Source organism: Chitinophaga sp. (genome assembly GCF_035538455.1).
Taxonomy (GTDB): Bacteria; Bacteroidota; Bacteroidia; order Chitinophagales; family Chitinophagaceae; genus Chitinophaga.
This window is the reverse complement of record NZ_DATLKJ010000154.1, coordinates 57672-115342: the sequence shown is the minus strand read 5'-3', so window position 1 is coordinate 115342 and position 57671 is coordinate 57672. Positions and strand designations below refer to the sequence as shown.

At 46.4% G+C, this 57671-nt stretch carries 54 protein-coding genes and 1 tRNA gene (2 of these 55 cut by a window edge); 26 read left to right on the top strand and 29 right to left on the bottom strand.

Annotation, left to right across the window (positions count from 1 at the left end):
• The 3 genes in view from VM802_RS18855 to VM802_RS18845 are tightly spaced (at most 44 nt apart) and all read right to left on the bottom strand, a layout consistent with a single transcriptional unit that may run on beyond the window.
• Nucleotides 1-1073 carry the 5' portion of a DUF1501 domain-containing protein gene (locus tag VM802_RS18855; protein ID WP_325533384.1) on the bottom strand. The gene continues 130 nt to the left of window position 1, outside the view, so only the first 1073 of its 1203 coding nucleotides appear in the window; its start codon is at nt 1071-1073; its stop codon lies off the left edge, out of view.
• Between the two features lie 39 nt (nt 1074-1112).
• Nucleotides 1113-2561, bottom strand: coding sequence for a DUF1800 domain-containing protein (locus tag VM802_RS18850; protein ID WP_325533382.1), 1449 nt, complete (start codon nt 2559-2561; stop codon nt 1113-1115).
• 44 nt (nt 2562-2605) lie between these two features.
• A complete protein-coding gene (locus VM802_RS18845; RefSeq protein ID WP_325533380.1) occupies nt 2606-3814 on the bottom strand; it encodes a molybdopterin molybdotransferase MoeA in 1209 nt (402 codons plus the stop codon).
• Between the two features lie 45 nt (nt 3815-3859).
• Here VM802_RS18845 and moaC point away from each other — a divergent pair, with 45 nt between their 5' ends.
• Together moaC and mobA are read left to right on the top strand one after the other, a co-directional pair.
• Nucleotides 3860-4345 (top strand): cyclic pyranopterin monophosphate synthase MoaC, encoded by a 486-nt coding sequence (gene moaC, locus VM802_RS18840; protein WP_325533378.1) that lies wholly within the window; start codon nt 3860-3862, stop codon nt 4343-4345.
• Nucleotides 4329-4937, top strand: coding sequence for an NTP transferase domain-containing protein (gene mobA, locus VM802_RS18835; RefSeq protein WP_325533376.1), 609 nt, complete (start codon nt 4329-4331; stop codon nt 4935-4937). Before moaC ends, mobA begins: the two co-directional genes overlap by 17 nt.
• Here the strand turns inward: mobA and VM802_RS18830 are convergent.
• Nucleotides 4923-5339, bottom strand: coding sequence for a molybdopterin synthase catalytic subunit (locus tag VM802_RS18830; protein ID WP_325533374.1), 417 nt, complete (start codon nt 5337-5339; stop codon nt 4923-4925). The genes mobA and VM802_RS18830 overlap by 15 nt on opposite strands.
• 23 nt (nt 5340-5362) lie before the next feature.
• Nucleotides 5363-5596, bottom strand: a complete 234-nt coding sequence (moaD, locus tag VM802_RS18825; RefSeq protein WP_325533372.1) for a molybdopterin converting factor subunit 1 — start codon at nt 5594-5596, stop codon at nt 5363-5365.
• A gap of 78 nt (nt 5597-5674) precedes the next feature.
• Here moaD and VM802_RS18820 point away from each other — a divergent pair, with 78 nt between their 5' ends.
• Both VM802_RS18820 and moaA read left to right on the top strand, forming a co-directional pair.
• The gene (locus tag VM802_RS18820) at nt 5675-6046 is read left to right on the top strand and encodes a DUF7009 family protein (protein WP_325533370.1); all 372 of its coding nucleotides are present in this window, start codon (nt 5675-5677) and stop codon (nt 6044-6046) included.
• Between the two features lie 3 nt (nt 6047-6049).
• Complete coding sequence (gene moaA / locus VM802_RS18815; RefSeq protein ID WP_325533369.1) at nt 6050-7027, top strand: GTP 3',8-cyclase MoaA; 978 nt, start codon at nt 6050-6052, stop codon at nt 7025-7027.
• Nucleotides 7028-7061: 34 nt separating this feature from the next.
• On the opposite strand, the gene VM802_RS18810 is transcribed toward moaA, so the two are convergent.
• The 6 genes from VM802_RS18810 to VM802_RS18785 all read right to left on the bottom strand — a co-directional run bounded on the left by VM802_RS18810 (nt 7062) and on the right by VM802_RS18785 (nt 13277).
• Nucleotides 7062-7805: a sulfite exporter TauE/SafE family protein gene (locus VM802_RS18810; RefSeq protein ID WP_325533367.1), complete on the bottom strand. Its 744-nt coding sequence runs from the start codon at nt 7803-7805 to the stop codon at nt 7062-7064.
• Between the two features lie 2 nt (nt 7806-7807).
• Nucleotides 7808-8893, bottom strand: a complete 1086-nt coding sequence (locus VM802_RS18805; RefSeq protein ID WP_325533365.1) for a ThiF family adenylyltransferase — start codon at nt 8891-8893, stop codon at nt 7808-7810.
• Nucleotides 8894-8921: 28 nt separating this feature from the next.
• The gene (locus VM802_RS18800; protein WP_325533363.1) at nt 8922-9464 is read right to left on the bottom strand and encodes a GNAT family N-acetyltransferase; all 543 of its coding nucleotides are present in this window, start codon (nt 9462-9464) and stop codon (nt 8922-8924) included.
• A 74-nt stretch (nt 9465-9538) separates the two neighbouring features.
• Nucleotides 9539-10813, bottom strand: coding sequence for a serine--tRNA ligase (gene serS, locus VM802_RS18795; protein WP_325533361.1), 1275 nt, complete (start codon nt 10811-10813; stop codon nt 9539-9541).
• A gap of 66 nt (nt 10814-10879) precedes the next feature.
• Complete coding sequence (locus VM802_RS18790; RefSeq protein ID WP_325533359.1) at nt 10880-12547, bottom strand: NAD+ synthase; 1668 nt, start codon at nt 12545-12547, stop codon at nt 10880-10882.
• A gap of 46 nt (nt 12548-12593) precedes the next feature.
• Nucleotides 12594-13277 carry a porin family protein gene (locus VM802_RS18785; protein ID WP_325533357.1) on the bottom strand — a complete coding sequence of 228 codons (684 nt, stop codon included), beginning with the start codon at nt 13275-13277 and terminating at the stop codon, nt 12594-12596.
• 85 nt (nt 13278-13362) lie between these two features.
• Between VM802_RS18785 and gldB the strand changes: the two genes are divergently transcribed.
• Nucleotides 13363-14400, top strand: a complete 1038-nt coding sequence (gene gldB / locus VM802_RS18780; protein WP_325533355.1) for a gliding motility lipoprotein GldB — start codon at nt 13363-13365, stop codon at nt 14398-14400.
• A gap of 95 nt (nt 14401-14495) precedes the next feature.
• Here gldB and apaG read toward each other — a convergent pair whose 3' ends face one another.
• From apaG to VM802_RS18755, 5 genes are all read right to left on the bottom strand, one after another.
• Complete coding sequence (gene apaG / locus VM802_RS18775) at nt 14496-14882, bottom strand: Co2+/Mg2+ efflux facilitator ApaG/CorD (RefSeq protein WP_325533353.1); 387 nt, start codon at nt 14880-14882, stop codon at nt 14496-14498.
• An 83-nt stretch (nt 14883-14965) separates the two neighbouring features.
• On the bottom strand, nt 14966-15292 hold the full coding sequence (locus tag VM802_RS18770; protein ID WP_325533351.1) for a DUF4157 domain-containing protein: 327 nt from the start codon (nt 15290-15292) through the stop codon (nt 14966-14968).
• Nucleotides 15280-16227: a DUF5777 family beta-barrel protein gene (locus VM802_RS18765; RefSeq protein WP_325533349.1), complete on the bottom strand. Its 948-nt coding sequence runs from the start codon at nt 16225-16227 to the stop codon at nt 15280-15282. Before VM802_RS18765 ends, VM802_RS18770 begins: the two co-directional genes overlap by 13 nt.
• An 11-nt stretch (nt 16228-16238) precedes the next feature.
• Complete coding sequence (locus tag VM802_RS18760) at nt 16239-16784, bottom strand: YceI family protein (RefSeq protein ID WP_325533347.1); 546 nt, start codon at nt 16782-16784, stop codon at nt 16239-16241.
• A 32-nt stretch (nt 16785-16816) separates the two neighbouring features.
• Nucleotides 16817-17179 (bottom strand): hypothetical protein, encoded by a 363-nt coding sequence (locus tag VM802_RS18755; protein ID WP_325533345.1) that lies wholly within the window; start codon nt 17177-17179, stop codon nt 16817-16819.
• Between the two features lie 114 nt (nt 17180-17293).
• Between VM802_RS18755 and VM802_RS18750 the strand changes: the two genes are divergently transcribed.
• A complete protein-coding gene (locus VM802_RS18750; protein ID WP_325533343.1) occupies nt 17294-18574 on the top strand; it encodes a UDP-N-acetylmuramoyl-tripeptide--D-alanyl-D-alanine ligase in 1281 nt (426 codons plus the stop codon).
• 108 nt (nt 18575-18682) lie between these two features.
• Complete coding sequence (locus tag VM802_RS18745; RefSeq protein WP_325533341.1) at nt 18683-22036, top strand: TonB-dependent receptor; 3354 nt, start codon at nt 18683-18685, stop codon at nt 22034-22036.
• A 610-nt stretch (nt 22037-22646) separates the two neighbouring features.
• On the opposite strand, the gene mce is transcribed toward VM802_RS18745, so the two are convergent.
• Entirely contained in the window at nt 22647-23048 is a 402-nt protein-coding gene (gene mce / locus VM802_RS18740) for a methylmalonyl-CoA epimerase (RefSeq protein WP_325533339.1), read from the bottom strand.
• Between the two features lie 118 nt (nt 23049-23166).
• Between mce and VM802_RS18735 the strand changes: the two genes are divergently transcribed.
• From VM802_RS18735 to VM802_RS18710, 6 genes are all read left to right on the top strand, one after another.
• Nucleotides 23167-24393, top strand: coding sequence for an IscS subfamily cysteine desulfurase (locus VM802_RS18735; protein ID WP_325533337.1), 1227 nt, complete (start codon nt 23167-23169; stop codon nt 24391-24393).
• A 63-nt stretch (nt 24394-24456) separates the two neighbouring features.
• The gene (gene gldF, locus VM802_RS18730; RefSeq protein ID WP_325533335.1) at nt 24457-25197 is read left to right on the top strand and encodes a gliding motility-associated ABC transporter permease subunit GldF; all 741 of its coding nucleotides are present in this window, start codon (nt 24457-24459) and stop codon (nt 25195-25197) included.
• 49 nt (nt 25198-25246) lie between these two features.
• Complete coding sequence (gene gldG, locus VM802_RS18725) at nt 25247-26950, top strand: gliding motility-associated ABC transporter substrate-binding protein GldG (protein ID WP_325533333.1); 1704 nt, start codon at nt 25247-25249, stop codon at nt 26948-26950.
• Nucleotides 26951-27016: 66 nt separating this feature from the next.
• A complete protein-coding gene (locus tag VM802_RS18720; RefSeq protein ID WP_325533331.1) occupies nt 27017-27955 on the top strand; it encodes a TerC/Alx family metal homeostasis membrane protein in 939 nt (312 codons plus the stop codon).
• 58 nt (nt 27956-28013) lie between these two features.
• Nucleotides 28014-30527, top strand: a complete 2514-nt coding sequence (locus VM802_RS18715; RefSeq protein WP_325533329.1) for a bifunctional UDP-N-acetylmuramoyl-tripeptide:D-alanyl-D-alanine ligase/alanine racemase — start codon at nt 28014-28016, stop codon at nt 30525-30527.
• A 61-nt stretch (nt 30528-30588) separates the two neighbouring features.
• Complete coding sequence (locus VM802_RS18710) at nt 30589-31233, top strand: lipoprotein signal peptidase (protein ID WP_325533327.1); 645 nt, start codon at nt 30589-30591, stop codon at nt 31231-31233.
• Between the two features lie 72 nt (nt 31234-31305).
• On the opposite strand, the gene VM802_RS18705 is transcribed toward VM802_RS18710, so the two are convergent.
• A complete protein-coding gene (locus tag VM802_RS18705; RefSeq protein ID WP_325533325.1) occupies nt 31306-32106 on the bottom strand; it encodes a class I SAM-dependent methyltransferase in 801 nt (266 codons plus the stop codon).
• 324 nt (nt 32107-32430) lie between these two features.
• On the opposite strand from VM802_RS18705, the gene VM802_RS18700 reads away from it, so the two are divergent.
• Complete coding sequence (locus VM802_RS18700; protein ID WP_325533323.1) at nt 32431-35292, top strand: TonB-dependent receptor; 2862 nt, start codon at nt 32431-32433, stop codon at nt 35290-35292.
• 18 nt (nt 35293-35310) lie between these two features.
• Nucleotides 35311-36270, top strand: coding sequence for a sulfite exporter TauE/SafE family protein (locus VM802_RS18695; RefSeq protein ID WP_325533321.1), 960 nt, complete (start codon nt 35311-35313; stop codon nt 36268-36270).
• Here the strand turns inward: VM802_RS18695 and VM802_RS18690 are convergent.
• From VM802_RS18690 to VM802_RS18655, 8 genes are all read right to left on the bottom strand, one after another.
• Nucleotides 36265-37257 carry a 2-hydroxyacid dehydrogenase gene (locus VM802_RS18690; RefSeq protein ID WP_325533319.1) on the bottom strand — a complete coding sequence of 331 codons (993 nt, stop codon included), beginning with the start codon at nt 37255-37257 and terminating at the stop codon, nt 36265-36267. The genes VM802_RS18695 and VM802_RS18690 overlap by 6 nt on opposite strands.
• Before the next feature lie 94 nt (nt 37258-37351).
• Nucleotides 37352-38752: a class II fumarate hydratase gene (gene fumC / locus VM802_RS18685; RefSeq protein WP_325533317.1), complete on the bottom strand. Its 1401-nt coding sequence runs from the start codon at nt 38750-38752 to the stop codon at nt 37352-37354.
• Between the two features lie 230 nt (nt 38753-38982).
• A complete protein-coding gene (locus VM802_RS18680) occupies nt 38983-39759 on the bottom strand; it encodes an enoyl-CoA hydratase/isomerase family protein (protein ID WP_325533315.1) in 777 nt (258 codons plus the stop codon).
• 41 nt (nt 39760-39800) lie between these two features.
• On the bottom strand, nt 39801-40997 hold the full coding sequence (locus VM802_RS18675) for a S41 family peptidase (RefSeq protein WP_325533313.1): 1197 nt from the start codon (nt 40995-40997) through the stop codon (nt 39801-39803).
• Nucleotides 40998-41025: 28 nt separating this feature from the next.
• The gene (locus VM802_RS18670; RefSeq protein WP_325533311.1) at nt 41026-41796 is read right to left on the bottom strand and encodes a porin family protein; all 771 of its coding nucleotides are present in this window, start codon (nt 41794-41796) and stop codon (nt 41026-41028) included.
• A 214-nt stretch (nt 41797-42010) separates the two neighbouring features.
• Nucleotides 42011-42199, bottom strand: coding sequence for a hypothetical protein (locus VM802_RS18665; protein WP_325533309.1), 189 nt, complete (start codon nt 42197-42199; stop codon nt 42011-42013).
• 123 nt (nt 42200-42322) lie between these two features.
• Nucleotides 42323-43129: a hypothetical protein gene (locus tag VM802_RS18660; RefSeq protein WP_325533307.1), complete on the bottom strand. Its 807-nt coding sequence runs from the start codon at nt 43127-43129 to the stop codon at nt 42323-42325.
• Nucleotides 43130-43220: 91 nt separating this feature from the next.
• Nucleotides 43221-43640, bottom strand: coding sequence for a cobalamin B12-binding domain-containing protein (locus tag VM802_RS18655; RefSeq protein ID WP_325533305.1), 420 nt, complete (start codon nt 43638-43640; stop codon nt 43221-43223).
• 117 nt (nt 43641-43757) lie between these two features.
• Here VM802_RS18655 and VM802_RS18650 point away from each other — a divergent pair, with 117 nt between their 5' ends.
• The gene (locus tag VM802_RS18650; protein WP_325533303.1) at nt 43758-45422 is read left to right on the top strand and encodes a glutamine--tRNA ligase/YqeY domain fusion protein; all 1665 of its coding nucleotides are present in this window, start codon (nt 43758-43760) and stop codon (nt 45420-45422) included.
• A gap of 141 nt (nt 45423-45563) precedes the next feature.
• Here the strand turns inward: VM802_RS18650 and gltX are convergent, their stop codons facing one another.
• Nucleotides 45564-47093 carry a glutamate--tRNA ligase gene (gltX, locus tag VM802_RS18645; protein WP_325533301.1) on the bottom strand — a complete coding sequence of 510 codons (1530 nt, stop codon included), beginning with the start codon at nt 47091-47093 and terminating at the stop codon, nt 45564-45566.
• 132 nt (nt 47094-47225) lie between these two features.
• On the opposite strand from gltX, the gene VM802_RS18640 reads away from it, so the two are divergent.
• Entirely contained in the window at nt 47226-47855 is a 630-nt protein-coding gene (locus VM802_RS18640) for a polysaccharide deacetylase family protein (RefSeq protein WP_325533299.1), read from the top strand.
• 75 nt (nt 47856-47930) lie between these two features.
• On the opposite strand, the gene VM802_RS18635 is transcribed toward VM802_RS18640, so the two are convergent.
• Entirely contained in the window at nt 47931-48824 is an 894-nt protein-coding gene (locus tag VM802_RS18635) for a hypothetical protein (protein ID WP_325533297.1), read from the bottom strand.
• A gap of 104 nt (nt 48825-48928) precedes the next feature.
• Here VM802_RS18635 and VM802_RS18630 point away from each other — a divergent pair, with 104 nt between their 5' ends.
• From VM802_RS18630 to yiaA, 6 genes are all read left to right on the top strand, one after another.
• Nucleotides 48929-49696, top strand: coding sequence for a TatD family hydrolase (locus VM802_RS18630; protein WP_325533295.1), 768 nt, complete (start codon nt 48929-48931; stop codon nt 49694-49696).
• A gap of 41 nt (nt 49697-49737) precedes the next feature.
• The gene (locus VM802_RS18625) at nt 49738-50775 is read left to right on the top strand and encodes an asparaginase (RefSeq protein WP_325533293.1); all 1038 of its coding nucleotides are present in this window, start codon (nt 49738-49740) and stop codon (nt 50773-50775) included.
• A gap of 149 nt (nt 50776-50924) precedes the next feature.
• Complete coding sequence (gene aqpZ / locus VM802_RS18620) at nt 50925-51617, top strand: aquaporin Z (protein ID WP_325533291.1); 693 nt, start codon at nt 50925-50927, stop codon at nt 51615-51617.
• Nucleotides 51618-51704: 87 nt separating this feature from the next.
• Nucleotides 51705-51791, top strand: a tRNA-Ser gene (locus VM802_RS18615).
• Nucleotides 51792-51985: 194 nt separating this feature from the next.
• Entirely contained in the window at nt 51986-52549 is a 564-nt protein-coding gene (locus tag VM802_RS18610; protein ID WP_325533289.1) for a Crp/Fnr family transcriptional regulator, read from the top strand.
• An 80-nt stretch (nt 52550-52629) separates the two neighbouring features.
• Nucleotides 52630-53052 (top strand): inner membrane protein YiaA, encoded by a 423-nt coding sequence (yiaA, locus tag VM802_RS18605; protein ID WP_325533287.1) that lies wholly within the window; start codon nt 52630-52632, stop codon nt 53050-53052.
• Nucleotides 53053-53332: 280 nt separating this feature from the next.
• Here yiaA and VM802_RS18600 read toward each other — a convergent pair whose 3' ends face one another.
• Nucleotides 53333-53953 carry a thioredoxin fold domain-containing protein gene (locus VM802_RS18600; RefSeq protein WP_325533285.1) on the bottom strand — a complete coding sequence of 207 codons (621 nt, stop codon included), beginning with the start codon at nt 53951-53953 and terminating at the stop codon, nt 53333-53335.
• 84 nt (nt 53954-54037) lie between these two features.
• On the opposite strand from VM802_RS18600, the gene VM802_RS18595 reads away from it, so the two are divergent.
• From VM802_RS18595 to VM802_RS18585, 3 genes are all read left to right on the top strand, one after another.
• Nucleotides 54038-54916 (top strand): LysR family transcriptional regulator, encoded by an 879-nt coding sequence (locus VM802_RS18595; protein ID WP_325533283.1) that lies wholly within the window; start codon nt 54038-54040, stop codon nt 54914-54916.
• Between the two features lie 135 nt (nt 54917-55051).
• The gene (locus VM802_RS18590) at nt 55052-55912 is read left to right on the top strand and encodes a hypothetical protein (protein ID WP_325533281.1); all 861 of its coding nucleotides are present in this window, start codon (nt 55052-55054) and stop codon (nt 55910-55912) included.
• A 237-nt stretch (nt 55913-56149) separates the two neighbouring features.
• Nucleotides 56150-57671: the 5' portion of an RHS repeat domain-containing protein gene (locus VM802_RS18585; protein WP_325533279.1), read on the top strand. Its footprint extends 1250 nt past the window's final position; the window shows 1522 of its 2772 coding nt (coding positions 1-1522); it begins with the start codon at nt 56150-56152; its stop codon lies beyond the right edge, outside the window.

The following is a 57671-nucleotide window of genomic DNA, read 5'->3' as shown; positions in this document are numbered from 1 at the left end:
TTTGTCAGATCCGGACCATCGTTGAGAATACCTGCTTTCTTCAACCCACCGCTTACCAGGAACATATTGTTGGCAGTGCCATGATCAGTGCCGCCACTGGCATTCTGCCCTACGCGCCGGCCAAATTCAGAAAAGGTCATGACCACCACATCCTGGAAACGGTTATTCTTTTTCAAATCACCAGTGAATACGGTAAGGGCCTCGCTCAACTGCTGGAACAAGCGCGCCTGCTGGTCCTGCTGATTTACGTGTGTATCGAAACTACCGTGAGAAACGTAATACACTTTGGTATTGATATCGGACATCACCAAATTGGCGATGGTACGCAGGTTGCGCCCCAGTTCTGTGTTGGGATACGCCTCTTTGGTCTGGTAAGTCTTAAACTGTTGCTGGATATAGTTGGCAGATGATATCGTCTCACTCATGGTTTTGTAGAGATATTCTACATTATGATGCTCGTCTTCATGTGTATGCTGCTGCATCAGATCTTTGAAGTACTTGTCGTTGCTGCTGCCGAAAAGTCTGGTAGGGTCAGTGAGTGCGAGTCCTTTTGCATGTTCTCCTTTTAATGCAAGGCTCAGTGTATCGTCTATTTCCAGTGCCTGTGTGGGCTTATCGCAGCCTTTGCATTGTGCGTCAAGGTAGCGGCCGACCCAGCCATCAGTCCAGTATTGATCAGATTGGCTGGCAGTGTGCCAGATATCCATCGATCTGAAATGGGAACGATCGGGATTGGGATAACCCACATTATTCATGATCCCCAGCGAACCGTCATCGTACAGTGACTTCAGGCCGGTAAGCGAGGGATGGATACCCAGGTCATCATTGAGAGTAAGTGCGGCTTCCCTTTTGATGCCCAGTGTGGGACGGGAGCGGTAATAAATATCGTTGCGATAAGGAATGATTGTATTGAGTCCGTCGTTGCCGCCGGAGAGCTGGATAATCACCAGCACTTTGTTTCCGGGAGGCACGAGTGCCCCGGATTCAAATGCCTTCAGGAACTTGGGCATCATCACGGCTGCGGAAGCCAGTGAACCTACCTGTAAAAAACGGCGCCTGTTAAGGATCAGCATAGAACAAATTTTAAGCGGTGAGGCATTAGCCTGTAACTGTTAACATAATTGATATTCCGGCGTACTCATTACATCAATTGTTACTGTTTTGATGTAGTTCTCGCGGGTGCTGCTGTCAGCATATTTTTCCAGCAATTGCGGCGTGATGTTACCATTCGTCTGCAACAGTGTACCAGCAATGGTTTGGGCCAGATCTTCCCGCTTCACATCCTTATATCCTTCTATGTAAGGGTCCCAGTTGATACGGGCATTCACTTTCTTTGCATATTGTCTTTTCAGGAAATCATTGATTTGCAGCGTCATTTTATAGTTGGCGCCTTCTCCCATTTCCGGCGTCAGTTCTTTAGGGCGCACGTTCATTACCTGAGAATAGAGGATCACCTGTGGCACGCGCATGCGGAACATCAGGCTGGAACTGTCGATCCAGTTACGCCCTCCGGGCCAGCCAGCCACATTGGGCGGATAAAAGAGCACCTGCCCGAGGATGCGTTGAAACACGAGCATGGCTTCTTCCTGTTCAAAAGCGGTAGGCACTGTTCTGCGAATGCCTATCAACAGCTCCACCGGCGATTTGATCCGGTTGCCGATATATTTGCTATCGTAGAACCAGTCGGCCATGAATATCTCGCGCATCAGCGCTTTGATGTCGTAGTTGGATTGATAGAATTTATCAGCCAATACAGCGATCCTGGCTTCATCAGGCGTTTCATCGACGAAGTATTTATATATTTTGGTGGTGATGTATTTTGCGGTTTGTTTTTGTTCCAGTAATATTTTCAAGACATCATCACCATTATAATTCCCACGTTTTCCAAGAATAGTTTTTTCACCATCATCATGTTGTTTATCGCGGAAAACGAAACTCCCAGCATCATCAAAGCCCCATCCCGTAAAGGCGCGGGCAGCTTCCTTTATATCTGTTTCGGTGTGATTGCCGCGCCCCATAGTGAACAGCTCCATTACTTCGCGCGCGAAGTTTTCATTGGGATGCGCTTTGCGATTCTGTTGATTGTTCAGAAACTGAAGCATGGCAGGTGTTTTAGACACACCGCTCAACAGCTCTCCGAAGTTGCCCAAAGCATTTTCACGGATGATACCCAACAACTGCTGATTAAATATGACATTCTGCGTGCGGCAGGCAAAATGCCCATGCCAGAAGAGGCTCATCTTTTCACGCAAAGGATGTTCACTTTTTATCATGAGATTTGTCCAGGCTACGTTGAGATCTTTGATGCCCTGGGTATTCATCTCATTCACTTTCTTTTTTTCGTCCTGGCTCATTTCTTTGAGACGCTTATAATCGGGCAAGTCTGTTATATTGATAACATCTGCAGATTCTATTTCAGCGTTTTTTGGACCGATGAGTATTTTATTCACAATTTCCTTACGTCTTCTGTTTTCCCATGAGGAGATCACAGGGAGGGTTTCACCGAACCCGGCGCGCCAGGCCAGATGTTGCATTTCCAGTTTGTGGGAGACTGCAGGCATAAGCAAAAATTATTTAATGTAAGACTCCGGTTTTCCGTTTGGGTTTAACGGAACAACCACACAGGATAACAACTTCCTTTTTTAAATACAGACTCGTCAGCGGGCAATTCCATAAAAGCATCAGCTTTCAGCAAACTGGCCAGATCACCGGAACCGTGGTATGGTTGTGGGACTGCGCCAACGGCGCCATCAGGCAGCGATGTCAGTTTAACCGGCAAAAAATATTCCAGAGATGGCTCAAAATTCATATTCTCCTGCAGCACTGCATAGGCAGGCGGTTGCCTTTCAGCGCCCATAGCAGCTTGCAGCCACGGGCGAACATACCGGTAAAAGCACATGAATCCAGATACCGGGTTCCCTGGTAAGGCAAATACCACCGGACCATTGTTGAAAGTACCAAACAGGAAAGGCTTTCCGGGCCGTTGCCTCACTTTGTGGAAAACCTGCTGCATTCCAAGCTGTTGCAATACCGCAGGCAGATGATCATATTTACCGGCAGACACAGCGCCGGAGCTTATCCATATATCCGTTTCCGGTAGTAAGTGTCGTAGTTTTACCTGCATTTCAGTGGCATCATCGCTCAGGTGAACGTATTCCGCAGAGATCCCCATCTGTTGCAAAGAGGCCACCAGGCTGTAAACATTGGACATCCGCACCTGGTGTTCTTCCGGCGTGGCATGTACCGGCACCAGCTCATTGCCGGTCGCGATCACTGCTACGCGTGGCAGCTTTGCTACCTGCACATGTGTTTTACCGACAGTTGCGAGCACACCCATTTCTGCTGGTCCTATAATAGCGCCAGGCTGTAGCAACGTATACCCAGCTTCCACATCAGATCCTTTGAGATGTATGTTTTGCCCCTGTTTTACGTCGGTATTAACGGCGAAGCGGCGGAAACCCTCATGTTCAGAGGCTTCCAGGTGCTCGTAGGGGATAACAGTATCGGTGAGGTCAGGCAGAATGGCCCCCGTCATCACTTCCATACAGTTAGCGGTATTGGAAAGCTGCAGCCGTGGGGCCCCTGCGGCTTGTATATCTTCCACTACAAAGATCTGCTGGCCACGGTGAAAACTATCATACACAATAGCGATACCATCCATTGTCACACGGTCGAATGGAGGGAGAGGCCTGTCTGCCTGCACCTCTTCACGCAAAATGCGGCCAGTAGCAGATTCAAACGGCAATATCTCAGTTCCGGTGTCCCGTACTGTTTGTAACACGGCCGTATAAGCAGCAGCTACATCAAGCATCATTTTAGTACTTTTGTGAGGGTGAAGATGATTTAAATTTATGATTTTATGTCCAATCCATCAAGCAGTGGTTTTACACATCTCGACGCTACCGGTCAGCCAGCTATGGTAGACATCAGCGGAAAAGACAGCACTTATCGTATAGCCGTTGCCGGTAGCAGGGTATATCTTCCGCAAGCCGTGCGCGAACAGTTCCGCGACAAAGACATACAAACCAGCAAGGGGGCTGTGTTCCAGACTGCCATCATTGCGGGTATCATGGCCGCCAAAAAAACGCCGGAACTGATACCTCTCTGCCATACGCTGCTGCTGGACAGTTGTGACGTACAAATATCTCTGGAAGAAGATGAGGCAGTGATCCGATGCACTGTCAAAACCACTGGCAAAACAGGCGTGGAAATGGAAGCCCTCACAGGCGCCAGTGTGGCTGCCCTTACGATTTACGATATGTGCAAAGCTTTCACTCAGGAAATGATTATCCGTGAAACCAAACTGATCAGCAAAACAGGTGGTAAACATGATTTTGGAAAATAATACAGCGCCTTTGAAAGGTCTGGTGCTCTGCGGTGGTCTCAGTACCCGTATGCAGGAAGACAAGAGCAAGATTGTATACCATGGAATGCCCCAGTGGCAGTATCTTAGCCAGCTGCTGGCGGGCTTTACAGACGAGGTATATCTGTCGTGCCGCCATGAACAACTCACAGCATTCAACAACTATCCCAATACTATCACAGACGCAGTTCCCTATGGTGGCCCCTCTGCTGGCCTGCTCAGCGCACACCAGCAATTCCCGGCAGCGGCATGGTTGGTGCTGGCCTGCGATCTGCCACTGATCAGCAGCCAAAGCCTGGAAGTGCTCATCAGGTCCAGGAATCCGCATAAAGCGGCGACGGCCTTTATCAGCCCGGTGAATAATTTACCGGAACCATTGATCGCCATATGGGAGCCTGCCGGGCTGGCGGCTTTGGAGCAGAATGTAATAGCGGGAAAAAACTGCCCGCGCAAAACACTATTGAATAGCGACATCGAATTGCTCAGCAATCCTTATGCTACCGAGCAATTCAATGCGAATACGCCGGAAGAAAAGGCTGAAGCGTTACGGCAGCAAACGTCAGGGGGTCAATGAGAAGACAGCTTCCCCATCTTCGAAGAATTCTTTTTTCCAGATAGGCACTGTTTCTTTTAGTGTATCTATTATGTACTCACAGGCATCAAAAGCGATGCCACGGTGGGTTGCTGCCACCGCTACCACTACAGCCACATCGCCGGGAAATTTCTCCCCCACAGCATGAAGGATAACCAGCTTCTTTATATCCCACTGCTGTTGCACCTGCTGCGCTATTTTATGCATTTCAGAGATGGCCATTTCCCGGTAGCATTCATAAAATAATTTCACAACAGGTCGTCGTTTCGTATGGTTACGAACCGTACCGGCAAACATCACCTCACCGCCGCATTCCGGCGTCTGGATGAAATCCAGTGCCGTTTGTACGGTTACCACATCTCTTATATCTAACAGAATATCCATCGTCTTCCGAAAAAAAATCAATGTTAACCTCCGCTCACAGGGGGAATTACAGCAATTTCATCCTCCGCACTGATCGCCGTTCCATCAGCAGCATACTCCCTGTTTACCGCTATCATCATGGATTTCAGCTGTTTCAGCGCAGGATATGAATCATACAACCATCTCTTCAGGGTTGCCACATCTTTTATGTGATCCGGGAAACTGATACTGGCAGCACCTGCCACATCTTTTACCACACCAAACAGCAGTAAGCTCATACCGTCAAAATTGTTGCTTTAAAACTACAATATAGCAATGATAATGTAGTACTTTTAATGAGGAGAAAATGATTTTATATGAAGATACGGTTAAGGGGTAACAGTATCCGTTACCGGTTGGATAAAAACGATGTAGAGCTGCTGGAAACAGCTGGTAAAGCTGAATCCAGTACCCATATAGGCGCCGGAGTGCTGCATTTCTGCGTCCGCGGGAAAGATATTGACAATCCTGCCATCAAGATGGAACACGACGGCGTGCACCTGCTGGTTCCCAATACCATTCTCATAAAATGGTATACGCCTCAGGAAGTGGGCTTTGAATTTACCTTCCCCAACACAGACGGCACTGAATTGAAAGTACTGGTGGAAAAGGATTTCCAATGCCTCACCCAACGTGATGAGGACGACAGCCAGGCATTTGATAATCCAATGGCCGGCCAAAACTGCTGATATATGTTGACGGATGCCCATCATCGTATAGTCGATTACGTTAGGCTTTCGGTTACCGACCGCTGTAACCTCCGGTGTACTTACTGTATGCCGGAGCTGATGCGCTTTGTACCCCGGAAGGAGCTGCTGACGGATGATGAGATCTTTTCATTGCTGCAACTGCTGGCAGAAGCTGGTATCTCCAAAGTGAGGATCACCGGTGGCGAGCCTTTTCTGCGCCCCGGCCTGATGCCGTTGCTTGAACGAATTTCAGGGATACAAGGCATTACTGAAATAGCTGTTACTACTAATGGCGTGCTTACACAGCCTTACATTCCTTTGCTGAAGGCAGCCGGTATCAACAACATCAACCTCAGCCTGGATACCTTGCAGGCTGAGCGTTTCCGGCGAATCACACACAGGGATAAATTCACCGGGGTGATGCAAACGCTGGAAAACTTGCTGCAACACGGCATGCAGGTAAAAATAAATGTGGTAATAATGGAAGATGTGAATACCGACGAGATAAATAATTTTGTTGCGCTGACGCGCGAAAACAATCTGTCAGTGCGGTTCATAGAAGAGATGCCTTTTAACGGCCAGGGGCACACCTTTTCAGGTATCTCCTGGAATTATCACCGCATCCTGGATACTATCAGTAATAGCTATACACTGATAAAAGAAACTGATGCACCTCACTCCACATCACTCAATTACAGCATTCCCGGTCACCAGGGTAATGTTGGCGTAATACCCGCTTATAGCCGCACGTTTTGTGGTACGTGCAACCGCATTCGTATATCCGCCACCGGTAGCGTAAAAACCTGCCTGTACGGCAATGACGTGCTTAATGTGAGAGATATGATGCGGGGCAATGTTACTCCCGCGGGATTGCTATCAGCCCTGCAATCCGCTATACATACCCGCCCCGCCGACGGTTTCACAGCCGAAAAGCAGCATACAGATTCATTAATGGAAAGTATGTCTGTGATCGGAGGATAATAGCTTTCAGTTGCCAACAGCTGATACATAAAAGCTATTTCATTATCATCCTTACACCTGCATAAAGAATCAGAATCGCTGTAGCTCCAGCCACCCATCTGGGTTTCAACACTCTCGCACTGAGTCGTGCACCTATTTGCCCACCTGCAATCACAGCTATCAGCAAAGGTCCTGCAAATGCGGCATCGAATACTATTGCATGTTTGGCCGCCTGGCCAAGCAGGCCGGCAATGGAATTCACGAGAATGAAGAAGCTGCTTAGCCCCGCGATATTCTTAGCAGTATCGTATTTCCCCAAACGCAGTACCGGCGCCAGGTATATGCCACCGCCAATACCCGTCATTCCCGATAGAAGCCCGATAGCTCCGCCGATGACGCCGTATACAGTTCCGCTGCCCTCCTGCAACTGAACAGGATCGCCTTCCTTTTCAAAGAACATGCGGTAACACATAAACACCGCCGCCAGTGTAAGGGCAATACCCAGCAACAGGAAAAATGTTTCCTGCTTTAATGGTATGTAGCTCCCTATAAACGCCATAGGCACACTCACCAGCGACAACTGCCATGCCTTTTTCAGCGGCAGATGGCCGTTCTTGTAAAAATGATAGACCCCCCCGGCCACCACGGCCACATTACACAACAACGCTGTGGATTTCATCAGCTGAAAATCCACGCTCCATAACGCCAGCAGGGCCAGGTAGCTGGAGCCCCCGCCAAAGCCTGCCGCAGAATACAGCAGCGCTACCAGAAAAAATAAAATACAAAGTTCTGTTATCACTGTCAGTAAGTTTGCATCTGATCATCTATAACACATGCCCAGGCATGAATACCCCCTTCCACGTTGTATACCTTCTTAAAGCCCATTGCAGTCAAACGTTGTCCTACAGCACGGCTACGCATACCGTGATGGCATATCAGCGCCACCGGCGCATCGGCATTCAATGAGGCAGCATGCTGTAACACGTGTCCCATCGGAATGTGTACAGACTGTGGTATATGGCAGATCTCCCATTCATCATCTTCCCGCACATCTACCAGCAGCAGCTTTTCGTCTTTCTGCAACCATTCCTGCAGCTGCTGTACAGATAAGGATTGTACGCCAATCACTTCACATACGGATTGGTTGTAGTCCTTCTGTAGCTGGCTGATCTGAAGGTTAGCCTCCACAGGCGTGATATTGAATGTATGATGTATGTTATGTAGTGTATCGATAGTAAGTAACTGATTCTTCAACGGTGTACCAATACCAGTAATGATTTTCACCGTTTCATTGGCCTGGTAGCAACCGATGATGCCCGGTAATACGCCCAGTACACCGATCTCATTACAATTCAGCATCTCACCAGCTTCCGGGGCTTCCGGAAAAATACAACGGTAAGTGGCTCCGCCCTTATAATTGAATACGCTTACCTGTCCTTCAAATTTATAAATGGCGCCATACACCAGTGGTTTACCGGCAATTACGCAGGCATCGTTCACAAGGTAGCGGGTACCAAAGTTGTCGGAGCAATCAACTACAACATCATAGTGGCTGATAATATCGAGTGCATTATCTGTAGTGAGCCAGGTATCATGTATAATAAACTTTACTTCCGGATTGAGCTCCTGCAACCGTTTTACGGCTAGCTGCACTTTGGACTTGCCGGTATCGGCAGTAGTGTAGAGCACCTGCCGTTGCAGGTTGGTAATGGATACAGTGTCGTGCTCCACGATGCCCATTTTTCCAATCCCCATTGCCGTTAGATACTGCAACACGGGTACTCCCAGACCCCCAGCACCAATTACGAGCACGGAGGCCTGTTGCAGCAACGCCTGCTTTTCCGGGCCGAAGCCATCCAGTCTTGTCTGACGATCATATCGTTGCATACAAATATCTTTTGTTGTGAATCTGAAATTATGACTTTACGCGGCGGTACATCGTTACCAGGTCAGCATATGCACCTGGCCGCAATTGTATTCCCTGTGGCAGTCTGCCGCATTCCAGGAACCCAAAGTTACGGTATAGTTGCATCGCCTTTTCATTGCTTGAAAATACATTCAGGAACAAGACCTGCAAGTCGGGATGTTCTTCCGCCCAGCGTATCATAGCTGTCATCAGGCGACGGCCTATCCCGAGATTGCTCCAGGCATGTTCTACGGCTATGCCCATTTCTGCTGTATGCTTTTTCTTGCTGTAACCACTGTTATTAACTGTAACCGAACCTACGATCAGGCCACTCACCTCCGCTATCAGCATCAACTGATCCGGATTGTCGAGATGGGTACCGATAAAATCCTCCTCCGAATGCAGATCCAGATCCATAGCTTCAGCATGGGAAAACAGCAGGAAATCACCTTCCTTCGTCATCCGCTGGAAATTGTCCAGCAGTCCCGCCGCATCGCTTATTCTGGGCAGGCGGATGGTAAGCTCCGAGCCATTGGGCAAAAAGTGTCGCATGGTACGAAAATAAAAAAAGCGGCCGTAACGGCCGCTTTTATCACCTATCGAAATAATTAATTAAAATCCGAAGATTACAGTTCTATCTTATTACCGCGGAAATATGTGTGCAGTACCGGCGGCAGGTGAATACCGTCAGCAGTCTGATTATTTTCCAACAGGCAGGCCATGATGCGCGGCAATGCCAGGGAACTACCATTCAAAGAGTGAGTCAACACGGGCTTACCGTTGTTTTCTTTGAAACGGATCTTCATGCGGTTAGTCTGATATGTTTCGAAGTTGGATACAGAGCTTACTTCCAGCCATTTCTGCTGAGCTGCGCTATATACCTCGAAATCGTAAGTGATAGCAGAAGCGAAGCCCATATCGCCCCCACAAAGGCGCAAGATGCGGTAAGGCAGCTGCAGGCTGTTGAGTAATCCTTCTATATGCGCTACCATTTCATCCAGTGTATCGAAGGATTTTTCCGGATGCACGATCTGTACTATTTCCACTTTATCAAACTGGTGAACGCGGTTGAGGCCACGTACATCTTTACCATAAGAGCCAGCTTCGCGGCGGAAGCAGGGCGTATAGGCAGTCATCTTTATCGGCAGGTCAGTATCCTTCAGGATCTCGTCGCGGAAGATGTTGGTCACCGGCACTTCTGCCGTAGGTATCAGAAAGTAGTTATCTTCCGTGGCATGATACATCTGTCCTTCTTTATCGGGCAACTGACCTGTACCAAAGGCTGAGGTCTCGTTCACCAGATAGGGAGGTGCATACTCCGTATAACCGTTACTGATATTATAATCCAGAAAATACTGTATCAGTGCGCGTTGCAGGCGGGCGCCCCTGTTTTTGTACACGGGAAAACCGCTGCCGGTGATTTTATTACCCAGTTCAAAATCGATCAGATCGTATTTCCTGGCAAGGTCCCAGTGCGGTACCGCGTCTGCAGCCAACTCAGGAATCTTACCCCCATTGCGGACTTCCACATTATCTTCCGGTGTTTTGCCGGGAGGTACTATAGCCGCAGGCAGGTTGGGAAGCTTCACCAAGGTATCGTGCAACGCTTTTTCGGTAGCGTTGAGCTGTTCATTCACGGGACCCAGCTTCTCTTTCAGGGTATTTACAGCAGCACGCTGCTGTTCGCCTTCTTCCTTCTTTCCCTGCGCCATCAGTTTACCGATCTCCTTTGAGAGACTGTTGATCTGCGCCTGTGTTTCATCATATTCCAGGGTTAACTTCTTACGCTGATCATCGAGGGCCAGCACTTCATCCACGAGGGCCAGCTCCTTGAAATTCTTCAGGGTCAGGCGCTCCAGGACTAATTCTTTATTTTGACGTATAAACGGTACTTGTAACATGTTAAGTGATCAAATTTTGGCAAAAGTAGTTAAAATAGGTATTAGCAGTGAGAAGTAAGCTGACTGCTAACTTAAATATTTCCCTACGATAGGCATCCTTCGTCCCACACCAAAGGCTTTTGAGGACACGCGTATGATAGGGCAGAACTGATTACGTTTGTATTCATTGGTGTTGACCATCTTTAAGGCCCGCGAAACCAAAGCCGGGTCGAATCCCTGAGCGATGATTTCTTTAGGGCCCTGACGGCGCTCTATGTATTGATAGAGCAGCTTGTCCAGCACGGCATAATCAGGCAGGCTATCGCTGTCTTTCTGACCAGGGCGCAGCTCTGCGGAAGGCGCTTTCTCTATGATATTGACAGGTATGATCTCTTTATTACGGTTGATATACCTTGCCAGTGCATATACCTGCATCTTGTATACATCACCTAGCACAGACAGGCCCCCTGCCATGTCGCCGTACAGGGTGCCATAGCCGGTAGACAACTCACTTTTGTTGGATGTGTTAAGCAGGATATAACCGAACTTATTGGACAGACCCATCAGCAGGTTACCACGAATGCGTGACTGCGTGTTCTCTTCAGCTACATTAAAGGGCAACCCCTTGAAATACGGTTCCAGTGTATCCAAAAAGTTATTGTAAATATTGTCGATACGAATAATATCATAAGGGTTGCCGAGATTCTCTGACAGCGCCACCGCATCATCCACAGAATGCTCGGTAGAGTAGGGGGACGGCATCAGCACGGCGCGTACATTCTCTTTGCCTAATGCGTCGCAGGCGATAGCCAGGGTTACAGCGCTGTCAATACCGCCAGAAGAGCCCAGGATAGCTTTTGTAAAGCCCATCTTGTTGAAATAATCACGTATACCCAATACCAGCGCATCATAAATGCGATGAATGTTATGATCAAATATCAGCTCAGTGAGCGGAGTGAACACTACAGGTTTTGGTAGCTCAGTACTACTACCGGTAAGCTTTTCCAGCTCAACGCCATCCATGGCTTCTACAAAGTATGGCAGCTCTTTCACAATATTACCCTGTGCGTCGAAGATCAGTGACCCACCGTCAAACACGATCTCCGTCTGGGATCCCACGGTATTGCAGTAATAGATGGGCAATTTGTATTTGAGCACATTGGCACGGATGATCTCTTTTCTGTCTTCATCATGATCATAATCAAAAGGGGAGGCAGAGAGGTTGATCATTACATCCGGTTGCTGTAACATCAGCTGATCCATAGGACAGATGCGGTACAGCGGGTTGTCTCCCAGGTTCCAGATATCTTCACAGATGGTAACAGCCAGCTTCTTCCCTTTAAATGGAATAACACTCCAATCGTAGGCAGGCTCAAAATAGCGGTACTCATCAAATACATCGTAGGTGGGCAACAGTGTCTTATGTACTACCTGTTTTACTTCACCTTCGTAGAGGAACCACGCAGCGTTGAAGAGGTCTTTACCTTCTATCTGCGGATTGCGGCATGGACCACCCACCAATACAGCAATGTCCTGGGTATGTTGCCTGATCACATCGATGGCGTGGTAACTCTGTGCAATGAAATCCTCAAATTCGAGAAAATCACGCGGCGGATAGCCGCAAACGCATAATTCTGAAAATACCACCAGGTCAGCCCCCTGGGCCTTTGCGGCCTGAATACCTTCCAGGATTTTCTTCGTATTGCTTTCAAAGTTGCCTATATGATAATTCTGTTGTGCCAGTATAATCTTCATAAAAAAAATATAATCACCCGGATAAAATCATTAACTCCGGGAGTTATTAAAAAAATACACCTACCCTCAATGCAAAGCTATTCAAATTCACTCTGCCGTCATTCCATTTGCCGTTACGGGTAACATCTACAAACCCATTCTGGTAAACAATGCCCAAAACACCGCTCATAGTCTCGCCCAGCGGGTACTCCACACCGGCGCCAATGAGCATACCTATGTTGATGCGGTTCATTTCCTTCAGAATATTCACCCTGTCATAGGTTTGATTCAGGGAGATAATATCTGCGCGCCCGCTTACCGGAAACGCGAAGAAGGTACCGAATTGTCCCCACCAGTCAAGGCCGCCTTCCGATGTAGTTTTAAGCTTCAGCGCCAGCGGTATCTGTATGTAGGTGAGTTTCATGTTATATTCAGCAGGATTCTGCTTGTAATCACTCAATCCTTTTCCCGCATCATATTTGAGTTTACTACCAGCCAGTACTACTTCAAAGCCGGTGGCTATATTATAATTACCGCGGTCGTTCAGGCTGAAATCGGCCATGAGACCAAATCCCAGGCCGCCCTTGGTGGATGTACGGTTTACGCCCGACTCCTGAGGTTTCAACACCGAGATCATCGGATCTACTTTAAAACCCAGTCGTACCCTGTCTCTAAACGCACTATAACCATTCTGTGCCATTGCGGCGCCCGCAAACCCCGTTATAATTAGTAGGAAAAAAATCCGCTTCATATAAATGATCTAATTTTAAAAGACGTAATACACTTTTATATACAAGTATATAATAATTTTACCCTTTAATGAGTTTTTAAAAACGATGCAAAGTTACACTAATAAATACACCCTACTTACAGGCTGCCTGATAGCGCTGCTGGGCATCAGTGCCTGCCACTCCGGCAAAAAGGCCCCGGATGTTAGTCATATACCCGTGAATGTTACCGTAGAGCGTTTTGACTCAGCTCTTTACACTATTGACACCAATAATATCCAGCCCGGGCTTGCCAGGCTGCATGCTACGTGGCCAGTATTCCTGCCAGTGTATATGTCCGATGTTATGAACTTCGGCGCCTATACAGACAGCAGTACCGAAGTGCAAAAGCAACTGCATCTTTTCCTTACTACACCCGACTTCCGGCATCTCGGCAATGACGTGGCGAAGAAATACAAAGATCTTACACTGCTGCAACAGCAGCTGACGCAGAGTTTCCGCTATATCAAATACTACATCCCGGCATTCAGAACACCTAAAGTGGTGACCTTTGTTTCTGGTATCGCCAACTACGGCGCCATTACCATAGACTCCATCCTGGGCATTGGCCTGGATATGTATATGGGTGGGGATTATCCACCTTACGCACGTATCCCCGATTACCCCGAATATATGATACAACGTTTTGCCCCCGAATATATTACCACCAACTGTGTTCAGGTACTTCAGCAACAGATGTATCCACCTTCCCGTACACCAGCCAACCTGCTGGAGCAGATGGTGGAAGCCGGCAAGCAGCAGTATTTCCTGGATAAGGTATTGCCGGAAACCGCGGACACTATCAGGTTCGGCTATACGAAAAATCAGCTGCAATGGTGTCATGATAATGAGCAAATGATCTGGCAGTTCTTCGTACAGAATAACCTGCTTTATTCCAACGACTGGCAGCAGGTAAGCCATTTTATGGGCGATGCTCCCAGCACACAAGGTATGCCTGAAGGCTCGCCGGGCAAGATAGGCTACTATGTAGGCTACCGTATTATCAGTAAATACATGGATAATCACCCGGAGGTGTCCCTGCAGCAATTGATGGAAAACAGGAATTTAACAGAGATATTCAGAGAGTCGAAGTACAGACCAAGGTAGAATTTTACGAGGGATTTCGTGATTTGGAAATGATAGAGATGAAGTCATGTCAGATAATTCCGAAATCACGACATTCCAAAATCAAAAAATATGCATTAGTTCAGTTTGAATGGCACCACCATCTGGAATTCCGGGATCTTCACCTCCAGTATCTTCTTATCCAGTTGGTTTTCCATTGTATAGGTACCGTACATTTTGCCGATCTCAGTGCGCAGATTGGATCCCGAGACGTATTGATAAGTTTCACCGGGGGCGAGCAGCGGCTGTACACCAACGACGCCTTCTCCTTCTACTTCACGATGGGTGCTGTTGGAATCAATAATATACCAGTGGCGGCGGAGTAACTTTATGGGGAATGTATTATTATTCTCAATGGTAATACGGTAAGCAAACATGAATTCGCTTCCAATAGGATTTGAATAATCCGGCTGGTAGAATGTTTCCACGCTTATGGTGATTCCTTCTGTTACCTTCTTAACCATATAATCAACCTTTAACGTAAAAATAAGAAAAATAAACCCAGTGGTCAGAAAAAATATGACCGGAGATGTACTTTAACGATTTTTTAGATTATTTCTACACCATCCAGTATCCGGGGGTCGTTTTCCGACGCCCGGGCGGCTACTTCAAAGCTGTTAAGATAATATCCTTTACGGAAGTACTCAGCCAGGTATCTCCAGAGGAAAACAACTTTACCATATTGCTGGTACTGTTTTACATGGCATACCTCATGCCGTACCCATGCTTCGTCAGACAGGAACTGAGCGCGGGAGGCCCCGTACAGGTAAATGGTACGGCCCACCACGATCGCCACCTGTTGCACCCCCAGCTTCAATGCTGCCACCCGGGCCAGCCAGGAATATTCTTTTATGTGACATCTTATTTTTTCCAATTCTTTTTCCCGAACAACGTAAATCTACGGGAAATATTGAATCCCCAGCGATATTGACCCTGGAGCCAGGATGTGGTTGTTTCAGGTATAAACTGGCTTTCCTGCACTGCGGTGGCGTTGGTGAAGTTGATATGAAACACGTGTCCGCCGGTTTCTATCTCCAGGCCCACCCCCAGCGGGTTGTAAAAGCTGAGTCCCTGCGATTTGTAGTAGTCTTTGCTTTCCTGGGTGCGGAAAGGATAGAAGTATTCCACAATAAAGCCCACTCTTTTGGAGAGTTTCAGTCGACCTGCGGCGCCCAGGGCAAACATATTGTTCATGTCCATGTACCCTACGCGGTTGCGGTGAACATAGGTAGGAGACAGTGTCAGTGAGAGCCGGTCGCCTATCTTCCTGGAGACGATAGCCTGCACCACATAGTTCATCCTGTCTGCCGCATCCTTAAAGAACGCGGGATTCACAGAGTCCTTGGCGGAAGTCATCGCAGTAATGGTAACATTGGCCATCAACGCCACGGAAAAGGGCACATGGTTGTCTGTTGTTTGCGAGAGCAACTTATATTTAATGAGGCCATCTATCAGCTGGCTTTGTATGCCGGAGCCTTTGGAGCGGCCCAGGCCAACCATGAGCCTGTCGGAGATACCATATTCAAATGCAATACGTATATCCGTGGAGTTGTCCATTCCGAAAAATGACTTGGGGCCGCCGAATTCACCGGCAGCATCACCAAAGCGGTGATCTACACGGAAATCCAGTTCGTGCTTGCGCAGCATTTCCGTAGAATGCCCCAGGATAATGCGTGTACCCTTGTAGGTATACATCACCGGCTGGTGCCTGATTGCAGCGGAATCGAATAATTTGTCCAGGTCGTTCTGCGCCTGGCTTACAATGCTGCCGGTGCAGCAAAACAATATAATAGCGATGAGTCTTTTCATTGAGTGTAAGATTATTTAACTGCTGTATAAACTGCATTGACCGTTACAGCCACTACTTCTGCCACATTTTTGATCACCAGCCTGGGTATACTGACCTTATGATCAGCTATGCTGACATTGAAAGTGGAAGTGGTGGTGATACGGCCACCCTGTACAGTGACGGCGCCTTTCTCCTGGTATTGTTTGCCAACGCCGTGGATATTGAGCGTACCGGATACAGTTACGTTGTAGGTACCATCTTTGCTGAAATCAACATCATTACTGATATTACCTTTGAATTCTGCGAAGGGGTATTTATCACTTTCGAGGTAATTTTCATTAAAATGCTCCTGCATTAATTTTTTCTTGAACTCGAAAGATGATATTGGTACTTTAAAATAGATAGCCTTTGTTTTAATGTTGATGGCTGATACGCCCTTGTCTGTCTTAGCTTCTATATCTTCCAGCGGTGCAGAGGAAAAGAAAGACAACTGTGCATTACGGCAGGTATACACATCCTGCGTCCATGCCTGCACAGAGAGCAACAGACAACAAATGACCAGAAACAGATTTTTCATTTACGACAGGTTTAACATACTTGAAACATTCATTATTCGTCCGGCATACCACGTCCAATCCAACATGCGATGGAGTCTTTCATGCCCTGTGACAGGCGCGGGAAGCGGGCTGGTGGCATCGTAGCCTGTTCGCTGAGCGCCCGTTGCTCGAATGTTTCCCTTTTTGTGCCGATATAGCCTTTCAGCCCCTCAGGCGTGGAAAACATTGACCGGTGACAACCTCTATCCGTACAATTGGTCTTAATCGCTCCGAGGACATAGGAGGTATTGATCTTGGCCTTACTGCAGTCTACCTTATTAGGATCGACAGGCTTAACAGGTGCAGGCGCTTGCTCGTTCTTACAGGATAGCACCAACAGGCATCCTGAGAATAGTAACAAAATTTTTGATCTCATATAGGCAAAACAGATTTGTTTGACAATACGCGGGTTTCTGGTTGCAGGTTGCCTGTGGCAACAGATATTTTTATTTATATCTTACACTTATTTTTGTAACAAATACTTTTCAACGTGACCATAGAACAACTATATAGCATCTACCTGCAGCACCCCAGTGTTCAGACAGATACCCGAAAGCTGAAGAAAAATGATATCTTCTTTTCCCTGAAAGGAGGCAACTTCAACGGCAATGAATTTGCTACCCGGGCGTTGGAGATGGGCGCAGCCTTTGCTGTGGTGGATGATGCTGCTTATTTCACCGTACCGGAAAAAATGATGCTGACGGACAATGCTCTCGAAACGTTACAGCAACTGGCTCTATGGCATCGTAAACAATTAAGTATCCCTTTTATCGCCATCACAGGCACTAACGGTAAAACCACTACGAAAGAACTGATTAATACCGCACTGGCCGCCGGATTTAAAACATACGCCACACAGGGCAACCTCAATAATCATATAGGCGTTCCGCTCACAATTTTAAGCATCACCACTGATGCGGAAATAGCAGTGATAGAAATGGGCGCAAATCATCAGCGGGAAATTGCAGGCTACTGCAAAATAGCATTACCCACGCATGGTATTATCACCAATATTGGTAAGGCTCACCTGGAAGGATTTGGCAGTGAAGAAGGTGTAAAGAAAGCCAAAGGCGAATTGTATGATTTCCTGCGCAGCAATAACGGCTGCGTATTTGTATGTAACGAATATGCCTATCTGAAAGAAATGAGCAAAGGTATTCCTCAGGTGATCACCTACGGCAGCAAAGATGCGGATTATACCGGCGATCCTGTTGCAGACGACGCACTCCTTGGTGTACAGGTTACCGGTAACAGCCGGGTAGGCTTCATTCAAACGCAACTTACCGGGGCATACAACTTTCCGAATGTAATGGCCGCAGTAGCAGTAGCCAGCCATTTCAAAGTGCCGGAAGAAAAAATAGGCCCTGCCATTGCCGCTTATCGCCCGTCCAATAACCGTTCACAGGTCATCACACAAGGTAGTAATACCATCATCATGGATGCCTATAATGCCAATCCATCCAGCATGAGAGCCGCCATCGAAAACTTCGCGGGCCTGAAAGCTTCCAAAAAAATATTGCTGCTTGGCGCCATGATGGAACTGGGTGCAGACAGTGTAAAAGAACACCAGACACTGGCCGGTTTACTACAACGCACACACTGGGACGCTGTCGTTTTAGTAGGTGGCGATTTCAAAAAAATATCCCATCCATACATCTATCTTGAAAGCGCCGCCGAAGCAGCAAAATGGCTGCAACAACAGCAGTTCAGCGATGCGCATATCCTCATCAAGGGAAGTAGAAGCACAGGTATGGAGAAAGTGCTGGAATAGCTTTCCCCTCATGGATTCTGGCAAATATCAAATGTTAACGATTTCATAATTACGTTATCTTTATTACTATATTATCTCATTTGATATTTGCCAAAATCTGAATCGCACATGCACAGGAAAATTTACAACTATTTTCTAGGTATGCTTTGCTGCATACTGTTTATCCCCTTTGTGCTCCATGCTCAGGAGACCACTGCCGACATTGCCGGTATCGTGAACAGTTCTCAAGGCGCTATACCTGGCGCCAGCATCATAGCTGTTCACCAGCCGTCCGGTACAAAGTATGTAACCGTTTCCCGTAAAGACGGGCGTTTCAATCTTCCCAACCTCCGTATTGGCGGCCCTTATGTGCTGACCATCTCTTACATTGGTTTTAAAGATGAGAAACGCGAAAACATCTTCCTGACACTTGGCCAGGAATACAAAGCTACCATCTCACTGGAAACCAGTACCAGCTCGCTTAATGAAGTAGTTGTAAAAACCAACAGCCAGAGTAAAATCTTCAACCGCGCGCATACCGGCAGCCAGGAGATCATCACCAGAGCACAGATGGACAGACTTCCTACTATCAGTCGCTCCATGGCCGACTTCACACGCCTCACGCCTTCAGCCAACAACCTGAGCTTCGGCGGCAGAAGTAACCAGTACAACAACATCACTGTTGACGGGGCCAACTTCAACAACTCTTTCGGCCTGCAGCCTACACTTGGCTCCCAGACCAACTCCCAGCCCATCAGCCTAGACGCGCTGGAACAGATACAGGTGAATATATCTCCCTATGATGTGCGCCAGGGCGGATTCTCCGGCGCCGGTATCAACAGCGTTACAAAAAGTGGCACCAACGATTTCAAAGGGACCATCTATACCAACATCCAGACGCCAGGATTACAGGGTCTGAAAGTAGGTACCACCACCGTAACCAAACCCTCGTTTGATTACAACCTCCGCGGATTCACCGTTGGCGGCCCCATCATCCGCAATAAACTTTTCTTCTTCGTCAGCGGCGAACAGGAAAGAATCTCCGCACCTGCTACCAGCTGGATAGCCAATACCAAACCCGGCGGAAGCGTGTCCGGCAATACTTCACAGGCCGTTGCCGATACCCTGGACAAACTGAGAAAATTCCTGATGGACAAATACAGCTATGATCCGGGAGATTATCAGAATTATACCTACCGCACTTATAGCGACAAGGTAACGCTGAAGCTGGACTGGAACATCAACAACAACAATACATTTACATTAAAGTATAACTATCTCAAATCCTACAAGGATATTCCTGCAAGTAACAGCGGTGCTCCCGGTAGCGGCCGTCAGCCAAGCCTTACTGGCCTGCCTTTCAGCGGTAGCGGTTATACCATAAACAATAACTTCAATATCTTCATCGCTGAGCTGAATACGCGCATCGGTAATCACGCATCCAACAAACTCCAGATCGGCTATTCCGCACTCCGCGACTTCAGAAGCTCCCTGTCAGGCGGTAACTTCCCGCTGGTGGACATCCTTAACGGACAAGGCCAGAGCTACACTGCTTTCGGCTATGAGCCTTTCACCTACAACAACAAGCTCAAAACAGACGTATTCCAGCTGTCAGACATCTTCAACTTGTATAAAGGCAGCCACGAGATTACTATCGGAACGCAGAACTATTTAAAGACCTTCATGAACGGTTTTGCGCCCAACTATAACGGTATCTATCGCTACAACACCCTGACAGACTTTTACGCGAGCGCTACTACCGGTGCATTGACTACCAACCGCTATGCGCTGAGCTACAGCACTACTAAAGACGGCTCTTTCCCTTATGGCAAGATCAATATGCTGGAGCTGGGTGTATTTATTCAGGATAAATGGAGCATCAACAACTACTTTACACTGACCTATGGTTTACGTATAGACGTTCCGGTTATTGGCAGCACTTTCGACAAAAACGACTCCCTCGCCGCCCTGACCTTTAGAGACGGCATCCAGGTGGATGTTGGCCATGCGCCAAAAACCACCCCACTGTTCTCACCAAGGGTTGGCTTCAACTGGGACGTAACCCACGACAACAAAACACAGATCCGTGGTGGTGTAGGATTGTTTGCAGGTCCGCCACCGGCTGTATGGCTGAGCAACCAGGCCAGTAACAATGGCGTGCAGTTTGGTTCATTTGTGGCACAAGCCAGCAACAACTCCACCATTCCTTATCCGTTCAATCCTGACCCCAACGCTTACCGCAACACTTCCGGTTCTCTGGCTACCGCATACAACATAGCGGTTACAGATAAGAACTTCAAGTATCCGCAGGTACTGAAAGCAAGCCTGGCCATTGACCGCCAGCTGCCATGGGGCGTGATTGCCACCCTCGAAGCGAACTACTCCAAAGACATCAATGCAGTATACTTCCAGAACATCAACCTGCCAACATCAGGCTTTACACTGGACAGCACTCCGGATAACCGTACCCGTTATAGCTCCGGCCAGATCTATGGGCCCGTGGCTGCTCCCGGCAAAAACACCCTCAGCAATCCAAATATCAGTGACGCTATCCTGATGCGGAATGCCAGCAAAGGTTATTCTTACTTCATTACCTTCCAGCTGCAGAAGAATACACCTAACCTCAGCCTCAGCGCTGCCTATACCTACAGCAAAGCCCGTACTATCAACGATGGCGGTTCCATTGCCCAGGGCAACTGGCGCGACCGCCCGGTAAGTGGCGATCCGAATGCGCCGGTTCTCGGATACGCTAACTTCTATCTGCCACATCGCGTTATCGCTTCAGCTTCCTACAGATTTAATTGGGCCAGGCATTTCGCTACCTCCATCGGTATGGTGTTTGAAGCCGCGCCCAATGGCGTTACTTCTTACACCTACAACGGCGATGTTAACAATGACGCATCTAACGGTAATAACGACCTGATCTTCATCCCGGCCAACGCCAAACAGATCAATCTGGTACCTGTAGGCTACGGTGACAAGAATTTTGATCCCAACAACCCCGCTGACAAACGCAGCACACAGGTAACCTGGAATCAACTGGACAACTTTATCAAACAGGATGATTACCTGAGCCGCCACCGTGGAGAATATGCAGAGCGCAACGCAGTAGTGCTGCCATTCTATAAACGTGTAGACCTGAACATCACACAGGATATCTTCATGTTCACCGGCAAAAACAAAGTGAAGCATACGTTGCGCCTTACTTTCGATATTATGAACTTCGGTAACTTCCTGAACAGGAAATGGGGTATCAACAAATTGTCCAATATACCGTCTTTCCTGAAGTATGAGGGTCAGGTACGCGATGCCAACGGTAAGCCTACCGCGGCTCCTGCATACTCCTTCCCGTACCTGGACAATGCCAACCAGATACCGCTTACCAATTCCTGGAGAGAGAATACCAACAACCTTTCCAACAACTTTAATAACTATATCTCCCGCTGGCAAGGCCAGATCGGTATCCGCTACATCTTCAATTAATGGGCGAAGATTCAGGAGAAAATTAGATTACAAAGGATTACCAATATAAACGCGAAGCCCCGGCAGGTTTATCTGCCGGGGCTTCGTCTATTTCGTACAACAATAGTTTAAATTATTTTCTATTCTACAATAGAATACTTAAAACACCAATAAATCTCTCCTCATCAAACAATGTTTTAATTTCCTCACAAATCTTCGCTCATCATCACCATCAAAATAATCATACGAGAATCATAGTCAAAAAAAAGACCTGCAAGCTAAAAAACCCGCAGGTGTTCATAACCTATGCCAACTTTAGAGTAATCGTAAAGACTTAAACTTACTTAGCGTATTGTTCAGGTCTCGTAATATGTTTAGGTAATGCTTTTTTGTGTTGTTATTTTCGAGATGTTATACTGAGATAACGTTTCATAAAATGGAATTGTTCAAAAAAAATAAAAAAAAATTTATTCAAAAGGATCTGGTATCTGGTTATTTGTGTTACTTATTTTGTTCGCTTTTAGGGACGATTCAATTTACCTACGTATGAGAAGGTTTGTTTGGATTGCAAAAGATTAAAAAAAAATAAAAAAAATTACATTCAGATATTTTCAAATATATAAGCAATTCTTTACTTGATTTCCTGACAAAGTTCTACCAGCACACCGTTAGTACTTCTTGGATGAAGAAAACAGATAAGTTTATTATCGGCGCCATGTTTTGGAGCGTCTTGCAGCAACGTAAAGCCTTCACTTTGTAATCTTTTCATCTCCGCATAAATATCTGTGACCTCAAAAGCAATGTGGTGCATGCCTTCACCTTTCTTCTCCACAAATTTAGCGATGGCACTATCCGGGCCGGTGGCTTCCAGCAGCTCTATCTTTGTTTCTCCCCGTTGAAAGAAAGCCGTCTGTACCTGTTCGCTCGTCACTGCTTCTGTTTTATAACAAGGCGTGTTCAGTAATTTTTCAAACAAGGGAACAGATATTGATAATGACTTTACCGCTATACCGATATGTTCTACTTTAAGCATGCTGGTGATTTTGTAGGCTGATATAACAACCTGTTTTTTATTAAGATACTAACCCTGTAAAAATAGAACTTATGTTGTAGATTTGAATTGCACCAAAAATATTAAAATAACGCACCATATGTTAAAACTGCCTGTATACCTGGATAACAACGCTACTACTCCTTGCGACCCGCGGGTGGTGGAAGTGATGCTACCCTATTTTACAGAAATGTTTGGGAATGCTGCCAGTCGCAGCCATCCTTTCGGATGGGCTGCAGAAGCGGCTGTAGACCTCGCCCGGGAGCAGGTGGCTGCGTTGATAGGCGCTGATCCGCAGGAAATAGTTTTTACATCCGGCGCCACAGAAGCGGTGAACCTCGCCATCAAAGGGGTTTTCGGGATGTATGCCGCCAAAGGCAATCACATTATTACCAGCGTTACGGAACATAAGGCCGTAGTGGATACCTGCAAACATCTGGAAAAAAAAGGCGCCATCATCACCTGGCTACCGGTCAATGAGGACGGCCTTCCTGATCCGGCTGAGCTGGAAGCGGCCATCACGCCGCAAACTATCCTCATTGCCATGATGTATGCCAATAATGAAACCGGCGTACTCAATCCGGTAAGGGAGATCAGCGCAATTGCCCGCAGACATGGGATCCTGTATATGTGCGATGCCACACAGGCCATAGGCAAAATCCCGGTGAACGTTGATGACGACTGCATCGATCTGCTCACGCTCAGCGCCCATAAAATATACGGGCCCAAAGGCGCCGGAGCGTTGTATGTACGTCGGAAGTCGCCACGGGTAAGACTCACACCGCTTATTGACGGCGGTGGCCATGAGCGGGGGATGCGTTCCGGTACACTAAATGTTCCTGGTATTGCGGGCCTCGGTAAAGCCTGCGAGCTTTGTATGCAGGAGATGTCGGCCGAAACGGCCCGCCTGATGGCGCTCCGCAACCAGCTGGAATCCTCTCTGCTGGAAATTGAGCAGTCATACGTAAACGGCTCTACGAAATTCAGGCTGCCCCATGTTACCAATCTGTCATTTAAATATATTGAAGGATCCACCCTGCTGATGGGATTCAACAAAACCATCGCACTCTCTTCCGGGTCAGCATGTACCTCTGCTTCTATGGAGCCAAGTTATGTGCTGAAGGCCATGGGGCTGGGAGACGACCTGGCACATGCTTCTCTCCGCTTCGCACTGGGTCGTTTCACTACGGAGGAAGAAATAAATTACGTCATTAATACAGTGAGAGATACCGTCCAACAGCTCAGAGCCGTGAGTCCGCTATGGGAGCTGTATAAAGACGGGGTTGACGTAGACTCGCTGTCGTGGGCTCACCATCAGGGTGGTTAATCCACTGTGGTACTCTTTTCATAATATTTGTATTTTGCATATCCTAATCCTTACACTCTGTTCATGCTTGCCATCTTTAAGAAAGAGATAAATCAGTTTTTCAGCAGCATTACAGGCTATGTAGCCATCATTCTTTTTTTACTGGCAAACGGCCTACTGCTCTTCGTATTCCCCGACACCAGCTTGCTCGATACCGGTTACGCCAATCTGGACCCCTTGTTCGACCTGGCGCCGCTTATTTATTTACTGTTGATACCCGCTATCACCATGCGCAGTTTCGCAGATGAATTCAAAACAGGCACTATGGAGCTGCTCAGCACCAAGCCGCTAAGCTGGTGGCAGATTGTTATGGGCAAATTTTTAGGAAGCATGCTCGTGGTGGCCATTTCATTACTGCCAACGGTAGTGTATTATGTAGCCATCAGACAACTTAGCACGAACCCGCAACAGCTGGACAATGGAGGCATTCTGGGCTCCTATACCGGCCTGTTCCTCCTCGGAGCTGCCTTCACCGCTATCGGCCTGTGGTCGTCGTCATTGACATCCAACGCCATGATAGCCTTTCTCATTGCGGTTTTCACCAGTTTCATTTTCTACAACGGATTCGATGCACTCAGTAAAATCCCCGGATTCAGTGGCGGCGCAGATTACTACCTCCAGATGGCAGGAATTAAATTCCACTATACTTCTGTGAGCCGCGGAGTACTGGACAGCAGGGATATTGTGTATTTCGTCAGCCTCATCAGCCTGATGCTTTATCTCACCAAATTATCCCTCCAAAGAAAACTCTGGCAAAACAGTTAATATCTTATTCCAAATAAAAAGGTAAAAAAATCGTTACATCCTAAAGGGTATGGCTAAACGAAAAAAGTATATACAACAGGCACTGCTGGTAATGCTGGCATTGATCGGCATTAACGTAGCAGCTGCTTATTTTCACGGCAGATGGGATCTTACAGCAGAGAAAAGGTATACCCTCACCACACACACCCGGCAACTGCTGCGCAGCCTCGACGGCCCCGTAGACATCGAAGTATTCCTGAAAGGAGATTACCCCGCCAGCTTCCGGCAGCTTGCACAGGCTACCAAGGAGCTCCTGGAGGAATTTCGTGAATACGGCAGGCAGAATGTCCGCTTCACTTTTGTGAATCCCGGCCAGGGCCTTTCGGATTCAGCCCGCATGAAATTTTTTGGCGAACTGACAGCACAAGGCATCATGCCTTTCAACATGAAAGTGCAGGAAGAAGCCAATGAAGGGTATGCAGAAAAACTCATTTTCCCCGGGGCACTCGTACATTATAAGAACAAGACTGTAGGCGTGAACCTGCTGAAAAATCAGGGCGGACAGGATCCCATGCAGACCATGTCCAGCTCCGAAGCGTTGCTTGAGTACCAGTTTGCCAATGCCATCAGTAAGCTGGCCACCGACAAAAAGCCGCTGGTAGGCTATATGATGGGCCACGGTGAAACACTGGGCGCCGAAGTATATGACGCACTAAGCACACTGCAAAACAATTACGGATTGGATACGCTCTCCCTCCAATCTACCTCCTATATCCCCTCTGATTTTGACATCCTGCTCTTTGCCAAGCCGGTAAAGCCTTTCAGCGATACCGACAAACTGAAGATAGACCAGTATGTAATGAACGGCGGTAAAGTGCTTTGGTTCATTGATGAAACCACTGCTACAATGGATAGTCTTCAGAAACATCCGGAGCTTTTTGTATTTGACCGGGGCCTGAACCTGGAGGACCTGTTCTTCCGCTATGGTGTGCGTATCAACCAGGACCTGGTGCAGGACCTGCAATGTGATGTATTGCCGCTGATAGTAGGCAATGTAGGTAACCGGCCACAGATACAGCCGGTGCCCTTCCCGTTCTTTCCCATGTTGACACCTACCGGCGCACATCCCATTGTAAAAAATATGGATATGGTACTAAGCCGCTTTGTAAGCTCTATGGATACAGTGGGCAACGACGGGATCAGGAAAACCATACTGCTCACCACTTCCAGTCACAGCCGCAGCATGCGCATACCTGCGCAGATAGGGCTGGAATCAGTAAAGGTGAAGCCCAGCATACGTGACTACCGGCAACAATTTGTACCCGCAGCCGTCCTGCTGGAAGGGCGCTTTAACTCCCTGTATCGCAACCGGCTGGGCCAGGAAGTTGAAAACAGCTTCAAAGCAGCTTCAGGGAAGCCATTCAGGGAATCTGCCGTAGGAAACAATGCCATGATCGTGGTAAGTGATGGTGATCTCATTGCCAATGCTGTATCCCGTAAAGAAGGTCCGCTACAGATGGGTATCAACGAGTTCAATCCTGGTTTTGCCTTTGCCAATAAAGAATTTTTCCTCAACTGCCTGGAATTCCTCAGCGGCAACAGCGGTATGATGGAAAGCCGTAATAAAGAGCTGACATTGCGTTTGCTGGACCCGGAAAAAATAAAGCAAGGCAAAAACAAATGGCAGGTACGCTGCTTTGTAGTCCCCATAGGGCTGATCCTGCTGTTTGCCATGGTATTCCAGTTTGTCCGCCAGCGTAAATTCGCAGAGTAACCATATCGCCGGGCTCTCCGTTGGTTGAATTTCAATATCTTTGCACCTCACAAAAAACAAGGTATCGTGACACCTGTACAGTGGACGTATCTCACATTCGGCATTGTTGTAGTACTGGCTTTGATATTTGACCTGGGACTGCTCAGTAAAAAGAATGAACAGATATCCATTAAAAAAGCGCTTTTTCAGACATGTTTCTGGGTGGCGCTGTCGTTGCTCTTTTTCGGATATATGTGGTTTGAAGATGGACATGAAGCCGCGATCAGCTATCTCAGCGCCTATCTCATGGAATGGTCACTGTCGATAGACAATATTTTTGTCTTCATTCTTATCTTCGGTTTCTTTAAAATAAAAGAAGAAAACTATGCCCGTGTATTGCTGATTGGGATATTGATGGCCATTGTCTTCAGGGCGGTCTTTATCAGTATAGGAGTGGTGCTGATCCACAAGTTCTCCTGGATACTCTATATTTTTGGAGTCTTCCTGGTGTACACAGGGATTAAGATGTTTACAACAGATCATGAAGCCGAGTTTAAGCCGGAAGAGAATGCTGTATACCGGTTTATGAACAGGTACATGCGGATAACCACCCAGGACCCGAAAGGAAAATTTGTGATCCGCAAACATAATAAGGCATATCTCACAACGTTATCACTGGTGGTGGTCATGCTGGCTGTAACAGATATTATATTTGCGTTGGATTCCATCCCGGCCGTATTTGCCATATCACAACAGCCGGTGGTGGTATATACCTCCAACATTTTTGCAGTTCTGGGATTACGTTCCCTGTTCTTTTTATTGAGGGGCGCCGTAGACCAGTTTGATTACCTGCCACAAGGCATCGCCATTGTACTTATATTCATAGGACTTAAAATGCTGGCAGAGTATTTCATCCACATTCCCGTGTATGCATCATTGATCGTAATAGTACTATGCCTCGGAGGTTCGATTCTTTATTCCGTTTATCATCAGAAAAAAGAATTACCGGAAAGAGAAGAGATATAAAAAGCAGTCTGTAGAAAGAGTTTTATAGCTGCTAAGTGATTATTCAAACCTGATTAAAGTGTATAACGCAGCAAGTATCAACAAAACCCTTAAAGGGGAATTGTTGCAAGAGACCGGATTTCCTGAAATTGATCATCTCTTATTGGACAGCCGGAAGCTCAGCTTCCCGGAATCATCGCTGTTCATACCGTTAGTAAGTCCACGGCGCAATGCGCATCAGTACATTGAAGAATTGTACAAAAAAGGGGTGAGCAACTTTATAGTAAGCGAGGCTGTTCCTCTGGAAAAATATCCCAAAGCCAACTTCATACTGGTAAAAGATACGCTGCAGGCCCTGCACATGCTGGTAGCTTCACATCGTCATCAGTTTCATATTCCCGTGATTGGTATTACCGGCAGCAATGGAAAGACGATTGTAAAAGAATGGCTCTTTCAGCTGCTGGAAAAGGATTATAATATTGTTCGCAGTCCGAAGAGTTATAACTCACAGATTGGTGTGCCATTGTCTGTATGGCAGATGAAGCCCGAACACCAGTTGGCGATTTTTGAAGCAGGCATTTCCCAACCCGGTGAAATGGTGAACCTGGAAAAGATCATCCGTCCTACCATTGGCATATTCACCAACATCGGGGAAGCGCACAGTGAAGGATTTCTCAACATCCGCCAGAAGATTAATGAAAAGCTGGTGCTATTCGCAAAAAGCGATATTCTCATTTATTGCAAGGACTATCTCGCGTTGAATGAGTGTGTATTATCCTTCCATAACCAGGTTGGTAAAAAAGAAAACCAGGAAGGTGGCGGTGGTGGTCCGGAACTCTTTTCATGGTCCCGGAAAACTGATGCAGACCTGCGTATTATCAGTGTGGATAAAAACGATAACCACACCCGCATAGACGCACTATACAAACAGGAACCACTGCACATCACCATTCCTTTTGTGGATGAAGGTTCCATCGAAAACGCCATCCATTGCTGGGCACTGATGTTATACCTGGGTAAGGAACAGGAAGTTATCCAGCAACGCATGGATCTCCTCAGTAATATAGCCATGAGGCTGGAACTGAAGCAGGGCATCAACAACTGCTCCGTGATCAACGACAGTTACAACCTGGATCTTGGCTCGCTGACCATTGCCTTGGACTTTCTCCAGCAGCAACAACAGCATGCTACCCGCACTGTTATCCTCAGTGATATTTTACAAAGTGGCAAGAGCGACGCCACCTTATATGAGGAAGTAGCTGATCTTTTACACAAAAAGAATATCAATAAGCTGATCGCCATCGGTAAAAATATAGGTAGGGAAAAGAAAAGCTTCCAACAGATAGAAGGACTGAAAACACAATTCTTCAACACTACCGATGAATACGTACAGCAGTTTAACGCCGATGATTTCCTGAACGAAACCATACTGGTAAAGGGCTCTCGCGTATTTCAGTTTGAGCGCATCGGTAAGCTGCTTGAACAGAAAGCGCATCAGACCATACTGGAAATAAATCTTTCTGCCATTGCCCACAATGTGAAAGTGTACCAGTCCTTGCTGAAACCCGGTACCCGCCTGATGGCGATGGTAAAAGCGTTTTCATATGGCAGCGGCAGCTTTGAAATTGCAAACCTGCTGCAGTTCCACGGTGTAGATTACCTGGCTGTGGCCTATGCAGACGAAGGTGTAGAACTGCGCAGAGCCGGCATTACCATGCCTATTATGGTGATGAACCCTGAGCCAGCCAGCTTTGACGCCATCCTGCATTGGAACCTGGAACCCGAAATATATTCCATGCAAATATTGCTGCAGTTCATGGAAGAAGTAAGCGCAGCAGGTAAAACAGACTTTCCCATCCACATCAAGCTGGATACTGGTATGCACCGCCTCGGCTTTATCAAAAATGAAATCGCCGAGCTAGCCGAAGTACTTACCTCTGCCCCGCTCATGAAAGTGCAGTCCATTTTCAGCCATCTCGCTGCCAGTGAAGACCCTGCAAAAGATGCCTTCACCCAGCAACAGGGGCGGCTGTTCTTTGATATGAGCCACGAACTGCAAAAAGCGCTGGGCTATGCCGTTATCCGTCATATCTCCAACAGCGCCGGCATTACAAGGCATCCGGAACTGCACCTGGATATGGTTCGTCTGGGAATTGGCATGTATGGCCAGGACAGCAGCAAGGACATACAGGAGCAACTCCGCAATGTGAGTACATTGAAAACCACTATTGCCCAGTTGAAACACCTGGAACCGGGCGACACTGTGGGTTATGGCGCTACCTGGGAAGCCAAAGTCCCCTCCGTTACAGCTACCGTACGCATTGGTTATGCGGATGGCTATCCACGCAGACTAAGCAACGGTGCCGGTAAAATGCTTATCCGCGGCAAACTTGCACCGGTAGTAGGCACAGTGGCTATGGATATGATAATGCTGGATGTAACCCACATCCCCGACGTAATGGAGGGTGATGAAGTGATCATCTTCGGCCAGGACCTGCCCGTACAAGAGCTGGCAACCTGGGCCGACACTATCCCTTATGAAATATTAACAGGAATTTCACAGCGGGTAAAAAGAGTATATTTCCAGGAATAATGATATTGCAGGTTTCGAACTTTGAAAGAAACTATTATTTTTGATAAAATTCTAATATAAGTTGAAATATCGTCACGTAGTACTTATTGTTGTCCTGATCCTGGTTATTGACCAGGCCCTGAAATGCTGGATCAAGACGCACATGTTCATGCAACAGGAGTTTGTTATTATCCCCAATTGGTTCCGCATTCATTTCATTGAAAACGAAGGAATGGCTTACGGTCTGAAGTTTGGAGGTGATTTCGGTAAAATCCTGCTGACCACTTTCCGCCTGGTGGCCGTAGTGGCAGGTTTCGTCTATATGAAGAAACTCATTCGGGAAAAATACAGCACAGGGCTGCTCATCTGTGGTTCATTGATACTGGCGGGCGCTGCCGGCAACCTGATAGACAGCATGTTCTACGGGCTTATTTTCAATGACAGCATCGGCTATGAAGTAGCCAGGTTCTTGCCGTCCGGCGGTGGCTACGGCAGCTTCCTGCATGGCCGCGTGGTAGATATGCTCTACTTCCCCATCTATGAAGGCTATCTGCCCAGCTGGGTGCCTTTCAAAGGCGGTGATTACTTCGTATTCTTCCGCCCGGTGTTCAATGTAGCTGACGCCGCCATCTCAGTTGGCGTAATCTCTATACTGCTTTTCCAGAAAAGATTTTTTGGAAGACATTCGGAAACACAACCGGGAGAAGTGAAACAACAAGCTATTTAATTAAAAAAATTCCTTTATAACAATAAAAAACGTTCGCTTAAAGCGAACGTTTTTTATTGTTATAAGACGCTGTTAGAATTTATTGGGGATAATATCTCCTAACTTTTTTCTCACCAATGCTATCCTGCTTTTCCTTGCAGAGATAAAGCCATTGTTCCTGATCACTTTAGAGATGCCTCTCTTTATCCTGACAGAGATGGAACCGAGTGGAACGGCGCCCCCCCATTGTTTATCCGCCTTCCTTAAAAATGCATGTGCATAATCACCCTGACGCCACACTTTCACTTCCTTATAGATGATCACGTTAGTATTGGTGGCAGCCGCCAATGATGCAATGGTGTGCACATCGATGTCTTCATCTACCGGCTGTATCAGCTCAGGAGAGTGTTGCTTCAGGAAAGTCTGGAACTGAGGCGTGGGAAAGGCCAGGAAGATTATGCCAGTATCACTGAGAATATTATTGAGTGTACGATCGAATGATGCCCTGATCTCATTGGGAATATGCTCGTATACATCGAACAGCACGATAAGATCGAATTTCTTCCCGGCAAATACCTCATCATCCAGTATTCCCGCAACAAAGTCTACCTGCCCGCTGGAAAAGAGCCTGTTCGCGATCTCTATAGATTTAGGACTGATATCAAGCCCGGTAATTTTCGCCTCCGGAAAATGCTGGTGCATTTTAAACGACATGTCCCCGATGCCACAGCCGATTTCAAGGATGGTTTGCGGCGGGGAGGAAAGATGCGAAATCAGTGTATCCCAGGCTGCATCATTCCTGGGATTCCCATCGATGAACCCGGTCAGTTTACCTGTTATGTGCTCATCATAATATTTCTCGACATCTTCGCGGATGACTGTTTCGTCTGACATAATAGTTACAGCTGCTTTTAGGATTTTCCGGCTTCCCCGGTTTTCATCCCCTCAAATTATACACATTTCTGTAATTAAACGCCTAAAATGGTTAAAATTTCATGGAGTATCAAACAGCTTGCTACTTTTTTCAACATTAAAACAGCTTTTACTTTGAAATCAGAAATAGCCGTTTTATATTTGTCTACTAATTCTATAGACTATATGACTTCTAAATGTACACACAATTCATTATTAACTGATCGATGTTGAGACATCCGACATTGGCTTTCCTCCCCAGATAATCATTTTACCATCCAGAATCATTTAATGTTCAATAACACTATGCAAAAGTTTTTACCTATACTGGGCAAATACCTCCTGATATTACTGGTATTCTCTCCAGCACTGGCACAGGCACAGCTCAACGGCTCCTACGTCATTGAAGGCAAGATCACTGACGATCATGGCTTGGGATTACCTGGCGCTTCCGTACAGATAAAAAATACATCCTTCGGCGCACAGACTGAATCTGACGGCCATTTCCAACTGACAGCCAACACAAAGTTCCCTTTCAGGCTGGTGATAAGACTCATAGGCTACCAGCCGCAGGAATTTGAAGTAAAAAATAGCAACAGTAAGATCGCGATACAACTATTTACACAATCGCTGCTGGTAAATGAAGTAGTGGTGTCTGCTTCCCGCCAGCAGGAAAAAATGCTGCGGTCTCCCGTGGCTATTGAGAAGTTGGACATCCGCGCACTGAAAGAAACACCATCATCTACGTTCTATGATGCACTGGGTAACCTGAAAGGCGTACAGATGACCACTGCAGGTCTTACCTTCAAAGTATTCAATACCAGAGGTTTCAATGTGCCAAACAACTTCCGCTTCATGCAGCTGGTGGATGGCGTAGACAATCAGGCCGCTACACTGGGAGTACCACTGGGTAATGCCATCGGACCTACGGAACTGGATATATCCAGCGTGGAAGTTACGCCCGGCGCATCTTCTGCGCTGTACGGCATGAATGCTATCAATGGTATGTCCAACCTCGTCACCAAAAACCCTTTTTTGTACCAGGGTGTCAGCGTATACCAGAAGCTGGCTGTCAACCACGTCGGTGAAAGCGGTAGCAGCGCAAAGCTCCTGACAGAAACAGCTGTACGTTATGCACAGGCTTATTCCAAATGGTTTGCCTGGAAAATTAACTTCAGTTATATGCAGGGTACAGACTGGTATGCAGACAGTCATAATGACTTCAATCCGCAATCTAAAGCCAATCCCGACTTTCCACAGCTGAGCGGCGATAACAACATTGCCAACGACGCCTGGAACAAATATGCAGACCAAAGCAACATCCAGATCATCGATAAAGACGGCCGCGCCTATAACATACACCGCACCGGTTACTGGGAAAAAGACCTGGTAGGCGATTACACAGTAAGAAACACCAAGGTGGACGGCTCGCTCAACTTCCGCCTGCCTCATAAAATGGAGGTATCCTACTCCGGCCGCTTCGGCCAGATGGACGGCTTCTTCCAGCGCGGCAACAGGATAGGATTGAAAGGCGTAAGAGTGCAGAATCATAAAATAGAACTGGTACATCCTGATTTTACTGTGCGCTCTTATGTTTCCATTGAAAATACCGGCGATTCCTACAACATGAACCCGCTGGCCGATAACCTGGAAAAATCATTCAAATCAGACAATAACTGGAAGAAAGACTACACCACTGCTCTCAACAAAGCGCTCACAGATGGAAAAGATATTACAGCTGCACACCAGGCAGCACGCACTTTTGCGGATGCAGGCCGGTGGACGCCCGGTACGCCTGAATTTGAAGCGCAACGTGATAAAATTAAAGGCATCAACGACTGGGATATCTACCCGGTATCAAAGAACCCGGCCAACACCAGCGGAGGCGCCGCCCTGCTGCAGAAAAGCCGCTTCTATCATGCCGAAGGCACCTGGAACCTGCGCAAATATGTCACATTTGCAGATGTGTTGGTAGGCGCGGATTACCGCACCTATGAGATCATCCCTGATGGTAACAACTTCGTGGATTTCTCCCTGCCGATGGACAAACGCAATCAACCCAACGGAAAGCATATCTGGTACGGCAAAGCAGGCGGCTTTGTGCAAGTGGCTAAAACATTTTTCAATGATGCATTGAAACTCACCGGCTCCCTGCGCTATGACAAGAACGAACAGTTTGAAGGTAAAGTGAATCCGCGTATTGCCGCTGTTTACAGCATCAAAGACAAACATAATTTCCGTATATCCTGGCAGAATGGATTCCGCTTCCCGTCCTTATTTGAGGCATACTCCTTTGTAAACAACGGACAGGTAAGACGTGTAGGTGGGCTTGCTTTCATTGAAGAAGGGCTTGGCTATTTCAAAAACTCCTTCCTGACTACCAGCGTAGACGCTTTTGGTGTAGCTGTCAACAAAAGTATCAACAATGAACACATCACCAAAGAACAGGCTGCTGCAAAAAATGCCGGCGTACTGAAAGTCGCCAACCTCGATCCGATTGTACCGGAAGAAATCACCTCCTTTGAAGCTGGCTACAAAGCTGTACTGCTGGGCAACAAACTGTTCATTGATCTCGATGGTTACTACAGTTCCTACAAAAATTTCATCGGACAGATAGAAACTGTAGTGCCGCAAAGTGGCAATGTCAGCAATCCCGATCAGAATGTGCTTAATCAGATGCTGGATAAAAACCTGCAAAACAGATACAGGGTGTGGACCAACAGCAAATCTACCGTAAACAACTACGGCTTCGCAGCAGCAGTAACCTACGATATCTATAAAGGATTCACCGTGAGTGGCAACGCCAACTACAACAAACTGGCACAGGATAAAACCAAAGACGATGCATTGATCCCTGGTTTCAATACACCGGAATGGTTCACGAATGTGAGCATCGGTAACCGCAACGTGTTCAGGAATGTAGGTTTCAACGTAGTATGGCACTGGCAGGATACCTTCTACTGGCAAAACCTTTTCGGCAACGGCGATGTACCTGCCTACAGCACTGTTGATGCGCAGATCACTTATCGTGTTCCGCAGATCAAAACCTCTTTTAAAGTGGGCGCCTCCAACTTATTGAACAGTGCATATTTCCAGTATGTGGGAGGTCCTACCATTCGTGGTCTTTACTATCTGACTATCACTTACGACAATGTATTCAAACGATAACCTTTAAAAACACGTGTTATGCCGCAACTAACGGAAACCAACACACAAAGAACAGCAATTATACGTACGCTTCCCGTAAAGGCAGAGAAATCCTGCAAATGGGAATGGTGGCAGATTGCAGCACTTTGTACTGTAGTGGCGGCAACACTGGTGGCAGCATATTTCTACTTTGCACCTGCTGCTTTACAGCAGCGGGTGCATCATTTTACCAGTTCCATATTCACCTCGGAACTGCTGTTCTATATGGCAGCCGGCCTTTGTGCACAACTCGTGGATGGTGCGTTAGGCATGGCCTATGGCGCTACCTCCTCTTCATTATTATTGGGACTAGGTGTATCGCCGGCTATTAGTAGTGCCAGTGTGCATGTGGCAGAAGTGTTCACCACCGGGGCTTCTGGTTTTTCTCATTTCAAGCTGGGAAATGTCAATAAAAAATTATTCCTCTGCCTGCTTATTCCTGGCATGATCGGCGCTGTAACCGGCGCGTATCTTCTATCAGACAAAATCAACGGAGACATTATCAAACCCTTTATCAGTGCCTACCTACTGATACTGGGGGTTATCGTAATCAGGAAAGGCATACAACGGCAGAAACGCAAAGCCAAAACCAGGAGATTAGCGCCCCTTGCTTTCTTCGGGGGGTTCATGGATGCTGTAGGTGGCGGCGGATGGGGCCCTATTGTTACTTCTACCTTATTAAGTAAAGGCAGAACAGTGCATTATACTATTGGCTCAGTGAATGCTGCGGAATTTTTCATCTCGCTCACCAGCGCGGCCACCTTTCTTTTCTTCACAGGCATCAGCAGCTGGCAGGTAATTATTGGGCTCGTGGCAGGTGGCGTTATTGCATCGCCGTTTGCAGCACTGCTTGTACGCAGGATTAAACGCAAGCCTCTGATGATTATGGTCGGCACACTCATTATCCTGCTCAGCCTGCGGACTATTATCCTGGAACTGATACGCTATAAAGTGCTATAGCTTTATCTCATTGAGCAGTGCTTCGTTTTTTTCAAAGCTATTGATATTCTGCAAAGTAGTTTCTGCTATCTGTGTAAGTGCTTCCCTCGTAAAGAAACCCTGATGGGCAGTTATCAGCACATTGGGAAAAGTCGTTAGCCTCGACAGCACATCATCCTGAATAATCGTCCCTGAAAAATTCTGAAAGAACAATTGCTCTTCCTGCTCATACACATCTATCCCCAGCCCGCCAATATGGCCTGTTTTCAATGCTTCCACCACTGATTTAGTGTCTATCAGTCCGCCACGACTGGTGTTGATCAATGTAACGCCGGGTTTCATCTTTACAATAGTATGCCAGTTAACAAGATGTTTTGTATCCGGCGTGAGCGGACAATGCAGCGAAATAATATCAGAAGAAGAAAGGATGCTATCAACAGAACTGTATTCCACACCTGCTTTTTCCAGGTCTTCATTGCTATAGAGATCATGCGCCAGCACGCGGCAACCAAAGCCCCGCATAATGCGGCAGAATACCGCACCAATATTGCCGGTGCCTATCACGCCGACTGTTTTCCCATACAGGTCAAAGCCCTCCAGTCCGCTGAGGGTAAAGTTATTATCACGGACACGATTATACGCTTTATATATCTTCCGGTTGAGTGCAAGAAGCAAAGCAACAGCATGTTCTGCCACCGCATGTGGTGAATAGGCAGGAACACGTACTAATCTGATACCTGCTTCTGCAGCGGCCTTTAGGTCAACGTTGTTAAAACCGGCACAACGCAATGCAATCAGCCTGATGCCTTTTTCTTTCAGCTGGCGGATCACAGCGGCATTCACTTTATCATTCACAAACACACATACAGCCCGTTCATCCTTTATCAGTGCAGTGTTATCCTCATTCAGCGGGTATTCCAGGAAACGGAAACGGTGTGCCCCCTGCTCGTTTGCCTTGTTGAAATACTCCTTGTCATATGGCTGGGTACTGAAAAAAAGTATATCCATGAGCGTTAGTTATGTGTGATAAATGAAGATAATAAAAAAAGAGTCCCCCACTTCTAAGCGCGGGAACTCTTTTCTTCCATAAATATTAACAATATTATTTGATCTCGCCGACCATGTGAGCAGGTACTACCCACTCGTCAAACTGCTCAGGAGTAACATAGCCCAGTTTCACGGCCATCTCTTTAAGAGTAGTGCCTTCTTTATGCGCTTTCTGTGCAATTTCAGCAGCTTTGTAGTAGCCGATCTTTGTATTGAGAGCAGTTACCAGCATCAGGGAATTCTCCACATGCTTCCTGATATTTGCTTCGATCGGCTCGATACCTTCTGCACATTTATCATTAAAGCTCACACAACCATCACCGATAAGACGGGCAGAGTGCAGGAAGTTGTAAATCATTACCGGCTTGAATACGTTCAGCTCAAAGTGACCACTGGCGCCGCCTATGCTGATAGCGACATCGTTACCCATTACCTGTGCAGCGATCATAGTGAGGGCTTCACACTGGGTAGGATTCACTTTACCCGGCATAATGGAAGAACCGGGCTCATTGTCCGGTATATGGATTTCACCGATACCTGCACGTGGACCTGAGCTCAGCATACGTACATCGTTAGCAATCTTCATCAGGCTCACTGCAACAGTTTTCAGCGCACCGTGCGCTTCCACGATAGCATCATGTGCTGCCAGTGCTTCAAATTTATTTTCAGCGGTAACGAAAGGCAAGCCGGTTAATTTGGCGATGTTTTTTGCTACGCTTTCAGAATAACCTTTAGGTGTGTTGATGCCGGTACCCACAGCAGTACCACCCAGGGCCAGTTCACTCAGGTGAGGCAGTGTGTTGTTGATAGCTTTCAGTCCGTGATCCAGCTGGGATACATAACCGCTGATCTCTTGCCCGAGTGTGAGCGGAGTAGCGTCCATGAAGTGGGTACGGCCTATTTTCACAATATGTTTAAATGCTTCTGCCTTCTGTGCCAGTGTATCACGCAGTTTTTTAATACCGGGAATAGTTACTTCCACCATCATTTTATACGCTGCGATGTGCATAGCCGTAGGGAACGTATCGTTAGATGACTGGGATTTGTTGACATCATCATTCGGATGCACGAATTTGTCCTTATCAGTAAGCTGACCACCATGAATAACATGTGCACGGTAAGCAACCACTTCATTAACGTTCATGTTGGACTGGGTTCCGGAGCCTGTCTGCCATACTACCAGTGGGAACTGGTCGTCCAGCTTACCTTCCAGGATCTCGTCGCACACCTGGCCAATCAGGTCACTTTTTTCCTGGGGCAATACGCCGGCTTCCAGGTTGGTAATAGCTGCAGCTTTCTTCAGGTAAGCAAACGCCTTGATGATCTCTTTAGGCATTTTATTAATATCCTGAGCGATCTTGAAATTTTCAATGGAGCGCTGTGTCTGAGCACCATAATAGGCATCCACAGGCACTTTCACCTCGCCCATCGTGTCTTTCTCTATTCTAAATTCCATAGCTTGAACTTTTAAGGGTACAAACCTACGGAATAACTGTGATTTTTTTGATTTGTACGATTTACCTGATGTACGTAGAATAACACAGATGATTGAATGATTTTCTTAATGTAATAAGCCGAAATAAATAATAAAAGTAAATCCCCGACAGAATGTATCAGCCGGGGATTTACTTCAAATCTTCAATTCAAAACTAATTTCGCTTATCACTGAGTCGCAAAATCACTGTGTTACTCCCCGATAAAATTCGGCTTCCTCTTCTGAATGAAAGCACTGGCGCCTTCCTGCAGATCTTTGGTAGCAAAGCAGGCAGCAAACTCTTTCACTTCTGTTTCAAAACCGTCCTGATTTTTATCCAGTGCGGCATTCACACATTTTACAACCCTGGCAATAGCGAGAGGTGCTTTTGATAATATTTTCTGAAGAAGAGCAATGGCTTTAGGCAGCAACTCTTCCGCAGTCACGACGTGGTTTACAAGCCCCCATGAAAGGGCATCTGCGGCTGTGATCATGTCACCGGTCATCATTAGCTCAGTGGCTTTGCCTCGGCCGATCAGCTGCGTAAGACGCTGTGTACCGCCATAGCCGGGAATCAGGCCCAGGTTTACTTCAGGCTGACCAAACTTTGCGTTCTCACTGGCTATGCGAAAATGACAAGCCATTGCCAGTTCGCAGCCACCTCCCAGCGCAAACCCGTTCACTGCAGCAATAATAGGCTTAGTACTATTCTCAATGCGGTGAAATACAACATGCCCGCTCTTGGCCAGCTCTTCTCCTTGCTTGGGGGATAACTCCAGGAATTCGGATATATCAGCACCGGCAACAAATGCTTTGTCGCCGGCGCCGGTAATAATAGCTGCTTTGATATTGTGATCTCCATACACTTCATCTACCACGAGCCCCAATTCTGCCATCACCTGGCGATTGAGCGCATTCATCTTATCCGGGCGGTTGATGGTGATCACCAGTATATTGTCATTCAGTGTTGTGCTTAATGTCTGATACATGGGTTTAATTTTATGATCAATATTAAGCATTATTCAACAACCTAACGAATCAGGCCGATAGCCGCTTCTAATTGCATATCCCGTCCCGACTTAAGTGCTGCCGCATTGAATTTTACTTCCTTCTCAGGGGGATAGCCAACTCCTTCATATATTTTACCATCAAGGTTTTTAAACATCAGGGAAGAAGTGTATACCAGGTTAAAGAATCCAGTAGTGAACTGACCTCCCTGGTAAAATTTATTACCAGTGAGTGGGCCATTTCCGCCCCAGGTGCGCTCACCTACGAAATGCCCGTTAGGTAACGTTTTCACAGCCATGGTGGTGATTTCCGCCATACTTACTGACCATGCATCTGCCAGCACTACAATTGGCGCCGCGACAGCTTTTGCACCCGGCTGCGGTTTTACGTACGCAGGAGCCCAGGGTGAGTAATCAAGACGGCCATTGCCCTGTTTGGAACGGGTATAACCAAAATGTAATGGCTTGTCAATCATCCTTCCCAACAGGAAATCCAGATCTGCCAATGAACCGCCGCCATTGCCGCGCACATCAAGGATAATTCCTTTAATATTCGGTGTACTCTGCAGCAGGTCAAAGAAATACTTTTCCGCCAGTCTGAAGCGGTTTGTAGCATTAGTGGAATCGTTGTACAAGTCCGTCAGATTAAATCCACTGAAATAGAAATAAAGGATATTCTGGTTGATCGTACCCGCTACACCTATTACCTGATCATTAGGCAGATTTGTGAATCCTCGTTTCCACGTAGGGTCCAGATACTTTCTGGGAATCGTATCATAAAAATGATAAAGGCTCACATTTCTAATAGATGGATGATAATCCGGGCTTTTAACTTTCCGCTCGAAAGCCGGACTTATTGAACCAGAGTCGTTCATCAGATCCTGATCGCGGAAGCTGAGGTCATAGTGGGAATCCACAAGTCCCGCAGTCATTTCCTTGAAATAAGTATATGACTTGCGTACGTCTTTTTCATCGTACAGATTGAGCTTTGCAAAGAGAGGCTTATAAGTTTTATAAACGCGGTCCCAGTCAGTAGTATCTATGTCCCAGAAAACATAGTTGTTGTTCATACCCGTCCAGTATGCGTCAAACACTTCATTAAAGTTGGCTGCCACGTAGTCTTCTGGTCTGTTGAGCTGAGGTATTTCTTTTCGGCAGGAGGAGATGATTACCGCTGATAATGCTACCAGTGCAATAATATATTTCTTAAGATGTTTCATCTTATCTTGAATTAACAGTTAACAATAATTACTTCGCAGTTTCAGCGGGTGCAGCGTGATGAAAAAGTTTCCGTAGGTTAAAGAGGCATCCGGCTTGTATCACGTAGGTGTCGTTATAACGGGGTACCTGGTTGACCATATAATCTTTCTGCTGATCAGTGAGACTATAGTAATAACGGCCTTCTACAAAGAACCTGAAACGCTGGCTTAATAAATATTCCACACCTGCGCCTGCCAGTAATCCGAACTCCATACGGCGATCACGACGGGAGTCGAATGCATACTTTTCATTGTAGTTGTAAGGCTTGTTGAGCTGGAAATAATTGTCGATCGGCTTATCATCAGGGATAGGATCGCCAGCATCAAATATATTAGCCATTGTGCCCTTTATGCGCCCATTAACCCAATACGCGCCATAACCACCAGCATTGAAGAAACCCTTCAGCTTATCGCCACCGAATGAGAAATGTGCCATCAATGGCAACTGAACGTAACTGTTGGTATTATTCTGATAAATACCATCAAAAAAATTACTGCGCTCGTAGCGGTAATTCTTCTGAATGTAGGAAGGCTCAGCCTGTACTGCAAGCCAGTTGTTAAAGGTATAGCGTACAGGGATACCCACTACAAAGCCGCTGCGGCTATCATACTTTGCAAAGGTTCGTGCACCAGCACTGGTGTGCACATAATTTTTGTTGTAGCCTCCGGTAATACCAACTTCAAACTGGCCTTGGGCTTGGGTTTGGATAGTCAATAATCCAAAGAGCAGCCCGGATAGGAACAAACACTTTCGCTTCATAACAGATTTGTGTTAATTGATTGACATAACAATAAAAAAATATACGCTATAACCACCGGTATTGAAAAACCCTTTCAATTTTATCACCACCGAATGAGAAATGCGCCATCAATGGTACCTGAACGTAACTATTGGTATTATTCTGATAAATACCATAAAAAAAATTACTGCACCCGTAGTGGTAATTCTTCTGAATGCAGGAGGATTCAGTTGTTTAACAAATAGGAATACCCACTACAAAGCCGCTGCGGGCATCATACTTTACAAAGGTTCGTGCGCCAGCACTGGTGTGCACATGATTTTTGTCGTATTCGCCGGTTACTCCGGCTTGAATCTGGGCCTTGGTTTTAGTGGTCGCTAATCCAAAGAGGGATGCGGAGAGGAACAAACACTTTCGCTTCATAACAGATCTGTATTATTTGGTTGACACAACAATAAAAAATCCCGAAGTAAATATTCAATATTTACTTCGGGACACTAAATGTAAGGATTTATTACTTAATCGCTGTTACCGTTTATCATTGGATTAATAATTTACTTCAATCTCCGCCTTACCACTTTTCATACGCATATAATGTCTTTTCTTTTTCACTTTGAAATAATTCACACCGCTAAAGTTATAACCCAGCGTTACAAATATCAGATTGGCATCTGTTCCCTTATAAGGATAAACTTTTCCAGTGCTGCTGGTATAACTGAAATCCCTGTTGAAGAAATTCTGTGGATAATATTGTACTTTCAGTCCAAACCCCGGCTCAATACGGAATCCTGCAAACAGAGACGGCATAAATAATGGCGTGCGGTCACTGAACCACTCGTTGAACTTATGAACCTTCTTTCCGTTTATAAATTGCTTCTCCTTGTAGTTAAAAGCCAGGTCTATTTCTCCACCCGCAAAAAAGAAAAATGTGCCACCGGTCACATCCCCAATCTTGAAGCCAACAGGAATACCAAAGGTATACACACGCTGTTTAAGTTTAAGCGAATCATTTGGTTTGGAAATCAGTCCGATGTTCTTGAAATCAATACCTGTGAATACCCCGAAGTTCTTCGTAAAATCTTTGTTGAAATTGGTGTTGAAGTTGAAGATAAAACTGAAACGCGGAATATTACGCATGTATTCGCCATCCTGCTTCATTGAGGCAAAGGAAAGCATGCCGGACAGGCCGGAAGTAACGTAGATCTTATCACGATGTTTCGGGTATTTTCCGAAGGTGATACTGATGGCTGATTTGGTATTTTCATTACCGGTGCTGTCAGTCTTCTCCTGTGCAGTTACAACAAGGCAGGATGTCAACAGTAACAGTAAGCCAAGGTACAGTTTACATTTCATAATCGGGTTATTGGTTTTTTAGATTGGCAGAATAATACTAAAACCAAAGACGACCCGGAAAATAAAATGTTACGCGCAAAAAGTATTTTTTTTAAAAATTTCTGTGCTCCACTACCCAATTGGTGATATACGCAGAAATATCACGGGTATGGGTACCAGGAGGGAACAGCTTTCCTACCCCCATTTCCTGGAGTGCGGTCATATCAGCATCAGGAATGATACCGCCACCCGTAAGCAGCACATCATTCATTCCTTTCTCCTTCATAATAGCAATAATCTTGGGAAAAACGGTCATATGCGCACCTGAGAGTATACTTACGCCAATAGCGTCCACATCTTCCTGGAGGGCTGCATTCACTACCATGTCCGGTGTCTGGCGCAGACCAGTGTAGATAACTTCCATACCGGCATCCCGCAGGGCGGCCGCAATTACCTTAGCCCCACGATCATGGCCATCAAGGCCCACTTTAGCCACCAACACACGAATAGGACGATTTAAAGGGTTGACCATACCATTTCACAATTATAGGGTGTAAATATAACGATTCGCATTCAGGTTTCAGCTTTCAGGACTATTATAGCGATTTAGCTATATTTGCAGGATATAAAAATTCTGATATAAAATTATATGAGCGAAGAAAGGCCACTCAATTTCATAGAACAGATCATAGAAGAAGATTTAGCCAATGGCGTCAACGGAGGAAGGGTACATACCCGCTTCCCGCCTGAGCCCAACGGATACCTGCACATAGGTCACGCCAAGTCTATTGTGCTGAACTTCGGCCTGGCACAGAAATACAATGGCAAAACCAATCTCCGCTTCGACGATACCAATCCTGTCACCGAAGATACCGAGTACGTAGACTCCATCAAAGAAGATATCAAGTGGCTCGGCTTCGAATGGGAGAAGGAACTGTATGCATCCGATTATTTCGACCAGCTGTATGAATACGCTGTTCAACTGATAAAAAAAGGACTGGCCTACGTAGAAGACGCCAGCTCCGAAGAAATTGCCTCCAGGAAAGGTACGCCCACCGTTCCGGGTACGCCTACGCCCTCCCGCAGCCGCACCACAGAAGAGAACCTCGATCTCTTTGAGCGCATGCGCAAAGGTGAATTCAAAGATGGCGAAAAAACGCTGCGCGCTAAGGTGGACCTGGCTTCCCCCAACATGCACATGCGCGATCCGATCATATACCGCATCAAACATGCACACCACCACCGCACCGGCGATAAATGGTGCATCTACCCGATGTACGATTTTGCCCACGGCCAAAGCGACAGTATCGAACAGATCACGCATTCCGTTTGCACATTGGAGTTTATTCCGCACCGCCCGCTGTACGACTGGTTCATCAAGGAACTTGAAATATTCCCCAGCCGCCAATACGAGTTTGCCCGTCTAAACCTTACCTATACGGTAATGAGTAAACGAAAACTGAAGCAGTTGGTGGAAGAAGGCCATGTTAACAGCTGGGATGACCCCCGCATGCCTACTATCAGTGGCTTGCGCCGCAGAGGCTACACACCGTCCAGCATCCGTACACTCTGCGAGCGCGTGGGCGTACAAAAACGCGACAGCCTCATCGACGTAGGACTGCTGGAATTCTGCATCCGTGAAGAACTCAACAGAACTGCCAACCGTGTAATGGCTGTACTGGACCCGGTAAAACTCGTGATCACCAACTATCCTGACGGACAGGTAGAAGAAATGATAGCAGACAATAACCCGGAAGACGAAAACGCCGGTTCACGTTCCCTGCAGTTCAGTAAGACGCTCTATATAGAACGTGAAGACTTCATGGAAAATCCGCCTAAGAAGTTCTTCCGCCTTGGTCCCGGCCTGGTGGTACGCCTGAAGAACGCTTACATCATCAAAGGTGAAAGCGTAGAGAAAGATGTCGATGGCAACATTACTACCATCTATGCCACCTACCTGCCGGAAAGCAAAAGCGGTGGCGACCACAGCGGCCTCACCGTGAAAGGCACCATCCACTGGGTAAGTGCAGATCACGCTGCCACTGCGGAAGTACGTGTATACGACCGTCTCTTCAACTCAGAAAATCCTAACGCAGAAGATGCCGATTTCAAAACATTCCTGAATCCTGATTCCTTAACTGTAATCAAACAGGCGTATGTAGAACCCGGACTGTTGCAAACCAAACCCGGCGACCGCTTCCAGTTCCTGCGTAAAGGTTACTTCACCGTAGATGCTGACTCTACTCCGGAAAAGCCCGTCTTTAACAGAACAGTTACGCTGAAAGACACCTGGGCTAAAGAAAGTAAAAAATAACTGTGATCCATTTGATTTTTGTGACAGTTAAAGATAAAAGCGAAAGGCCCATCCAGCAGCTGAATGGGTCTTTCGCTTTTATCTTTAACTGTCATTCTTTCCAATCTTCGCCTATCACCTGAATCATACAATTCAAATGAATCACTGCCCGAAGGCAGCCAGTCCCTTTGCAATCCTGCTGCGGGTTTCATCCTTACCTAATGTTGCGGCGATATCAAATACCGGAGGACCAAATTTCCCCCCGGTAAGCATAATCCGGAAAGGCAGTTGCAGCTCGCCCATCTTGATGTTCTTTTCTGTGGCGAGAGCTTTGAAGCTGGCCTCCAGCTCTGCCGCGGTAAATGGGGTATTGTCCAGCTGACCGGACCACACAGCAAAGAAAGCATCCTTATCTGCATTCCACTTGGGTTTCACAGCAGCTTCATCGTAGCCGGCAGGGCTCTGGAAGAAGAAAAATCCGTGCTCCCAAATATCGTTCACAAAATAACAACGCTCTTTTACAAGACCAGCGATAGTTGCCACATATGCAGGAACAGCTGTGACACCTTTCTCAACCAGCACAGGCTGGAAGAGAGCTGCAAGCGTTTCGTTGTCTTTATGATGAATATACTGGTGGTTGAACCACTTCGCTTTTTCGTAATCGAATTTAGCGCCTGCTTTATGGACACGATCCATGGAGAACTTCTGGATGAGTTCTTCCAGGGAGAATATCTCCTGTTCGGACCCATCGTTCCAACCAAGAACGGCCAACATATTGATGAATGCTTCCGGCAGGAAACCCAGTTCACGGAAACCTCTGGTGAATTCGTTGGAACGCGGGTCAGTCCAATTCATCGCATATACGGGGAAGCCTAAACGATCTCCGTCGCGTTTGCTGAGCTTACCGTTGCCGTCAGGCTTCAGGATCAGCGGCAGGTGTGCCCATTGTGGCATATCGGCTTCCCATCCGAGATATTTCCACAGCAACAGGTGAACCGGCGCCGAAGGCAGCCACTCCTCACCACGGAAGGCGTGTGTGATCTTCATCAGGTAATCATCCACTACCACAGCGAGGTGATAAGTAGGCATACCATCAGCTTTCAGCAATACTTTATCATCAACCTGCGAAGTATTGAATGTTACATTTCCACGTACCATATCTGTAAAAGACAATTCTTCACCAACAGGCATTTTGATACGGATAACATGCGGCGTACCGGCAGCCAGCAACGCCTGTACATCTGCTTCAGGCATGGCAAGCGAGTTGCGCATCTGTGTCCTTACCACATGATTGTATTGAGGCGCAGGGTTCTCCGGGCTTTTCAGCCTTTCGCGCATGCTTTCCAGTTCTTCAGGTGTATCAAATGCATAATAGGCGTGACCCGATTTTACCAGCTGCTCCGCATACTGACGGTAGAGAGGCTTACGTTCACTCTGGCGGTAAGGGGCATAGGGGCCACCCAGCTCCGGGCTTTCATCCGGGTTCAGGCCGCACCACCGTAAACATTCAGTTATATATTCTTCCGCACCCGGTACATATCGGGTTTGGTCCGTATCTTCAATACGAAGTATGAAATCGCCATTATGCTGCTTGGCAAACAAGTAGTTGAACAATACAGTGCGCACACCACCAAGATGTAAGCCACCAGTAGGACTGGGCGCAAAACGCACTCTTACTTTTTTGTTATCCATAGATCGCAAATATAAAGAAATAGGCATTAGCTTTCAGGTATATGCGCACATAACATTCTTACCAGCGATTATCTGAAAGCGAACTACTATATTGCAACCTGATAGCAACTACTCAAGCTAACCGCTATTCTTATGTTCTACCTGACAAAAACACCTGGCATACTGAAAGCCCTTTATAAAAGCTGCGTCTGGAACGTAACACCACCGGGCAAGGCAGTATACCTTACCTTTGATGATGGCCCGCATCCCGAAGCCACTCCTTTTATACTGGAACAGCTGGCGAAGTACGATGCCCAGGGCACCTTTTTTTGTATAGGTAAAAATGTAGTGGCCTATCCGACCATCTATCAACAGATACTGGAAGCAGGCCATGCTACCGGGAACCATACCCACAATCATCTGAATGGATGGAAAACCAGCACCGACAAATATATCGGGAACATACTCGAAGCACGCAAGTATATTGACTCTCCGCTGTTCAGACCTCCCTACGGCCGCATTACGCCCTTCCAGATCAAGCAGCTGAAACGCACTGTCCCCGGAACAAAAATTATTATGTGGGACGTGCTCAGCGCTGATTTCGACCAGGATATAAACGGTGAAGCATGCGTACAGAATGTGGTATTCAAGACGCAGCCCGGCTCCATCATCGTGTTCCATGACAGCACAAAGGCGTGGGATCGATTGTCCTACGCGCTTCCCAGGGTGCTTGAATTCTGCAAAAAGAACGGTTACGAAATGAAGAAACTGGCCTATCTCTAGTATAAAATATAAATAAGAAGCCCCCCGCGAGACAAACACGCGGGGGGCTTCTTATTTATTATAAAGATCAGAGATCTATTTCAATGTAATCTCTTTTGCTTTCCCGTTTACTGTGATAGTAGCATTAGAATCACAGCCACCTTTACCATAATCGATCACACCTGTTACTTTATTGAAATCAATCTTCAGTTGTCCCTGACTCACCCATTGACAACTCCAGGCTTTCACGAGAGGCGTTACGGTGGAGATGGTAGCAATCATTCCGGCGCCCGCAGGGCCACCTTTCTCATAGGTGAGGGAAGCATTACCATCTATACTGAATACATCATCAGCAGGATTGACCGGAGTGGCAGCACCTTCAATCTGCTTAACCGTCTTTTTGCTGCTATATCCCAATATCAGGGTATCGCCCAGGGATATACGTCCATTGCTGACTGTAGAAGTGTACTGGATACCAGTAGCCAGGCTGGCAACATCAGTGATAGTAGTAGTGCCGGCAACCGGGATACCGTTATATCTGTAGTTTTCCAGCGTTATTTCCATGCTGCCTTTGTTCAGCAACAGACCGCTCAACTTGATATATACCTTTCCGCTGCGGGTAATACCATATTTATCGAGACAAGCATCACCATATTCCACCGTGATGGTTTTAGGCCATATGTTCGGATCTACGCTGCTGATGAGTGTTGACGGGCAAGACACCGGATCACGCTGGGTATTGCCATTAGTAGCTTTACGACCACCAACACCCTGATCGTTCACTGCACTGGCAGCCACGTCAAAGAGATCGTTGTAAATGGCATTCGCTTTCGTTTCATGCACCGCGACGTCCATTGTGTGATTATCAGTTTCATTGTTGGAGGCATTGTCTGTAGTGACCTCCTTTTTGCAGGCAAAGAAAAGCGTTGCCAATGCAACACTTGTAAATGTCCAGGCCAGCACGCGATTGGTACTGAAATAGCTTTTCATAGTATAGTTTTATTAGTAATTAGGTTTTTCAGACTTTACCTTTGTAGTTATAAAGATAATACTTAAACATTAAATAAAAAACAAATCTAATAAATAGTTCAATTATGTGGACAGATACGCATGCTCACTTGTATGCAGAAGAATTTGAGACGGACAGGGATGCAATGATGGCCAGGGCACTGGAAGCTGGTGTCGACAAGCTTTTCCTGCCTAATATAGATGAATCGTCGATAGATGGGATGCTGGCATTGGAAGCGGCATACCCGGAGCACGCCTTTGCCATGATGGGTATACATCCGTGTTATGTAAAGGAAGATGTGGATGCTCAGTTGGAATTAGTGCGGAAATGGCTCCAGCAGCGGGCTTTCTGCGGTGTTGGTGAAATAGGGCTGGACTTTTACTGGGATAAGTCGCTCGTAGAGCAACAATACACCGCCTTCAGGGAGCAACTGCGTCTGGCGGGGGAGTACAAACTACCGGTATCTATACATAGCCGCGAGGCCACACGGGAATGCATAAACGAAGTAAAGGCGCTGCAGGATGGAAACCTGAGCGGCGTATTCCACTGCTTCTCCGGTACACTGGAAGAAGCCAGAGAGATCATTGACCTGGGCTTTTATCTCGGCATTGGCGGTGTGGTGACCTTCAAAAAGTCAGGGCTCGGCAAATTATTGGAGGACATAGACCTGGCACATGTAGTACTGGAAACAGATGCACCCTATCTCGCTCCCGTACCGTACCGCGGCAAACGCAATGAAAGCGCCTATATACCACTGATCGGTGAAAAGATTGCAGATATAAAAAATCTAAAAATAGCTGAAGTAGCCGCCATAACAAGCAGCAATGCGCTTAAATTATTTAAAACGCTCTAACCTTTTAGTAGATACCTTTGCAGGCAACTGGCAGCTAGACAATGAGTAAAATACTGATAATTTACACGGGCGGTACAGTAGGTATGATCTATGACGACAAGACCAAAGCGCTCCGCCCAATAGGATTCAATGAGATTAGAAACAACTTACCGGAGCTGTACCGGATGGGCATTGATTTCTACGTATATGCATTTAATCCGCCGATTGACTCATCAGACATGCAGCCTGAGATATGGGTTGAACTGGCAAGCATCATTGAAGACAGGTATGACCGTTACGATGGCTTCGTGATTCTGCATGGTTCGGATACCATGGCCTTCACCGCATCTGCATTGAGCTTCATGTTGGAGAACCTCTCCAAACCAGTGATCCTTACCGGTTCACAGCTACCTATCGGCAAAATACGCACAGACGCCAAGGAGAATATTATCACTGCTATGGAGATAGCCTGCAGCAGGCACAATGGCAGTAATCTCTCTATGGTTCCTGAAGTATGTATCTACTTTGATTTTTCACTGTTCCGGGGCAACAGGTCAAAGAAATACAATGCTGAAAAATTCGAAGCATTCTACACCATGAACTATCCGCCGCTCGCAGAAGCAGGCATCGATATCAAATACAAGAACCAGTTTATACTGCCTACTCCCGGAGCTCCGCTGAAAGTGCATAAAGAACTCGAGACCAACATCACGGTGCTCAAGTTATTTCCTGGTATTACGCGCAAAGCCGTGGAAGCAACGCTCAGCGTACCTGGATTGAGAGGAGTAATCATGGAGACTTTCGGTAGTGGCAACACAAACACGCAACCCTGGTTTATTGAAAGCATCCGCAAGGTAATCGACAACGGCGCACTGGTTGTCGATATTACCCAGTGCGATGGCGGCTCTGTGGAACTGGGCAAATATGAAACCAGCCAGCATCTGGTAGAGATAGGCGTGGTAAGCGGCCATGATATGACCTTCGAAGCGGCTGTCACCAAACTGATGTTTGTATTGGGTCAGGGGCTTTCTCCTGCCGAAACGAAGAAGATGATTGAAACCCCGCTGCGTGGAGAACTGACTCCGATTGAGATTTACTGAGATACTATAAAGTTATTCACAAGATAATAACGGTTGTGCCATATTAGCACAGCCGTTTTTTTATTTTCAATATATTTGTATATATTCAGCTGATGATTGTCAGCGCATTATCCACCTCAAAAATTTCTCACCACTAAACTTGAATTTGTATGAACGTTTCGTTATCTCAGAAGTTTATCGCAGAATTCCTTGGCACCTTTGTTCTGGTATTGATGGGCTGTGGTAGTGCAGTGATCGCGGGCTCCCATGTGGGATTCCTGGGCATTGCTTTTGCCTTCGGCTTATCTGTTTTGTCAATGGCTTATGCGATAGGGCACATCTCCGGTTGCCACATTAACCCCGCCATCACAATCTCCATGCTGGCTTCCGGCAAAATATCAGGCAAGGATGCCGGCGCCTACATTGTAGCACAGATAGCTGGCGCTATTGTTGCCGCTGCGGTGCTCTACTTCATTGCTCAGGGCAAAGCAGAATATGCATTAGCTGCCAACGGCCTCGGACAAAATAACGTAGGTCCCGATTCTCCGGATAAATATTCGTTGATGAGCGGCCTCGTTGCTGAGATTATTTTCACAGCCATCTTCCTCGTGGTGATACATGGCACAACCAGCAAAAATAATGGCAACGGCGGTTATGCAGGACTGGCTATCGGCCTGTCACTGACGCTGATCCACATTGTTGGCATTCCCATCACCGGCGTTTCCGTAAACCCGGCCCGTAGCATTGGCCCAGCCCTGTTTGTTGGCGGCACCGCATTAACCAACCTGTGGGTTTTTATTGTAGGCCCTATTGTTGGTGGACTTCTGGGTGGTGCTATCTGGAAGTTATATGATCGTGCGTAAAAAAGTCTTGGAAATATAAAGTAAAGGATTATCTTTGCAACCCCTGAATGGAAACCCAACCTTTCCTGGGTTTCAGGGATAATCTACGGAAGAGTGCAGGAGTGGTTGAACTGGCACGCCTGGAAAGTGTGTATAGGTGAAAGCCTATCAAGGGTTCGAATCCCTTCTCTTCCGCAAGAAAACTAAAGCCTTCAAGTCTAAGCTTGAAGGCTTTTTTCATTTAATTGTGATCCTATAGATGTACCGACCGGACATTGGGTACCAATTTTCCCGCTATTTAAACCCGATCTCTGAAATCAATGCTTTTATTAACTATTTTCGGTTTTTGGCTACACCGGCCAAACGTTGCAGTATCAACACCCGACCTTATGGAACGTCTACTAACGCAACTCACTAAAATCCATCAAATAGGAGAAAAAGCAAGTAATGACTTACGCGCCTGTATCAAGCAAACGATATTACCTAAGAACGAAATGCTTATTACTGAGGGAAGGGTGTGCAGACATCTTTACTTTATGGAGGCAGGTAGTTTACGCGGCTTTTATTATCAGGACGGAAAAGAAATAACTCACTGGTTTGGTTTTGAGAATGACTTTGTCACGTCCTTTTACAGTTTCATAACCGGACAACCATCTGTAGAAAACATACAGTTAATGGACGGAGCTATTCTATGGGCTATTTCAAAGGAATCGCTCACAGAAATGATGGACAAGCATCATGAGCTGGAGCGCCTGGTACGTCTGGCATATGAGCGATATTATATACGCCTGGAAGAGCGCTATGTAAATGCACATTTCAAAACGGCAGCTGAACGCTATGAGCAGCTGGTGGAACATGCTCCACATATCATTGAGAGAGTCCCATTGGGCTATATTGCTTCCTATTTAGGGGTTTCACAGGAAACTCTCAGTCGTGTCCGCAGCCGGTTTTAACAAATACAAATCTGATTTTTGACTATTGTCAAAAGTTTAGCCATTAACCGCCGGTAGTTTTGTTTTATAAATTCACCACTATGGAACAAAAAAATCAGCAACAACCATCTGCCGCCTTCGTAGCTGCGGCCTGGGTAGCCCTGATCACGGGCATAACAGCTTTTCTCATCGGGTTATACAATGTGGAGATGGCCCTGAATGAAAAAGGGTACTATTTCACAGTATTGATGTTTGGACTTTTTGCAGCGATATCTGTACAAAAATCTGTGAGAGATCAGTTGGAGGGTATCCCTGTCACGAACATTTACTATGGATTGTCCTGGTTCTCCACATTGCTGTCGATCGTCTTATTAACAGTTGGTTTATGGAATGCCAGTATTACGAAGAGTGAAAAAGGATTTTATGCCATGTCTTATACCTTAAGTTTATTTGCGGCCATCGCTGTACAGAAGAATACACGTGATGCACGCCAAAAGCAAGACGATTCAACCAGAAGCGAGTAGCCCGCCTTTTATTCTGATCGTTAATCCCATCATCATATTTGCAACAACGGGGAAGCGGCCTGTTCCCTTCCACAAGACAAGAAAAGCCTTCAAGTCAATGCTTGAAGGCTTTTCTCATTGAATAGCTCATTACCTCAGCAATCACATATCTGTAAGGGATTTCCGGATCAAGTCCACCTCATGTCCGTATTTACCTCGGTATTACCGTACTATCAACGTACCCCAAAGAGGCATTCCCCCATGTCAATTCCGGGAGAAAAGGTAGTCAGGTAATATTGAATTATTCTCCACGCTCTATCACATCATCATAAAGCTGTTCAGGTAAAACAGAGGCCTTCTCTGCCCACACTGAATCAGGATAAGTATCTCTTAATCTTTTCCAATGAGGTGCAATGTCCACAAACTCCTTAGGACCAGCAAAGAAGGCAGCAACCCCCGCCAGGTACATAGCCTCCTGGTCAAGTTCAGGATAACTATCAACGGGGATATTGTTCAGCAATCCGAGCGCATTTTTGTGCTTTCCTGTTCGCATGAGCAACAACACTCTGCCAATGGACAATTGTGCAATAAAGTGTACCGGTGGCAAATATCCCATCATCGTTCTCAGGATTGTCCCATCTGGCGCGTATATAAACAGGGAAGGGGACCAGAGTAAGGCAGTAGTCAGAAAGGTCTGCCGGAACTTCTGGTCAATATTGCTTACATGACACTTCACCACCACATAGTGATCAGCCAGGAACTCCAGCACCTCTTCATCTTGATAAGTGACTGCTTCCATCTTTTCACATCCTTTGCAATTGGTTGCCCAGTAATCGATCAGTACAGGTTTATGTAATGCTTTTGCAAGAGCAAAGGCTTCGTCTGTCTCTCTTTCCGTAAAGAATTTTACCGCTGTTTCCATAATCAGAATTTTTTACCTCAAAAGTAAGTGTTAGTAAATCATGAGTAAAATGAATAATTTTCCTACTTTTAATTAAAAAAACTCATGATAACAAGTAATGACCTGACGCTGATACAACAAATCGTAGAGCAAGGATCTCTGACAAAAGCTGCCAGCAGTCTATATTTGACACAATCAGCAGTAAGTCATCAGCTAAAAGATCTTGAGAACAGAATCGGAATGCAGATATTTGACCGGATAAATAAGAAGATGCTGCTGACGCATGCAGGCAGGCGTATTATACAGAGTGCAGGTATTATACTTCCTCAGCTATCAAGGTTGAATGAGGATATGCTGGCCTACAAAAAAGGGAAGGTAAGTACCTTACGCATCAGTACTGAATGCTACACCTGCTACCACTGGCTGCCAAAAGTTATTGCCGGGCTCAACTCAAACATCGAGAAGTCAGAAATATCCATCATCGCCGGCGCAACACAACGGCCGATGGAATACCTGCTAAACGGTGATCTGGATGTAGCCATTATTTCAGAGCACCCTGATCATCCTGCTGTGCATACCAGCAACCTTTTTTCTGATAACCTCGTAGCAGTTTTACCACAGCGGCATCCTTATGCAACAAAAAAATCATTATCTGCATCAGACTTTGCCACTGAACATCTGTTGACCTATGACACAAATGCTACACACAATCACTTCTCCCATGAGTTCTTCCGGGAAACATCTCCTAAAACAATCACACGCATTCAGCTAACGGAAGCTATTGTAGAAATGATTAGTGCAGGCATGGGTGTTGGAATCTTTGCCACCTGGGTGATAGCTCCTTATCTCAAAACCAAAAACATCGTTAGCATACCTCTTCAATCTCCGCTCAGAAAACGGACATGGAGAGCTGCTTACACAGACAAAACACACCCGCTTATACCGCTCTTTATAGCATCAGTAAAAGAACATATGAAAGGTTGACGGCTTTCGGAACACACCAACCCGATGAATAAATGCCCAACTTCAAAGAAAAAATTTCTGCTCCTGGCAACCTTCTCTAAAAACTTCCGTATAAAATAGATAGTAACTCAACATCCTTCATTTAAATCTCACAACATGCAGCTACGTCTAAGGCTCACTGCTATGGCAGCAGTATTGCTCCTTATTGCCGGTATATTATCCTGCAATAAGGACGATAATAATCCCACTCCCGTGGTTCCACCCAATAGTGTACGGTTAGCAACCACCCAACAATTCGGCGCCGTTATGACCGACAGCACAGGCCGTACACTTTACTTCTTCTCTATGGATGCCAATGGTACCTCCGGCTGCACAGGCGGTTGCCTCGCCGTCTGGCCCGTATTCTATACACCCAAACTTACCCTCGACAGCGGCCTGAATGCCGCAGATTTCAGCACCATTACACGTGCGGATGGAACCAAACAAACCACTTACAAAGGATGGCCGTTATACTACTATGCCAATGATCCGAAAGCAGGAGACATAAAAGGCGAAGCCGTTGGCAATAAATGGTTCGTAGCCAAACCCGACTACACAGTAATGCTCGCCAATATACAACTGACAGGTAACGACAACGTTCAATACACGAGTCAGTATCAGCCAGGACAAGAGATCACGCAATATCTCACAGATGATTACGGCAGGACCCTGTACGGCTTCACTCCGGATAAATTCAATAAAAACAACTACACCAAATCCGATTTCAGCAACAACGGTACCTGGCCCATCTATGAACTGAAAACGCCCTTTAAATACGCTCCTTCTATTCTCGACAAAACAGCCTTTGCCACGACAAATGTTTTTGGGAAAACACAACTTACCTATAAAGGATGGCCCCTCTACTATTTCGGTGCAGATCAGCAAACGAGAGGCAATACCAAAGGTGTAAGCGTTCCCAAACCCGGGATCTGGCCTATTGTTAATTCCTCTACCTTACAGGCGCCGCCGGCACCATAACCAATGATTAATAATCTTAAAATTAAGGACAGGCTGAGGGCCTGTCCTTTTTTGCGTATGGAATACCTTGGTTATTTTTCCTAACAGTGGGTAAAAAACATACACCCTAATAGTGAAATGCTTAGATTTGCCTCCTTTTTGTAACAAACATTGTTTATCATGCCCTCCTGATACCTTAACCCGCTGGTACAGCAGAGTACAAGATAATCTTTGCCTATATATTGGAAACTTATGCTCATGAAATATTTATACACACTCCTTTTTGTGTTTTTAATCTTATGTAATGCCTGGTCTTCTCATGGACAGATCTTGGACAAGGCAGTGCTAAAACATATTGTACCCAAAAGCCCAGAGGCATCGTCTATAGAAGCTTTTACGAATACCCCTGTCAATAATGCAACTGGTATTCCGGATATACAGATCCCCATATTTACCCTGGAAGTCGGAGACTTTACGCTGCCCATTACCCTGCGTTATCATGCGTCGGGTGTAAGAGTAGATGAGCTATCAACAGCTGCAGGGCTGAAATGGGTACTGGATGCCGGCGGTTCAATAGATAGGGCTATTAACGGTAGGGCCGATGAAGATTCATTTCTTAAAAATTACAAGACCTTTACCCGTAATTATTTTGATAGCCTGTCAATGAAACAACAGACGTGGAGTAGTCAGATAACATATGAGTCAATACTTAAGTGTGTAATGGATATTATGGTTGATGAGTACAGTTATAATATTCCAGGGTTCACAGGTAATCTGGTCTTTAATAATATAAACGGGAAATTTTATCCTGAATCCCATTCCTCCGAACTGGATATAACAGTCAATGATGGAGGCCTGAGAACATTTACCATAACTGATGATAAGGGAAATCGCTATTTATTTGGGGGAGACTACCGTGAGAGCAGTGCTTCCACTTTATCGAATGCGGGGGCCATGACCCCAGACAATATAGCAGCCAGCTTTGGGGCAGATGGCTACACCGCCTGGAAACTTTTCAAGGTTATTACCAATAAAAAGGATACTATCAATTTAGAATATGAACCATATGGGTATGACTACCATACAGCATCTGAGTTCATTTACGGTCGCCTTACCCCCACAACAAACAATGCTCCAGGAGGTAACTGTGGTTGCGGGAGTAATTATCAGGCGATCAGATTTCTCGATTTTACCAGTACAGCATATCTTATAAAGAAAATTTCATCGCGTTTTGGAAGTATCCAATTCACTTATACTAACAGCCCTACCGCTAGTAATTGGAAACGAAGGTTGACAGACATCATTGTATATAATAGTAACAATTTACCAGTCAGGAAATTTCAATTAGATAACGAAACAGTGCTTAGCGGCAAGTTACTCCTAACCGGTCTCCATAAAGTTGATCCGGTCAGCAATGAAAAAAAAGAAAGCTACCGGTTTGTGTACAGTAACTCCGGCATAGACACAGTAGGCTCGCTTGCAAAAGACATTATGGGTTACGGCAATGGTAGTCCCAATACTACATTAATAACTCCTCCTCCCAATATGGGCTTCTCCTATCCATTTGAACCAGCAAACAGGGAACCTAGCGGTGCTGTAGAAGGTGGAACGCTTACGGAAATGATTTATCCAACTGGTGGGAAGGCACGTTATACTTACATGATGAATAAAGAAGGAAATATCTATGGTGGAGGCGTAATAGTTAAGAAGATAGAATTACTCGATCAACAAGGAAACCTTTTAAATCAAAAAATCTTCAGCTATAGCGGCTTTCAGGGAA

What these genes read in the sequence shown, in the direction of transcription:
- VM802_RS18850 (WP_325533382.1), bottom strand. Translation starts at nt 2,561, where the DNA reads ATGCCTGCAGTCTCCCACAAACTGGAAATGCAACATCTGGCCTGGCGC.
- VM802_RS18845 (WP_325533380.1), bottom strand. Translation starts at nt 3,814, where the DNA reads ATGATGCTTGATGTAGCTGCTGCTTATACGGCCGTGTTACAAACAGTA.
- moaC (WP_325533378.1), top strand. Translation starts at nt 3,860, where the DNA reads ATGTCCAATCCATCAAGCAGTGGTTTTACACATCTCGACGCTACCGGT.
- mobA (WP_325533376.1), top strand. Translation starts at nt 4,329, where the DNA reads ATGATTTTGGAAAATAATACAGCGCCTTTGAAAGGTCTGGTGCTCTGC.
- VM802_RS18830 (WP_325533374.1), bottom strand. Translation starts at nt 5,339, where the DNA reads ATGGATATTCTGTTAGATATAAGAGATGTGGTAACCGTACAAACGGCA.
- moaD (WP_325533372.1), bottom strand. Translation starts at nt 5,596, where the DNA reads ATGAGCTTACTGCTGTTTGGTGTGGTAAAAGATGTGGCAGGTGCTGCC.
- VM802_RS18820 (WP_325533370.1), top strand. Translation starts at nt 5,675, where the DNA reads ATGAAGATACGGTTAAGGGGTAACAGTATCCGTTACCGGTTGGATAAA.
- moaA (WP_325533369.1), top strand. Translation starts at nt 6,050, where the DNA reads ATGTTGACGGATGCCCATCATCGTATAGTCGATTACGTTAGGCTTTCG.
- VM802_RS18805 (WP_325533365.1), bottom strand. Translation starts at nt 8,893, where the DNA reads ATGCAACGATATGATCGTCAGACAAGACTGGATGGCTTCGGCCCGGAA.
- VM802_RS18800 (WP_325533363.1), bottom strand. Translation starts at nt 9,464, where the DNA reads ATGCGACACTTTTTGCCCAATGGCTCGGAGCTTACCATCCGCCTGCCC.
- serS (WP_325533361.1), bottom strand. Translation starts at nt 10,813, where the DNA reads ATGTTACAAGTACCGTTTATACGTCAAAATAAAGAATTAGTCCTGGAG.
- VM802_RS18790 (WP_325533359.1), bottom strand. Translation starts at nt 12,547, where the DNA reads ATGAAGATTATACTGGCACAACAGAATTATCATATAGGCAACTTTGAA.
- VM802_RS18785 (WP_325533357.1), bottom strand. Translation starts at nt 13,277, where the DNA reads ATGAAGCGGATTTTTTTCCTACTAATTATAACGGGGTTTGCGGGCGCC.
- gldB (WP_325533355.1), top strand. Translation starts at nt 13,363, where the DNA reads ATGCAAAGTTACACTAATAAATACACCCTACTTACAGGCTGCCTGATA.
- apaG (WP_325533353.1), bottom strand. Translation starts at nt 14,882, where the DNA reads ATGGTTAAGAAGGTAACAGAAGGAATCACCATAAGCGTGGAAACATTC.
- VM802_RS18765 (WP_325533349.1), bottom strand. Translation starts at nt 16,227, where the DNA reads ATGAAAAGACTCATCGCTATTATATTGTTTTGCTGCACCGGCAGCATT.
- VM802_RS18760 (WP_325533347.1), bottom strand. Translation starts at nt 16,784, where the DNA reads ATGAAAAATCTGTTTCTGGTCATTTGTTGTCTGTTGCTCTCTGTGCAG.
- VM802_RS18755 (WP_325533345.1), bottom strand. Translation starts at nt 17,179, where the DNA reads ATGAGATCAAAAATTTTGTTACTATTCTCAGGATGCCTGTTGGTGCTA.
- VM802_RS18745 (WP_325533341.1), top strand. Translation starts at nt 18,683, where the DNA reads ATGCACAGGAAAATTTACAACTATTTTCTAGGTATGCTTTGCTGCATA.
- mce (WP_325533339.1), bottom strand. Translation starts at nt 23,048, where the DNA reads ATGCTTAAAGTAGAACATATCGGTATAGCGGTAAAGTCATTATCAATA.
- VM802_RS18735 (WP_325533337.1), top strand. Translation starts at nt 23,167, where the DNA reads ATGTTAAAACTGCCTGTATACCTGGATAACAACGCTACTACTCCTTGC.
- gldF (WP_325533335.1), top strand. Translation starts at nt 24,457, where the DNA reads ATGCTTGCCATCTTTAAGAAAGAGATAAATCAGTTTTTCAGCAGCATT.
- gldG (WP_325533333.1), top strand. Translation starts at nt 25,247, where the DNA reads ATGGCTAAACGAAAAAAGTATATACAACAGGCACTGCTGGTAATGCTG.
- VM802_RS18705 (WP_325533325.1), bottom strand. Translation starts at nt 32,106, where the DNA reads ATGTCAGACGAAACAGTCATCCGCGAAGATGTCGAGAAATATTATGAT.
- VM802_RS18700 (WP_325533323.1), top strand. Translation starts at nt 32,431, where the DNA reads ATGCAAAAGTTTTTACCTATACTGGGCAAATACCTCCTGATATTACTG.
- VM802_RS18695 (WP_325533321.1), top strand. Translation starts at nt 35,311, where the DNA reads ATGCCGCAACTAACGGAAACCAACACACAAAGAACAGCAATTATACGT.
- VM802_RS18690 (WP_325533319.1), bottom strand. Translation starts at nt 37,257, where the DNA reads ATGGATATACTTTTTTTCAGTACCCAGCCATATGACAAGGAGTATTTC.
- fumC (WP_325533317.1), bottom strand. Translation starts at nt 38,752, where the DNA reads ATGGAATTTAGAATAGAGAAAGACACGATGGGCGAGGTGAAAGTGCCT.
- VM802_RS18680 (WP_325533315.1), bottom strand. Translation starts at nt 39,759, where the DNA reads ATGTATCAGACATTAAGCACAACACTGAATGACAATATACTGGTGATC.
- VM802_RS18675 (WP_325533313.1), bottom strand. Translation starts at nt 40,997, where the DNA reads ATGAAACATCTTAAGAAATATATTATTGCACTGGTAGCATTATCAGCG.
- VM802_RS18670 (WP_325533311.1), bottom strand. Translation starts at nt 41,796, where the DNA reads ATGAAGCGAAAGTGTTTGTTCCTATCCGGGCTGCTCTTTGGATTATTG.
- VM802_RS18665 (WP_325533309.1), bottom strand. Translation starts at nt 42,199, where the DNA reads ATGAAGCGAAAGTGTTTGTTCCTCTCCGCATCCCTCTTTGGATTAGCG.
- VM802_RS18660 (WP_325533307.1), bottom strand. Translation starts at nt 43,129, where the DNA reads ATGAAATGTAAACTGTACCTTGGCTTACTGTTACTGTTGACATCCTGC.
- VM802_RS18655 (WP_325533305.1), bottom strand. Translation starts at nt 43,640, where the DNA reads ATGGTCAACCCTTTAAATCGTCCTATTCGTGTGTTGGTGGCTAAAGTG.
- VM802_RS18650 (WP_325533303.1), top strand. Translation starts at nt 43,758, where the DNA reads ATGAGCGAAGAAAGGCCACTCAATTTCATAGAACAGATCATAGAAGAA.
- gltX (WP_325533301.1), bottom strand. Translation starts at nt 47,093, where the DNA reads ATGGATAACAAAAAAGTAAGAGTGCGTTTTGCGCCCAGTCCTACTGGT.
- VM802_RS18640 (WP_325533299.1), top strand. Translation starts at nt 47,226, where the DNA reads ATGTTCTACCTGACAAAAACACCTGGCATACTGAAAGCCCTTTATAAA.
- VM802_RS18635 (WP_325533297.1), bottom strand. Translation starts at nt 48,824, where the DNA reads ATGAAAAGCTATTTCAGTACCAATCGCGTGCTGGCCTGGACATTTACA.
- VM802_RS18630 (WP_325533295.1), top strand. Translation starts at nt 48,929, where the DNA reads ATGTGGACAGATACGCATGCTCACTTGTATGCAGAAGAATTTGAGACG.
- VM802_RS18625 (WP_325533293.1), top strand. Translation starts at nt 49,738, where the DNA reads ATGAGTAAAATACTGATAATTTACACGGGCGGTACAGTAGGTATGATC.
- aqpZ (WP_325533291.1), top strand. Translation starts at nt 50,925, where the DNA reads ATGAACGTTTCGTTATCTCAGAAGTTTATCGCAGAATTCCTTGGCACC.
- VM802_RS18610 (WP_325533289.1), top strand. Translation starts at nt 51,986, where the DNA reads ATGGAACGTCTACTAACGCAACTCACTAAAATCCATCAAATAGGAGAA.
- yiaA (WP_325533287.1), top strand. Translation starts at nt 52,630, where the DNA reads ATGGAACAAAAAAATCAGCAACAACCATCTGCCGCCTTCGTAGCTGCG.
- VM802_RS18600 (WP_325533285.1), bottom strand. Translation starts at nt 53,953, where the DNA reads ATGGAAACAGCGGTAAAATTCTTTACGGAAAGAGAGACAGACGAAGCC.
- VM802_RS18595 (WP_325533283.1), top strand. Translation starts at nt 54,038, where the DNA reads ATGATAACAAGTAATGACCTGACGCTGATACAACAAATCGTAGAGCAA.
- VM802_RS18590 (WP_325533281.1), top strand. Translation starts at nt 55,052, where the DNA reads ATGCAGCTACGTCTAAGGCTCACTGCTATGGCAGCAGTATTGCTCCTT.